Source organism: Paenibacillus sp. NPDC057886 (genome assembly GCF_042796655.1).
Classification (GTDB): Bacteria; Bacillota; Bacilli; order Paenibacillales; family Paenibacillaceae; genus Paenibacillus.
Window position 1 is genome coordinate 115,344 of the sequence record NZ_JBHVMZ010000010.1, and the last position, 57,671, is coordinate 173,014.

Here is a 57,671-nt window from a genome sequence, read left to right on the forward strand (position 1 = left end):
TTTTAATGGCTCAACGATCATGAGTTCTTCGGAAACGACGAAGGATGGGCCAATTCCGTCTAATATTCCTAATCCGACTACTATTAACCGTGATGTTCTGTATAAGCCTAGTAATATGATCAGCAATACGCTCATAAATAAGGCAAATACCACGAGTTCCGGTGAAATCTATTACGAATTGTTGCCGGGCAATGTAAATGGGGGAATCAACAAAGTTTTTCCAATCAACGGCATAAATACGGTCACGGTACATACGCCTGTCGTAAACTACGCCTGGGTATCGGATGACCAGCCGCATAACCAGAAGACGGTGCCGAATGCAAACCGGGCAGCGCTCATTCTGGAGCGTCCGTTTATTGTACGAATCCCAACTTCAGGCCAGCATCTGGATGCTGCGAGTTACCCCGGTTATGGCAACCGGGACTACGCCAAGTATTTTCGCATCAAGCAGGTGCGGTTCCCGTTTGATGTATATAACGAAGGCCGCAGCCAGTTCATCCCCGCCAAAACGTGGGTGGATATTCCGGTGAATCAGCTGGATACCCCCTTTTATCTTCCAGTTTGGGTGGACGAGGGGGACTATGAAGTCGAGTTCCGCAATATCGCCGAAAATGCACCTGTGAACTTCACTGAACAGCAGGATGCCAATACGAATCTGGCGCATCATGTAGCGGCAGATACGGTACCTGTGGAAGTCATCGGACGGTTGTATGATTTTCGTGTGACCGATATTTCCGATTATAACTGGGAGAACGTATTCCGTAAGCAGATGGGCCGTCCAGAGCCTACGGGAGTCGGCTATTGGACGGGCCTTAACAGTATTGATGGGGACCCCAGAGGGAATATAGCTCCGTTCATTCTTCCGATTCGTCCAGGCAGTCATCCGGTGCAGGGGTTCAAAAATGTGGCAGTCAAAACGGGATACCATATCAAGTTTGACCTCAAAACAAAGGGTAATATGTTTGGCAAGCAGGATGGTGTACGAATTACACCGAGTTTCCATTTTGTGAGTCGGGATGGTTCTTCCCGCCAGAAAGTGGATCTGTACTATCACCGGGGCCAGGAACGTCTCATTCGCATCGGATCGGCGCAGGATTTGGAGAAACGCTTTGTTGTTCTGAACGCGCGGCTGCGGAATGTACCCAGTACGGAGCTGGGGGATGCAGCTAGGTATCAGTATACGTATGAGCTGACAACGCAGGAACAAAGTCAGATCACCCTTGCGGAATACATGGTCCGTTTCGTGGATCAGACTTCTCACCAGAAAACGTGGGTAGGCCGCTATGATTGGATGATTCTGCCCGCTTCCATTCGTACACTGATTGGACCAAAGACGGACATCCCACCTGGGGTCAACGCGGACCGTGCCAATGCAGCCATCCAGCGCTGGTATGGAGAGTACAGTCTGCCGGCCGATGTGTACGCCGTACAGAAGGGAACCGATCTCGAAGCACTCGCCAGACAACATCCTCTGGATGAGAAGTCGGCGATCTTCCAGAAGGATGGGTATATCGTGGTCAACTTCAATATTGAGAGTTTGCGAGGTGGCAATACGGATGCCCCTCACCTGCAATATATTCATGCCCCATTGATGAATCAATGGCAGATGGAGGGCTTCAACCCCAGTCCGGCAAACACCCAAGGCAGAAACTGGCCGCTGAAGGATGGTGATGTTGTGTTTTACCATGCGGATCAGTCCAGCCGGAACGATTTTCAATCCCAGGCGCCGCATTAGAGAAAAGGGCTAATCCCTCAAAAAGAGCTGTGTTTTACGTGAAATGACGTGAAGCATGGCTTGTTTTTTAATGTTCTTTTTCATCCCGGAGATTATGGTTAGGTGACAGAAGGGGTATAAAAGGTAAGGAGCATTTGTTCACATCCATTTATTGCTCATCGAGAGGAGATATACAGCATGATTGATGATCATCACAAGTTAGACGCATTAAATGTAGTGGATACATATCGAGGAAAAGATCTGGGTGTAACGATGGAACGACAAGCCTGTAGTTTCAAAGTATGGACGCCTGTCGCAAAGCAGGTAGATGTGCTGTTATACCCGCCTTCAACAGGGGGAATTCCCAATGAAAATAAGAATCAGGACGTACAGAAAGAAATACCTATGAACAGGCAGGATCAGGGCATCTGGTTCCTGAAGATCGGCGGCGAGTGGAACGGTTATCGTTATATGTACAGGGTCACCTTTGAGGATGGACGCCAGGAGATTGCGGTTGATCCATATGCGCGGGCGGTGACCATGAATGGGGAAATGGGAGTCATCGTCAGGCTGGGACAGACCCACCCGAATGGCTGGAATGAGGATATTCGTCCAGAACTGACGAGCCCAGTAGATGCGGTCTTATATGAGCTGCATGTGCGCGATTTCTCGATCCATCAGTCATCCGGCATGAAGCATAAAGGAAAGTATCTAGCTTTTACCGAGACAGGTCTGCGAGATTCAAACGGGAATACGCTGGGGGTCGATCATTTGGCTGAGCTGGGAATCACTCATGTACATCTGCTACCGGTATTTGATTTTGCGACAGTGGATGAATCGAAGGCAGATGACGGGACTTCCGATTGCTCACGTTATAACTGGGGATATGATCCGCTCCACTACAATGTTCCAGAAGGTTCCTATGCTTCACGTGCAGATGAGCCGGAGACCAGAATTCGGGAGTTCAAATCGATGGTGCTCGCCCTTCATGAGAAAGGGATCGGAGTCATTATGGATGTGGTGTACAATCATACGTTTGATACGGCAGCCAGTTCATTTGAGAAGCTTGTTCCAGGGTATTACTACCGTCAGAATCCGGATGGCACGTACAGCAATGGATCAGGTACAGGCAATGAAGTGGCTACGGAGCGCCCCATGGTGCGCAAGTTCATCATCGATTCCGTACGGTACTGGGCAGAGGAATACCATGTGGACGGGTTTCGTTTTGACCTGATGGGTCTGATTGACACGGCAACGATGAAAGAGCTCGCAGCAGAATTGCATACCGAGGTTTCTCCGTCCATTCTCTTGTACGGTGAACCCTGGGGAGCACTGGAATCACCACTTGGGGATCAAATGACCCTTAAGGGAGCACAGCGTGATGCCGGATTTGCTGTATTTAACGATAACCTCCGTGGAACGATCAAAGGCGATAGCGATGGAACAGGAACCGGATTTGCTACAGGAGCGGAGGGAAAGGAAGATGATATATGGACAGGCGTACGGGGAGCCATTACCGATTTTACGGCTGGCCCATCTGAAACGATTAATTATGTAACCGTACATGATAATCTCAACCTGTGGGACAAAGTCGCCCAGACACAAGGATTGCACGATACACTGGGATTTATCACATATAGCGAGGATGGTCGTGTGAAAGGCAGTGCCAACGTGGAAGAGGCAGTACAGCAGGCGAAGCCGTATTTGCACGTTGACCCGGATCGCATACTGGAGAACGAAACGGTCCGGCGCTGTCTGCTTGCTAATGGCATCGTGTTGACTTCCCAGGGGGTTCCATTGCTTGCGGCTGGAGATGAATTTTTGCGAAGTAAATATGGCGATGCCAATAGTCATGAGAGTGGAGATTCAGTCAATGCCATTCGGTGGGAGCAAAAGCAGACGTTTAAGCCTGTTTATGATTATTATCGTGGCCTGATCCGTCTTCGACGCGAGCATCCTGCTTTTCGTCTTCGCACCCGGGAAGAGATTGAGAAGCATGTTCGATTGCTAGAAAAGGGAAAAGGGTTATTGGCCTATGAACTGGCAGGAACAGCTGTCGGAGATGCATGGGGACGGATAATCATTATCTACAATGGTTCCAAAGAACCCCGTGCAGCCTGCGTTCCTTCAGGCACATGGAATGTGGTCGTAGAGCAGGGACAGGCTGGCACCGAAACGCTGCGTACAGCCAAGGACGGTCAGGTCAGCGTTCCCGCTATATCTATGACGGTTATGTATTCAGGTGAATGAACGTTCATACCAATCGCTTAAACCTCAACAGGCATCAGGGTACCTTGCCGACCTAACAAGAGTTAGTTGTTTAAAAACATTAATGTTGCACCCTTTCTCCATTTTGGGGCGAGGGTGTTTTGCTTTTCTCCGTCTTTTTTTCATCAGGACAGGTACAAATGCTGTCAATCTATGGCGCTTGTTTACATATGCTGTATCTTGAAAGCGATTGCTGTGAGGAATTGCTTCACATTCAATCTGCTAATTGAAAGCCTCTGTTCAGCCGATATGTTGAGTACAGACAACCCCGGGTTGACAAATGACGTCCTGCTCCGTAACATCGGGACAACACGAAATCAATGGATATAAAGGCGGTGGGAACGATGCCGGAATGGACATCTTTTCGTTATGAAGGCAACGATCTTGGCTTAACATATACGCGTACAGCAAGTACATTCAAGCTGTGGGCACCTACAGCACAGCAGGTTTCCATACTCATTTTTGATGATGAGGGACATTACGATGCAAGTGGTAAAGTAACCGAGCATGATGACGGACAGAAACGGTCGATGACCCGTGACCCGGATGGAATATGGAGTGTGCAGCTTGAAGGGGATTGGGCCGGACATTATTATATGTATTACATTACGCATGATGATCAGCAGCATATTGCAGTGGCACCCGATCCTTACGCTCATGCTGTATCGGCGAACGGACAGCGAACAGCCATAATTGACCTGGATACAACCAATCCAGTGGATTGGGAAGAGGATGTAAAGCCCGTATTTCTGCGTCCGGCAGATGCAGTTCTATATGAGTTACATGTACGTGACTTCTCCTCCGACCCCCATGCCGATATTCCTTATAAGGGCAAATATTTGGCATTTACGGCTTCCGGGTTGACGGACAGAGGTGGCAACTCCATCGGTGTAGATCATCTTGTCGAACTCGGCATCACGCATGTGCATCTTCTGCCTGTAGCGGATTATCAGACGGTTGATGAATTGGCAGTGACAACGGACGTCGGCTCGAATGCCAAATTGCCATACAACTGGGGGTATGATCCACAGCACTATAACGTGCCGGAAGGTTCCTATGCGACCAACCCGCGTGACCCTGCGGTTCGAATCAGGGAGTTCAAGGCTCTCATTCATTCCTTGCACCGACAAGGCATACGTGTCGTGCTTGATGTGGTTTATAACCATACGTATAGCGTGGATGATGGACCTTTTGAACGGATTGTACCGGGTTACTATTATCGTTACCGTGAGGACGGCACATTGAGCAATGGCTCGGGTGTAGGCAATGAACTGGCTACAGAGCGCCCCATGGTGCGAAAATATATTTTGGACTCTCTCCTGTACTGGGCAGAGGAATATCATGTGGACGGGTTTCGCTTCGACCTGATGGGTCTGATTGATACAGACACGATGAACGAATTGACCCGCGAGCTGAGAGAACAGATTGATCCGGCTTTTCTGATCTACGGGGAGCCGTGGACAGGTGGAGATTCGCCTCTGGATCGGAAAACGTTAAAAGGAACACAACGCGGTCAGGGATTTGCCGTATTTAACGATCATTTCCGCAGTGCCATCAAAGGGGATAGTGATGATATCGGCAAAGGCTTTGTTACCGGAGCAGACGGTAAGGAGTACGAAATTGCCATGGGGGTAGCCGGAGCGCTGGATGATTTCACATCTTCACCTGTGGAATCCGTCAATTATGTGACGGCACATGATAATCTCAACCTGTGGGACAAAATTGCAACAACGATGTACCTCAGGCATGATCTCGGTTACCCGGTATGGAGGGACGGACAGCCTATGGAAGGAGGCAGTGCGGAATCGGCAGTTAAGGCGGCGGACCCTTATCGTTATGTCGATGCGGATGATGTACTTGATCATGAGATGGTCCGTCGTTCCTTGCTCTCAACTGGAATTTTGCTTACTTCACAGGGGATTCCATTTCTCCATTCAGGGGATGAGATGCTGAGGTCCAAAGCAGGAGATCACAACAGTTATCGCAGCGGGGATGCCGTGAATACGATCACTTGGGCTAATAAAGCTCGTTTCAGACCTGTTTTTGACTATTATCGGGGCCTGATTCATCTGCGGCGTACACATCCGGCCTTTCGCATGATTAGCGCCGAGCAGGTACGGAATCATCTTCGCGTGATGCGTGCAGAAGGAAATGTGGTTGCATTTACACTGGATGACGGAGCGAATCAGGATACCTGGAATCAGATCGTGGTGATTTACAACGGATCGGGTCAGCAGCAGCAAATGAGTCTGCCGGAGGGAGACTGGCATGTCGTGGTGAATGATCATCAGGCAGGCACAGACCTCATTGAGACGGTGAGCGGAACCGCAACGGTAGAACGGTGGTCATTGATGGTACTGTATGACACGGAGTATGCTGGCGGTGCTGAACCGGCTGTGATTGAGATTCATTCGCCGCGTCTTGTGTATAGTGTCGGAGAGATTGCTGGTTTGCGAGCATCGGTCAGAGACCGTTTTGGTAATGTGGTGGAGAACGCATCTGTTACCTGGAGCTCTTCGAACCCACAGATTATTGCGATTCAATCCGATGGGACAATTCATACGGGGCAGACCGGAGAAGCGACGATCAGCGTCCAATGTGGCACGATTACCACAGAGTGTACGTTGCAGGTTGATCACCTCCATCCGGAACGAATTGAAATTATAGGGGAATCCGTGATGTACACGACACGTGTCAGTCGATTCCGCGCCTTGGTTCTGGATCAATTCGGCCAGCCTTTGCAAGGTATGAATATACGGTGGAGCTCATCTCATCTGGATCATGCAGCAGTTAGTACAGCAGGAATTGTGCGTGCTTTAACACCAGGGTCTACCCAGATTATCGCGGAGGCTGGGGGAATTCAGGCATCGATGAATATCAAAATCCACAAACCAATTTCGCGAATTGTCACTCTCCGATATGAACGGGAAGATCAGCATTATGAGGGATGGGATGTCTGGGTATGGGGCACAGGCATGGAGGATGGAGCTGTCCAGCTTGAACGGGTGGGCAATGCAGCAGAAGCCCGTTTTCGGGTGGCTGCTGGACTGCATCATCTGGGCTTAATCATTCGGCTGAATGAATGGGAAGCCAAAGATACCTGCGGAGATCGTTATGTTGATATCGGTCCTGAAGACGGAGATGTGCAGATTATCGTTCACAGTGGGTCGGATCAGATGCAGGTTATCCGTGAAAGTGAAGTAGAGGATGATCGTAACAGCGCATAGCGGGCCAGGTTATAACTTTATACAAATGGTTGAAAAGTATAGGCTTAACAAGCGGTCGGAAGGTATTCCGGCTGCTTTTTTGTTCATCAGAAAGATACATTTTCACCCGGAAAATAAAAAAACTGTACATGTCAGTGTTTGAGATGGTCTTTCATTGGGGTAAATATAGATATGGCCCCAGATTCGGCCACGCATGAAAAGGCCATTCTGGTCTAAGAGAGAAGCTTATGGCTTCCTAACAAATATGAAGTAAGGATCCCTTGAAGGAGGATGTTCAATCATGAAATCCAACGGAAAAATGGCTCAACTTACGGCAACACCAAGAACTGAAAAGAAAGGTGCAGCATTGCGCCTGTTAAGACAAGGCGGACGTGTTCCGGCTGTCGTTTATGGCCCGGGATTGGAAGGTGCCGCGATACATGTAGATGAAAAAGAAATGCTGAAAGTAGCACGTACAGGTCGCTCCGAGATGTTCAACCTCAATCTTGAGGGTGGCAAAACGGTTCCAGTGCTGATCAAGGATCAGCAGGAACGCAACGGACGTCTGCTGCATGTGGACTTCCTGCAGATTTCGAAGAACAAGCCGATCAGCGTTAGTGTATCGATCGACTTCCAAGGCACTGCAGCCGGCTCCAAAGCAGGCGGTGTGTTCCAGACACAGGAAACTCAACTGGAGGTCGAAGGACTTCCAGCTGATCTGCCAACCTCTATTGAGGTGGATGTTAGCGGACTGGAAATTGGTGATCGTTTGACGGCCGCAGATATCAAGCTGGATAAAGGTCTGACTCTGGTGACGTCAGCTGATTCCATCATCGCTTCCGTGATGCCGCCACAAGCGGCTGAGGCAGAGCCTACGGCTTCTGCTGATGAAGCGGAACCGGCAGCACCAGAAGAGCCAGCCAAAGAAGAATAGGGAGTCAGAATATTAAATATTCTGAACCTCAACCAAGCCCGGTCGTGATGACCGGGCTTTTTTATGTTGGAAAGGTACCAAGTGGAGTCGCGGGGAGATGCGCGATAACGAATGCCGCTTTGACTCATGACATATTGCCACATAGTTAGTATTAATTGGTATAATGACGGTGGTTTGTTTGCGTGAAACAGCGTTACAGTATACTATGATTTCGAAGTAACAATTCAATTCGGCAGAAATGGCAAGCCGTTTTGCCATGGAGAAGCCGAGCAATCGGGTATAATTTGCACAAGAAGGCAGGTTTCACATGATGTTTGATCCGACGATTTATGACAATTTGAAAGTAGGCTTCGAAAATCACCTGTATGATCTTGATAATTTGGACGAACTTATTTCCATTACGGATCGGAAGGATCAGCTTGAGATGGCGCGTATGTCCAGAGAGTTCGTGCTGCAATTCTGCCTGAGAGATTGCCCTGACGTTACAGGAGAAGTGGTACTTAGCACGTCGCTTGAGGATCTCGCGGCTGAGATTCTGGAGACACCAGGTGGTCCGTCAGGCTGCCGTTTGCGACTGCGGTTCGGGATGGTTATTAAGGAGCCTGAGACTCAATGTCCCGCGATTAGCTCCATATTACAAAAGAGCTGGCCGGAACAACGAAAGTTGCAGCATGTTCATTATATATTTGAAGATCAGCCAGCAACTTACGCCGTCACAGCTGAAGTACATTTTGACCGCAGTGTGAATGAAGATCAGATGGGAGATATCCCTGATCTGTGTGACCATATGGTCAATGTGCTGACTCAATTATTGCAATTGCACAAATAAACAAGCGAAAAAGTCTTGTCTCTGGTCAAAGAGACAAGACTTTTTTTATTTTTTTTGAATTCCAATTAGGCAATCAGGCGTAGGTATAAGGACTTGAGGTAAATATTTTACGCAAGCAAGTAAGAGAATGTATATTTAATAAGCCGAATAAGTGCAATTGAACTATATACATAAGGTGAAATTGCGAAAATAAGTTTAGGACTAAAGATTTAGTACCGGACTAAAGGAACTAGTTTTCCTTGCCGATAAAATATCGAAGGGGAGAAACTACATGACAGAGAAATTAATTCGTCTTCTGCGTATACTTCAGGCTATACAAGCGAATCCCGGAATTTCCGCCAAAGAATTGGCGTTGAAATGCGGTACAACTGTGCGCACGATTTATCGCGATCTCCGAATTTTGGACAGGGTTGCCCCTATCATGAATGAAGGTTATGGCAAGGGGTATCGGTTCATTGGTGAATTTGCCATGTATCCTCTGGATTTTACCGAACAGGAAGCGATGGTGTTCTCCATGCTTCCATCCGTGGTGGATACTTCGCAACTCCCGGCTGAATTCGATTCAGCTTTTGATAAGGTGATGACAGCCCATACCAAAATGAAATCGAGAAACAGTGACATCGTAGAAAATATCGCAGGTATTATTCGTATGGGCACACCTGCATACCGGGAAGAAGGGAAGTATCCCAATTTGCTTATTCCAGTCATTGAAGCCATTCTGGATCAACAAACGATTCGAACCCAATATCACACGCTTACGAAAAATGAAATAACGGTCCGCGACATTGATCCCTATTACCTCATTCCGCGCGATCAGCGTTTCTACTTGATTGGTTATTGCCACTTGCAGTTGAAAGTCCGTTTGTTTCGGATCAGTCGCTTTCTGGACGTTATACAGACCAATACCCATTTTGTTATGGGTGATTTCAACATAACGCAGTTCATGAAAAACACGTGGTCCATTGATCGTGGGGATAAACTGATTCATTTTAAAGTAAGGTTCAATAAAGAGGTGGCCCCCTACATAAAAGAAGAAGAAATGTTTGTTCGTCCACGAATGACGGATATGCCTGATGGCGGATTGTTATTTGAAGTAACACTGAACAGTAGTCGTGAATTCCTGAAATGGTTATATCAATTTGGCCCCGAAGCGGAGGTCCTTGAACCCCGCGAATATCGTAAAGAAATTCGTAAACAACTCATAGAGTGGATGAAGCATTATGAGGAAGATCAATAATTTCAACCCTTCTAAATTTAAAAAAATGTGTAAAAGGAGCTTTTGAGATGAGTACCAAATTATTTGTAGCCATGTATGGAATGGAACATTATCATGGTGTGGAAGCTTTAAACGTAGGCGATACCCTGTTTCTGGTCAAAGATCCCGACAATCGGGTGGACCCTAAAGCCATTAAGGTAGTGGTCCCCCCAATTGGGACGGTTGGATATATTGTTAATAATCCGCTGCTCGCTCCTCACGGCTGCTGGACAGGCTCGGGAATCTACGATGCTTTCCGCCAACAGACCTGTGCTAAGGTGAGATTTGCCATGAAAGATATGATTATTGTGGAGTTAATTGAAATGGTGTATGTCCCTGTTCCGCATATGGATAGCTTTATTGCAGACTGGCAGTCACGTGAAAAAGCCTGATGAAGAAAAGCAAGGTCGCAACAAGATTTATCCACGGATGAGTCTTGTATAGGCTGCTTCAAGATGCATGGCTGTCCTAGCCCAACTGAACTGTTCAACTGCGCTGGCACGACCAGCTTCTCCAAGAGAACGAGCGAGGGAAGGATTGTCTGCCAGCTTATACAGGTGAGCAGCGAAACTTCGGGGGGTGTGGTACTGTCTCACAAGGTATCCATTACTCCCCGATACGATGATTTCACGAATGCCTCCATTGTCTGAAGCGATGACGGGTAGTCCCGAAGCCATAGCTTCCACATTAACCAGCCCGAAGGCCTCATGTTCTTGGGAAGGGCACACCAGGCAGTCCACAGCCCGGTACAAACGGTCAATGCGTTCATGGGCAATCTGACCTCGAAAGGCGGCATCAACTTTTAATTTACGGGCAAGATGTCGCAATTTGCGGACGTAGACAGTAGGTCCTTTCCCTGCAATGATCAGTTGCACAGATACCTGTTGCTGAAGAAGAGCTACGGCACGAATCAGAACATCCACACCTTTGCCGGGAATCAAACGACCTACATACAGAATGGAGAATGGCCCTGTAATACCGAACTGCTTCCGCAAAAGCTGCTGCTCTCCTTTTATTGCAGGGAAAAAGCGACCTAGGTCCACGCCAAGTGGCACAACACCCATCCGTCGTTTCAAAGATGGGAATCGGCGACCGAGTCTTTGTCTGAGGGATTCACTGTTGACGGCAATCCAATTCGCTTTTTTTAACAGCGCTAGTCTTGCAGGCCCTGGCTGTGCAAAGGTTAACGAGTGAAGATAGAGCACTACAGGTAACGTAGGGAAAGCTCGTTTAATTGCAGCCATGCTATGAGGTCTGTTGTCTACCTGGATAAGATCGAAGGGTTTTATTTTCAGAAAACGGATAACTGCCCTTGTGTACTCGGTGGGGCTGGTTGCTGGCACACGCCGGATGGTAATGCCGTCTATTTGCTCTATAATGGTAAGGCCGGGCATCTGACGGCTTATGATCGTCACCTGGTGACGGAGTGCAAGTTCGCGAGCAATGCCGAGGATGCAGATTTCGACTGATCCGTTACCTGGGACTGGCAATTTTTCCGGTGCAATCAGGGCTATTTTCATCAACAGGTTCCTCCTTGTCCATATTCGCAACAATCTATCTTGGTCATATATCCTATGTGCATCGGATGGATTTGGCTCCTGTAGAACTGCGCGTGAGGGTAAATTTCATTTTTGTGATATACTGTATAGGATGCAGTGAATTCGTTGCGCGTATTTAGAAGCAGGAGGAAAAAAATGTTACATTCAACACTCAGCCGCTTTCGACTGTTGTTGTGGTTGCAGGGGCTTTCATATGTGCTGTTGTTATTTGTTGCTTTTCCATTGCGGGAATCAGGGATCATGCCTAAGGCTGTCACGTGGTTTGGCAACATCTATGGCTTTTTATTTCTGATGTATTTATTATTTATGGTGAGTCTTTATACCACGCAAAAATGGCGTTTACGTCGTCCAATTGCTTTATTTTTTGTCTCGTTTATCCCGCTGGGCAATTTCATCTATGATTTGCTGGTCTTTCGCAAGCTGGACCGCAGTCAGTCAAATAAAGCTTGACTTTGCTTATCGTTATGAATATGATGAGAGCAGATTATTGAACCTGTTTCATTCAACTTAAAACTAAATATTCCTGATGTTAAAGGGGAGTAGCTTTCACAGTAAAGTCGTCAGTTCGGGATTACATCCCCGGCTTTATTGGCAGCAATTTTGTTGTTAGCGAGACCTTTACCAAGTTTTCATGCTGGGTAAAGGTCTCTTTTTGTGAATATAAAGGACCTTACCAGCGATGGTAAAGGTCCTTTTTTTGTACATCATAAGGATAAGGATACTAAGGAGGAGTAAAATTTGGAGTTATCGTTATTATTGGAGTATGGGTGGGTTCTTGTCGTCTTAGTAGTCCTGGAGGGGTTACTTGCTGCGGATAATGCATTGGTTCTTGCCATTATGGTTAAGCATTTACCTGATGATAAACGCAAAAAAGCGTTGTTTTATGGTTTAATGGGTGCATTCATTTTCCGATTGGGTTCGTTGTTCCTGATCTCGTTCCTGGTGGACGTGTGGCAGGTTCAAGCGATTGGGGCCCTGTACCTCTTGTACATCTCCATTAACCACATTATTAAAAAAGTTATGGGTAGCCGAAACAAAACAGATGAAGCGGCTGATTCCGCTCCCAAAAAACCAAAAAAACAATCTGGTTTCTGGATGACTGTATTCAAGGTGGAAGTGGCAGATATCGCGTTCGCAGTCGATTCCATTCTCGCAGCTGTGGCCCTGGCTGTTGCCTTGCCGCCAAGTGGTCTGCCTCCGATTGGTGGACTTGACGGTGGACAGTTTATCGTCATCTTCCTCGGCGGATTTATCGGTCTCGTCATCATGAGATTTGCGGCTTCCTTCTTCGTTAAACTGCTTCATTCCCGTCCGGGGCTTGAAGTTGCAGCCTTCGTTATCGTCGGCTGGGTAGGGGTGAAGTTGGCTGTTATTACACTTGCACACCCTTCACTGGGCGTCCTGGATGAGCATTTCCCAGAAAATAAAATTTGGAAATTTGGATTCTACATTGTGCTGATTACGATTGCAGTATGCGGTTGGTTCCTGTCTTCCAAGGTGCCTGAAAAAGAAGATGAAAATCCTGTGGAAGAATTGGAAAAACAAGCAGGGAAATGATAAATTGTAAATTCCAATCTGTCAAAACATGTACCATCAATAATCGATATCTAATCTCATGATATGCTTGAGTTAGCAGGGTCTGTTCCTTACAGACTCTGCTTTTTTTATATAAGTTATTGGCACGAAGTTAAATCTAATGCATATGCAAAATAGGGGATTTTCCAAGAAAAGGGTTGACACATCGAAACAAGTCCGCTTAATATAAACATAATATTAATGAAGGGAGGCCGAGAGATATGATGGTTGGTTATGATTTGCAATCCACAAAGACACTACGAAGCACAGACACAATTGTATATCCAGTTCATCGTCTCTTTGGCCTCATGCGGGCGACATAGGGGAAGATGCATATCGTTTATCCTTGGAACGTTATTAATCGATATGCTACTCTCGGCGTATATTGCAATGGAGAACAGACGCGGCATGTTCATGCTGCTTTTGTTTTCTGTTATTGTCATGAAGAAGTCACGGGCGAACTGTCCGTGGCTTCTTTTTTTGTTGTACTGAAGATGGATATGAATTCGGAATAACGTTGGGTTCAATTTTTAAAATGAACCGAATTAGCTGAAAGTACAGGAAGGAATAATAAACATTTATGAATACACAACCTAATTTATTTACGAGTCAAAACGAACCCACAGGTGGCTACCGACATGAAGTCAAATTGCCTGCTGGGGACTTAACGGTATATGCGGCACAGCAACTATTCTCGTCATTGGACTATAAGGTGTTCGAGATGGCGAACAACAATCTTCAAATTCCGGGTATTTCCTACATGAGCTATACGCCTGACGTACATGTCGGTGTAGGTACCTGCATCGGCACAACGGCGGTATGGGATGCCAAGAGTGGCTATGTATCTCCATCCATCGTAGGCAGTGATATCGGCTGTGGCATGCGGGTGCATATGACCAATTTGCATAAAGACGATCTGAAAGACGTGAAGCTGCGCCGTAAACTCGTGAAGTCCATTGAGAAAGTGCTGCCGATGGAGGCAAATCAGCGCGGTCATTACTCGGATATTCGTTTGGAGCATATTGTGCGCAAGGGCCTGCATGGCTTACCCAAAAAATATATCCCCGACAGCTATACACCGAAAAAATCAACTTCCATTACTCATGTAGAGAGCAGCAAGTTTGCCTTTGATGAGGAAGTGTTAAATCTGGTACCGGATATGACCTGGCATCGGGCTCATCGTCAGTTAGGAACTTTGGGTGGAGGCAATCATTTTGCCGAGATTCAAGCGATTGAGATTGCCGAGGAAAATCGGGAGATTGCGGAAGCCTGGGGTCTGTATGATGGACAAATTGTTGTCATGATTCATTCCGGTTCCCGGGCCTGGGGCGGGTATGTAAGCCAAACCAGTTCATCGGCGATTGCGAAAGTAATGCAACGAAACGGCCTGGGGACGTCCGATCCAAGACTGGTTTTTGCTCCGCTTGAACATGCGGAAGGTCGCCATTACATCAATATGATGTATTCTGCGCTGAATTATGCTGTGGCGAACCGCCATCTGATTGCTTATGCAATTCGCGAAGCTTTTCGGGATGTGTTTGGTCCAAAATGCGAATTCCGTACCCTCTATGATCTGATGCACAACTATGCATGGGAGGAATGCCACGCGGATCAGGGCTCTGTCTTTGTGCACCGCAAAGGAGCTACACGTGCATTACCTGCCGGTCATCCGGATAATCCGAAGCCATATCTGGCAACAGGTCATCCGGCGCTTATTCCCGGTTCAATGGGGACTGCTTCATATATCATGGTAGGTCAACCCGAGGGGAAGGATAACTATTATTCGATCTGTCATGGGGCAGGACGCATTCGGTCGCGCACAGCAACGAAGCGCCTGGTTATCGTGGAGGATTTTGCCTCGGCGCTGGGTGTGGGAACTGAAGATGAGATTGTGGTGAACCAGCGTTCGCTTGAATCGATTATTGATGAATCGCCGCAAGCGTATAAAAATGTCGATGAAATTATTGATAGTGTTACCGGCGCAGGTCTGGCTCAAGTTGTAGCCAAATGTAAACCACTTGCCGCTGTGAAGGGAGCTAAGTAATGACCATAGATAAAGAACAATTGAATAATAGAGTCATCTATTCCTATGAAGAGCAACAAGACAGTCAAATCCGAAACGAAGGCTATGCCATATATGCCCGCTTGATTCGCGGCATCATTGAAGCGCTTGGCAATCGATACGGCGTTCGTTATGAACTCTATGCCAGCGATGATCCAAACAGTGAATACTGGGATCTGCTAAAAGAAGATCTGCAAAGCAACAGTACGGAAGTGGAATTGGTTGCCCGGATTTTCGAAGATCTGGAGTTACGTACACTGCATTATGAGGATGATGGAGATGCACCAACCTATGGTGTGCATTATTCGATTCGCAACAATGTATTTGCCTATCCCCAGTGGGGCGTAGCTCTCGTCCGCATTCCATTCTTCCGGGAGAATGGGATCTATAATGAGGATTTTGTTTTTGCTACAGGAGAAGAGGAATTGAAGCAATTTCTGGGCAGTGTAAGGGAACGGGAACGGCAGCAAAATATGAAAAAAGTCACGGTGTACACGGATGCCCGCAATGGCAGTGACCGTCATGTTGAATCCATTACCCGCGCTGTGGGGAGAGATGAGGTAGTGCTTTCTCCGCAAATTAAACAGGATATTTTCCGTTCGCTGGACCAGTTTTTCGAGGCGGATCGCTCCTTTTATCGAGACTATGATATTCCGTACAAACGCGGCATCCTGCTGTATGGTCATCCTGGAAACGGGAAAACCACTCTCGTCAAATCCATTGCGGGGAGCATTCCGGGGCCTGCGGCATACTGGCAGATTACCGAATACACAAACAGTGAATCGGTGCGTGAAGTGTTCGAAGCAGCCAAACGTTTGGCACCCATGGTGTTGATTATTGAGGATATCGATTCCATGCCGGATGAAGTCCGGTCCTTTTTCCTGAATACACTGGATGGGGCAACATCCAAAGAGGGAATTTTCCTAATTGGCACCACGAATTATCCGGAGAAAATAGACCCAGGGCTCATGAACCGTGCCGGACGATTCGATCGTGCTTATGAAATACCGCTACCAGATGAGGGGCTACGCCTGCAATATTTGAATCAACGTGGCTTTGCTGTCTTCGCAGGGGAAGAAGGTACGCTGGAAGCTGCACGATTGACGGATACCTTTTCTCTTGCCCAGCTTGGAGAGCTGTATGTCAGCGCAGCGCTGGAATGGCACCAGAATGGCCAGACGGACATTGTGCAGATCATTCAGTCGATGCGAGGAGAGCTGGACAAGAGTCATAAGCATAACTGGCTGACCCAGCCAGGCAAGGGGCGTGCAGGTTTTTATTAATACCTAAATATTGTGGAGGCCTTAAAAATTTTTGGACAGATGAGGACAGTGTAGTGGAGGGTGCGAAATCGATTCTGAAGAAGCGAAGCTAAAAGATTTCTGGAAGAAAGCTACTTCGTAAGCATCATCTTTCCTTTATCAACGGATTTTCCCTTCTATAAAGGGAATGCAAAAAAATCCGGGGATAACAGCGATCGGAAGAACGATTCGTAACCGGAACGGTTGCTTTTCTGTACGCTAACTTTTTAAAATAGACCAAAAATATTCTCACCTCAATTGGTTATACTAAGGCTGTCTGAACTAACATACAATGACTTTCGGGAGGTACACAACACAGTCTTGAACTGTGCAAGACGCCGGGAAGTGACCGCGATCTGTTCAAAATGCCTTGTTATAGGTGTTTAACAGAAAAAAGAGCATATGAACAAAAGGTAATATACAACAATTTTCATGCCAATTGTTTAAATGCTTCTGTAGCGGTTAATAGTAGACAGACAACAACAAAAACTTTAATTAGAGGTGAATGATATGGGTTGGTTATGGTCATTAATTATCGGTGGTATCATTGGATGGTTGGCAGGTCTGATTGTTGGTCGTGACATTCCCGGCGGCGTTATCGGTAACATCATTGCCGGTTTTATCGGCGGATGGTTAGGTGGAGTGATCCTGGGAAAAATGGGTCCAGAAATGGGCGGATTCTACATAGTACCGGCATTAATCGGTGCCATTGTACTTGTAGCGATCGTGAGCTTGATTTTCCGTTCTATGGGTCGCAGCCGTGGGTAACGAGTTCAAGATCTCTTGAATTCACAATGAGTCGGTAACAAGTTTGAATTACGCTTAATAGAACAGGTGCTTCTGAAGAGGTTGATGGAAGTCCACTGCGGTGGCTTTCCATCAACCTCTTTTTGTTTTAAGATATAGGTACAAAAGAAAGGGATGAGTGTGCATGGAAAAAGCTACATTTGCCGGTGGATGCTTCTGGTGTATGGTTACACCATTTGAAGAGCAACCAGGCATTCATGGTATTGTATCTGGCTATACCGGCGGTCACGTCGATAATCCAACATATGAGCAGGTCAAAACCGGGGAGACCGGTCATGTAGAGGTCGTTGAAATTACATTTGATCCAGAGGTATTTCCGTATGAACGTCTGTTGGAGCTATATTGGCCCCAGACGGACCCAACCGATGATGGAGGGCAATTTCAGGATCGTGGGAGCCAGTACCGGACAGCGATCTTTGTCCATAATGAGCGGCAACGTGAGCTCGCAGAACATTCCAAGCAGGAGCTGGCAGCAAGCGGGCGATTCAATCAACCGATTGTGACGGAGATTCGGGATGCAGTTGTGTTCTATCCGGCAGAAGACTACCACCAGGATTACCACAAGAAAAATGAGAAACATTACAAGGAAGACCGTGCGATATCCGGACGGGATGAATTTATTGAAGAAAACTGGAATAATTAATTCCATTACATTAGACCAATTCACATCAAATCACATTGAAAAAGCCGGGAAAAGTTCCAACAGGAACTTCCCCGGTTTTTTGATTGTTTAATGATCAAGAGAATGCTACCTCGGAGGTTACAGAACTTATCTGCGTTTTCCCACCAGTATTTCTAAATCAATCGTAATCTGCGACAAGGTCTCTTGAACGCTGGCTATAGCTGATTCTGTCCCATGCCAGGAGAGTGGTGTCATATGAATGAGTGAATTCAGCATGACTTCCGTTACGGGCAGAATGTATGTTAGCGGAATGCTGTCTATGAGATGATGATGCTTGCTAAATCGGTTTAATACATCCTCTCTGCTGTCTAGTTGGTGAGATCGGTCCCGAAACAAAAGCTCTCTCATTTCCATTAGATATCGGTCACGGGGAATCACCTTGATGATCCAGCCATCCTTCTTCAGCACTCGCCCGAACTCTTCATAATTCGAAGGGGAGAGAATATTCAGAATCACGTCCAGTTGCCCCTCTGCAAAGGGACTATAAGCAAGATCACCAACAAACCAGACTTGCTGTTCGTAGGCAGAAGAAGCCATGGTAATACCCTCTTTGGCGATGTCGATCCCCCAGCCCACAGCTGAAGTATTCTGAGTAATCTGCTTCAAAAGAGATCCTTCTCCTGCACCTGCGTCCAGAATATGCAAGGGCTGACAGCTGCCATTGGAGTAACCTTCAATCCAATCGCGAATGATATCGATCAGAGGCGTATAGATAGCAGTTTGAGATAAAATATTCCTTTTGGCCGTAAATAAGCGTTTGTCATAGCTGCCTTTGAAAAAACGTGTCATGAAATTGATATAGCCTTGTCTTGCCAAATCAAAGGTATGCCTGGAACTACATTGAATATTGTCCCGACTAATCGTTGTCATAGTGCGATGACAGATGGGACATTTAAGCATATGGATGTATGGATAAATAAGCGCAGCACTACGTTCTCTGCGATGGATTGACATGGAATAGCACCTCATTCATTCAGATCTGGATAACTGAAGAAAAGGGCATAACAAATAAACCTCTATCGTACATTTTGAAAAAAGAGGTTAGGTTATGCCCCAAGTTATCTGTATCGAATGAATTGAATTATCATGGGAGGGCTCGCTCCTTTGTCAATCAAGAGTAGGGTGAAAAAGTGAACGATACTATTATAACAGTTTGCCTAGAGAGGATAAACGGAAGGGGACTCTACATCGTTGTGTGAAATAACAGAGCGCCCTGTTAACCGTTAGTCGGTCAACCAGAGCGCTCCATTTACTATTTAGCTGAGGCTGTCTTCAACACATACTTGGATAATGCATCGTCATTGATCTGATAGATCATATGATCGTTGTACGTTGAATATCCATCGAGCAATCCAGGAGAGGATGCAAACTCATATTCATGTATCGTATCCAATGTTTGCGGATCGAGAATATAACCTTTTTTGGCGAAATCAAGTTTGTACTGCCCGTCCTGTGTACGATCAACCTGCATAAGTATAGGCTGCTCTTCCTTGAAAGTACGTTCGGTCACTTGGCCTTTCATGGTGTACAGTTCCAGCTTTTGGCCTGTAAACAGCGTATAACCATTGCCTGCGGTCTGAACATAGGCATCACCGGCAATAGCACGGCCCCAGGCGAGTTTGCCATCGGTGCCAAAGCCCATCAGCTTGTTACCCGTGTTCGCAAAATTGGCACGCATGATCACGGAGCCATCTTCCAGAATGGCCAGCGATTCACCGCCGCCGTCTCCCAGAGTGTTGGCATTGCTCGGGAACTGATAGAAGGAAAGACGATTCAGCGTACGATCGTAAATCTCCACTTTGGGATTAGCGGCAGGCTGCCAGAAGCTGCCCACTTTGGTTTGTTTGCTGGCATCGACTACGATTCGATCACTGCCTGCTTTGAGTACAGCACCGTTGATTGTTTTTTCTGTAATCAGTTTTCCCTTCTTGTCGTACAACGAGATGGCCGAACGAACGGAACCGTTCGATTGAACACCAGGGCTCGAAGTAATCAACAACGTATCGTCGTCCAGAAGATACATGGATGATGAATTACTCACGTTTTTGACCCAGTTGGTTTTGCCGGAAGTATTGAACGAGTATACTTTCTTGGTTCCGTCTGAATATTCCATATATACATAGGCTGTGCCGTTGCTGGTATATAGTGAATTGGAGTAGGTTGTATAAGGCCCACTTTTCTCATGAAAAATAACGTTCCATTTCAATTGTCCGGTCGTGGCATCCAGCGCCTGAAGCGAATCCAGCTGCCAATCCAGCTTGGTATTGCTGCTTGTTTTGGTCACGGGCTGGGAAGAATGCACGTACACCAGGTTTTTTGCAGGTACTGCGTTCAATTCGTTGACGATAACGTCTTTCTCCGTATTCACTTGTGTGAGTGCCAGAGAAGGTGATGTCCACGCAGGCTTGGGCAATGGCGCATTTTGTTCTGCGGCCGCGTAGCTTGGTGTATGCAGGCTGAAGAGAAGCGTGCCACTGAGAATGAGTGCAGCCCATGTTTTGGATTTTCGTTTGTTGGATGTATGCAAGTTATAAACCACCTTTCTTCGATTCAAAATAGAACCGATTGTTGAATTCTACCATTTCATACATGTGAAATTCAACCTGAGTGTCTGTAACCTTTTATGATTAATATGTAATATTATTGTTGTTTGGGGAAGTTCGAGGGTTACAGGGAATTCATCTTCTTTCTGTTACGAGAGAAGTCTGCTATATTTAGTCGGGTGACGAGGGCTAAGAGGGGTACAAGCCTGCCAGATTAGAGGAACGACAAGGAGAACAGACATGAATTGGAATGAAAATATGACCACTGTGGGTATAGGTGTTATTGTCCTTCTACTGCTCATTGCCTGGATCATACGCCGTGTAATTCGCCGAGGGCAGCGCATACGAAGTGAGGCCAATCCGCGTAAGATTACGATTAAGGATATCGATAAAATGCAGGATGGATCGGAATTTGAATTGTACCTATATCATTTATTCCAACAACTCGGTTATGCCGAAGTACATAAGACCACAAGCAGCCGTGATTTTGGTGCTGACCTTGTATTTGTGGATAGAGCAGGCAGACGTAATGTAATTCAGGCCAAACGCTACGGAGCGAATCATCCGGTTGGACTCAGCGCGGTGCAGGAGATCTACACGTCCATGCGTTATTATGAGGCAGATCGATCCATCGTGCTCACCTCAGCCAGATATACGGAAGCATGCCGGACGCTGGCCGCGGTCAACGGGGTGAAGCTGCTGGACCGGGAAGATCTGCTGGACCTGATCACGCTGTTTAAATCCAGAAGAATGGAAGAAGCACTGGAATTGATTGAGGAGGACGATCAGGAACCTGTGGAAACATGGCAATCACGGCGGAAAAGAGTTCCACGTTAATCACCTTCACTTGTCTGCCTGCACATGATATATTGAGTGCATACCAACCAAGGGAGTGTGTTCAATTATAATGGCACGTACACAAACGCAAAAAGCATTGCGCAAAGCAGAGCGGTCGGGACAATGGTGTCCGGAGCAAAGTCGAAGAGTAAACGGAGATTATGGAGCATTATCCCAGCATGTTCGACTCATGCCCACAAAACAGGAAAAATTGCAAAAGGTCAAACACAAGAAGCGGACCCAGGATGGTGGTGCTTCTTTTTATTTTGTCTATGATGTGCGGAGTGCTGATTAAGCATCAAAATTTAAAAAAAGCTCTTCCTTCGATTGGTATGACATCCCTTGAACTGTTAAAATCAATGTATCTCTTTTGAATTGGATTACTAATACAACACCTCCTCCTATCTTCGATGAAGGGAAGAATCTCACATATGACAACAGCGCTTCGCTTGAATAAGAAAATCGTTCGGCGTTTTTTGCTGCAAACTCAATCTTTATTAGGACGTTGGCCCGCCGCTTCCTTGCCTTCGGGTCCTGAACAGGTGATGCAGTTGATCCGCTCCCTTGGCTGCGTGCAGATTGATCCTGTCGCTGCCGTAACCGGAAACCAGCATCTGGTGCTGGGCGCTCGTGATCCGGGCTATACCTCCGAGTATTTACATACCTTGCTGAGTGATCATAAAGTGTTCGAATATTTTGCCAATGCTGTATGTGTCATTCCGATCGAAGACTATGCTTTGTTTGAACCTGTACGTGTCCGATTACGCGAGCGTCTGGCTCCTTCATTGCAAGGGCTGGAGAATACGGTGCAGCATGTACTGAAGCGTTTGGAAGATGAGGGACCTTTACCCTCAAGAGCTTTCCGTGCTGTCGAACGGGTGAGTGGATATTGGGACAGTGCAGATGTGCCTAAAACGAAGGACACCACGTTAGCGTTGAACTTGCTGCTGGATTCGGCTGCTATTCGTGTTGTGGCAAGGCAGGGGAATGAGCGTTATTTTCATATTACGGAATCCGGACTGCTGGAGCAGGGCCAATCCATGACAGCGGAAATCGATCTTTTGACTCAAAGGCAGGCTCTAATGGACAAGTACATTTACGCATATCGGGTCGTGGACGTGCGAGATCCACGATTGGGCTGGATCAAATCCACGGCTGCTGAACGTCGGAATGATATGGCTGCACGTGTCGCAGATGGTCGCATGATCCCACTGGAGGTAGAGGACGTTACGACGCCTTATTACATCCGTGCAGAAGATGAGGGTTTGTTGCGTGAGATGGAAAGGGAAGAAACGCATTATGATCCATCAGGTCCGGTACGATTCCTGCCCCCGCTGGACAACCTGCTGTGGAGACGGGAACGGATTGTGGATTTATTTGATTTCCATTATAAGTGGGAGATTTACACACCAGAGGTGAAACGAACCTACGGATATTACGCCATGCCTATTCTTCACGGAGATCGGCTGATTGGACGCATGGACCCGCGACTCGATCGCAAAACGGGCGTGCTAACGGTTCGGTTGTTATCGATGGAAGAGACTGCTCCGCCAGTAGAAGAATGGATCGCGGATTTTCGAGAGGGACTCCAGTTCTTTGCAACGATGCATGGAGCGAGATCCATAAAGGTAGAGAAGACGGTACCCAAGGGGTTGAAAAAGCAGCTCAAGTCAATTTTATAATACTGGTAGACGGCAAAAAAGGGAGCGAAAGCTCGCTCCCCTAAGGCTGGGTCTGGACATGTAATAAGCTTGTTACGCCAGTCCCATAGCAAAATTGGTTTTCAATTAACGCAGATGTGGTACTTCAACATTTGGATCAACATCTGCTTCATAATCCACGCCGTCGGTTTCGAAACCAAACAGTTGGAAGAATTCCTGACGGTATCCTACCAAATCGGACAGATCGTAGATATTTTCGGTGGTCAGCTCGTTCCAGAGCTTCGCCACTTCTTCCTGAACGTCCTCTCTCATCTCCCAATCATCGATACGAATACGCCCTGCTTCATCAGTCGGAACTTCTCCTCCCGCATACAGGCGATCAGCGAACAAGCGTTGCAATTGCTCGATGCAGCCTTCGTGCAAGCCTTTTTCTTTCATGACTTTGTACAATGCAGAGATATACAGCGGCACCACTGGAATTGCGGAGCTGGATTGGGTTACCAACGCTTTGGCTACAGTGAGGTAAGCACGCCCACCTGTTGAACTCAGACGATCATTCAGCTTATGTGCTGTCGCTTCCAGATGATTCTTGGCCTGACCAATGGAACCATCGCGATAAATGGCATGAGTAAGTTCAGGACCGATGTAGGAGAAAGCAATGGTAGTCGCATCATCAGCGAGTACTCCGCCTTCTTGCAGGGCGTCCATCCACAGTTCCCAATCATCTCCGCCCATGACCGTCACGGTCTGGCCAATTTCTTCTTCGGTTGCCGGTTCAAGCGTAATGGAAGTGACTTCTCCCGTATGGAAATTGACTGTTTTGTTCGTATACGATTGTCCAATCGGTTTGAGCACGGAGTTGAATACTTCACCAGTATTCGGATCGGTACGGCGTGCCGACGCTACACTGTAGACAACCAAATCAACCTGACCGAGTTCACTGCGAATCAGTTCAACGGCCTTTTCTCTTGTTTCGTTGGCAAAGGCATCACCTGTGATGCTGTATGATTTCAGTCCTGCTTCTTCCGCAGCTTTCTCAAATGCAGCGGAGTTGTACCAGCCTGCTGAAGCTGTACGTTTTTCAGTGGCGCTGCTTGGGCGGTAAATGCCGATGGTGTTGGCTCCGGCACCGAATGCGGATACTACGCGCGAAGCAAGTCCATATCCAGTGGAAGCTCCGATAACGAGTACGTTACGGGGTCCGTTCAATTGCGGTTGGGATTTTACATAATCAATTTGTTCCTGCACTTGTGCAGCACAGCCTAGAGGATGGGAAGTTGTACAAATAAAACCACGTGTTCTTGGTTTAATAATCATTCATTTGCATCCTTTCATATTCAACTCTTGTTCATTATTATTGGATAATGCTCTTGTACATACCTTCTTATTGTAAAACAATTGCCTCCGAAACGGAAACCGTTTCGATGGATTTGGCTAAAAGACGGTATCCGGCTTCGCATCCGGGATGATATTATATAATTTGAACTAAACATTTACACGATAACGGAGAGGACAGAACAAATCTGGAGAAGCGACGCGTTCGCCTTTATCCCCGGATTTTCCCCTTCTATAAGGGATTCCAAAAAATCCGGGGATAACAGCGATCGGAAGATGGTTCTGGCCACGCAGTGCTCTAGTGTAAAATCATTCGTTCAACTTATAGTAGATTCTAAGGACTGAAACGAAAGGAATACGAGCCATGCTGAAGGAACGGATTGAATTTCTGAGCAAAAGAAAGCAAATCTCCCGCAAAGACCTCGTGGAAGGTCTGGTCACGCAGGCTCACTTTGCCAATATTCTAGCCGATCGTTATCCACTCCCTGAAGATCTGGCAGAGGCTATTGCGTCACGTCTTGGCGTTACGTCTTCCTATCTGTTAAATGCTTCTGCACAGGATGAGGAAACACTGGCGAGGGCAGAGGCTATTTTTGAACAAATGTCAGTACCAGCTTCGGTGATAGCAGAAGATATCGTGCACACGCTGGAGGATCGGGATGATGCGCTGACAGTAGAGCTGACCACGGCGTTAATGAAGGCGGTCTATTACCAACAATTAAATGATGCATCGGCTCATGAATATATACATACATCCTATCTGAATTTTTATCTGGAGAAATACGGCCGTCCTGACGATGTAGATCTGCCGCGTCCGTTAGTCAAGGCGTTATTATATTACAAAGTGCAGTACTATCGTTCCAAGCTTGCCTCTGTGGATGTGTTAACGCATGCAACCAGGCTAAGTGAATTGGCCCTTCCTGGAAGTGAATTCTGGCTGTCTGTGCAAAATATCAAGATGGAAGCCTACATTCAGGTCAAACAGTACGAAGAGGCCAAGCAGGTGTTCGATCTCACCATGAGACATGTCTATGATCAGCGGCTGTTTCATCGTTTGTCCGGTTTATATTTGGCGTACAGCGGATATTGCTTTGCAATGGGACTGGTACAGGAGGCGCTCTCGGCATTGACCATGGCAGAGGCGAATCTGGTGTATGCCGGCAATCAGGGCGATCTGGTCACCGCCATTGCGAATAATCGGATTGTCATGTTAACCATGACGGGGGAACTGGATCAGGCGCAGTCGGAGATCGAACAATTCGAATCCCTGTTGAAGCAGGAACCCGAAGAAACCCAGCAGGCCATGAAGCCGTTAGTGAGTGTGTATCGGTGTGAAGTGGCACTGGCACGAAAAAACTGGGGTGTACTTGCGCAGAGTGTGGATCAACTGTTGAATAGTGCAACGACTCAGGATCAACAGATGAGCGCAACCTTCTACCAGAGCCATCTGGCTCTTGCGCATGGGGATCGTGAAGTGTTCATGGAGCGTTCGCTCGCGTGCCTGCCTTATTTTGAGTCTGTTCAGCATGTCATGCGGCTTGAACCGTTATATGAGGGAATGGCGGTGGTGTCCGAGGATCAGCGAAAATATAAGGAAGCCGCCATGTATTATCGGAAGCTGGTCTACCTGTTACGCAAAAAATAGATCGAAAATCGGCTTGGAACAGCCGTTTTTGGCATGATTTTGTTCAATATTTTGTTCAATACCACTGCAATAGGCACAAAATATGCCTCTCAACCTTTCATTTAAGAGTCGTTTTACGGCTCTTTTTTTGTGGAATCACCTGATAAGTATGCTAAAGAAACGAAAATCTAGTGGTTTAATCGCTGGATTTTTCGTTTCTTTTGTATGCAGTCAAAAGGGTATTCAAGGACAAGCCGTGCTGTTTATAATTTAACTATAACCAAAAACAAAAAAACGAGGTGTCCATTATGGGATGGTTTGGTAAAAAGAACAAGCAGGAAGATGCGATTGCAAAGGCGGATAAAATGATGAATAAAGGACTTACCGGCATGATGATGAAAGGTTTTGTATCGAAGGAGCATCGGGAAGCCATCAACCAGAGTCTGGATTCGGCTAAGCAGGCACAACTGGCGGCAAGTGGTTCCCTTCCCTTAACCGCAACAGCCACGGTAATCACGATTACCGATACGGGCAAGCTGATCAATTTTGACCCGATTGTTGTGCTTGTTCTGGATGTAACAGAGACGAATGGCAATCAGTATCAGCGAACATTGGAAACACTGGTGTCCAAGATGCAGATTCCGCGCGTGGGAGATCGGGTGGGATTGGGTCAAAATCCGGCGAATCCGTCCGAGCTGATCTACATGGGGCTGTTGTCCGTCTAGAAGGTGATCGTGTTTCAAGGGGGAAGCTCATAATTCAGTAAATACAACTAACAACGAATAATAGAGATATAGAGAGGGTGGGGCAGATGGTAGGTTTCCTAAGATTAATAGGTGTGTTGACTGTATTTGGGTTAGGGTTCTCCCCATTTCTGGTAGAGCAGTTGTGGAATGATCCTTTTATTATTATGCAGGCATGGTGGTATACACCAGCCATTTTTGCCGGATTTGGGCTGATCTTTATTCCCTCCATTTTGGCTAATATCTTCGGCGTAGGGCGGGTGAAATCAGGTTTATCAGCGGTTGGCGTCATTAAGAGCGTCCAGCAGACGGGCACGTATATTAATGAGCAGCCGGAAGTTCGATTGGTTCTGACCGTTTCGCGTAAAGGACGTGAGAAATACGATACCGAGTTGAGAACGATTATACCGTTGACGTCCATGGCTCAGTTTCAGCCGGGCAGCTTCATTCCGTTAGTGGTCTCCGTGAAGAATGAACGCAAGGTAGGGCTTGATCTGAAAGGACGATTGTCTCAGGAAGATATGCAGCAATTGCTGGATGAGAAGATGGTGCAGCATGGCGTGGCACCTGAGATGATGGATATTGCACGAACGGGCGAGAAAGCGATGGCCAAGATTTTGGATGTTACTCCGCTTGGAAGCGGGGGGAATGGCAAAATTAAACTTCAGCTTACGCTTAGCGTAACGAAGTCAAATGGAGAGACGTTTAAGGTGACCACACCAAAGGAAATTTATCCATCTACCCTACCTCAGGTTCAGCAAGGTCATATTATTAACGTGATCTACTCGAAGCAGGACCCATCAAAAGTAGTACTGGCACTGAATGTACAGGAGGGACAATTAAGTGACCTCTTCTCATCCTGATGCTGTTGATGCACATGTCTTCGTGAGAGATGACATCTTCCTCCCCAGCTAAAAGCAATTCATGCGAGAAGCCGCCCATGCAGGGCGGCTTCTTCTTTTGTTCTTTTATCGTAGCAATCATGTTCCATTGAAAATGAATGTGCAGCATGATCATTGCTGTCCGGGCAGCTCAAAATCATGTTGTTTCATATAATAGGCCATGGCTTGTTGAAGCCATTCCTCTTCTTCCGGCGTGAATGGAGAGGGAGCCAATCTTGCCAGTGCTTCCAAGCTTTCTTCCTCCATCTCTGCCAGTGGTGCATAGTCTGCAAGCGAAGCTTGGCCGCCGATCATATCCAGATTTATCTGTAGCTGCCTGCGAATTAGCTCCTGAACTTCAGGAAGCTCCACGGGGCACCCGACCAGGTTCTTTACTTCCTGGGTCAGTCGAACAAAATGTTGATCCAGTTCAGTTTGTGCATCCGTTGTCCGTTCAAACATGAAGTCGATGACATTAGCGTCCAACTGCTGATCTAGCTTCTGATGAAGCCAGTCTTTTTGCTCCTGTTCCGTCTGCATGCTGTGAATAAGACTTAGAAGCACGGAACGATCCACTTCCTGTTCCGAAGCAATCAGTTTCAGTATGCGATCCATAGTATGCAGGGTGACTTCAATGTCTTTCTGTTTCTGCTCCAGCATGTTTTTCTGCAACTGTAGTGTGTCTGCCCAGTCTGAATCGAACTTTGGCTTACTAATTAGTTCAGAGATATGTTCAAGACTGTAGCCCAATGTTTTCAAGCAGAGTATATGCTGAAGACGTATGATCTCATTATAGTCATATAATCGGTGTCCGGACTGTGGATCTTTATGTGGGGTTAGCAATCCAATCTCATCGTAATAATGGAGAGTTCGCACAGATACGCCCGTTTTTTTGGAAAAAAGTCCGATGGTAAGCGGCGCATAATCCTTTGACATTGCGTTTTGTCCTCCTTCTACGTGATAGACGTAATACCCTGCAGGGGTGAATTCATCATATCTCCTAACGTAACTGGAGGTGCAAGTGTTTTTTTGCTTAAGATCAGACGATGCCCAGGCGCATCCGATAAGAGAATAGGACTTGTCTCGATTCTCCATCAAATATGCGTGTAGCCAACTGTCTAAATTCGTCTGCTACCTCGAGCAGATCAGTGGCTCCGAGTTTCACTGCCGTTTGCAGGCCGCCTTGGCTTAGTGCCAGATTGACGTATCGGTCCGCATCGAATGTTTCCCGGTGATGAAACACAATTTCACGCGAATAACGGAATAAGCCGGACTGCTGAATCTGCTGCAAATGTCCGTCTTTACTCCATTTATGTGCTTGATTTTCCTGGGGAGCCAGACTGGCAGCTCGATGATCTGCCTCCGTATTCAACTGCAGATAGGCTTGTTCCAGCTGCCAATCGACCACTGGTGGCCAGTCACAGTCGTAGGCAGCAAATATGCCTCCTGGACGCAGTACACGAGCAAATTCGCATAATGTGGACTGGGGCTCCATCCAGTGGAACGACTGTGAGCAGGTCACGATATCCACACTGCCATCAGGTAGTCCCAGTTCGTGGGATAAGCCGAAGACAAAGCGAAGATGATCCGGTTGGCCTGCCAATTCCCATTTGGACTCTGCGACAGCTCTCATATCATCGCTTGGCTCGACGCCAATAATACGTTCTGCCTCATTTAGCCAAATCCATGACGATAAGCCGGTACCACAGCCAACATCCGCGACCATGCGAGGTTTGTTGCCCAAATAATTCGTCAAAATATCCACAACTTCGGTGGGCGCAGCAGGCCGGTTTTGGTCATATAACGTACCAAAACCTTTGAATCGTTCCACATTGTTACGTCTAATGTCTTGCATGGACAAACCTCCTTCAGGAAATGGATGGATACGAAAGCAAAAGAATCAACAGATGATCAGAGCTCAATTATATCATTCATTTTCCAACCTGTTGTTAACGACCTGATGCAAATGCTCTACCGCTTTGATATGTCGTCTGAGCAGTTCCTGTCCAATGTGTGGAGGTTTGATTACAGTCAGGTCAGATCCAAATGACATCAGGAAGGAGTACAGCCATTCTCCCTCATTGAGTTCAAAGGCAACGCGCAGCCTGCCATCGGGCTCTTTTTCAACGCGTGACGGTTCAAAAAAATCATACACCCTATATGCAATAGAGTTGGAGAACGACAGTTCCAAAGCGATTTGGTTGATAGAGACTGGTGTCTCATGTTCCGTTGATCCGATGTTCATGTTGTTTCGGGGGACCCTCGGCAGGAATTTCAGCTGGGTAATGCGTTTCATTTTGAATGTCTGAAATTCGTTCCGGTCATGCTCGTCGTGAATGTACCCCTTGAAATACCAAGTACTGTTCTTAAACAAAAGTTTGAGAGGCTCAACGGTCGGAACACTCTTCTCTCCATCCGAATTGACATAGTGAAACGTAATCCATTGATTGGTGAAAATCGCCTGCTTGACCTGATTGAACAGTTCCCTCTCCTGCAGTGGAATACTGCCCCATGGCGAGAAATCGAACTCGATCCAATCCAGTTTGTGATCAAACAGGGCCGTTAAACGTTTAAGCATATGGGCAGTGTTAAGGTGAGGGATGGCGCTGACGCTATATAATCCAAGCAAAATTTCATTCTGATCATCTTCGGACAACAGGGATTTGTCCATCACAAAGTTATCCATTAGATGAATGCCGCCATGCTTTCCGGTTGTCGTGTATACGGGAATCCCCGCCGCACTCAGTCTGTCGATATCACGGTACACCGTGCGCACGGATATCTCGAACAAACGCGCGAGCTCGGGGGCGGTAGCTTTCTTTTTCTCCAATAACAGCAATAGCATTCTGAATAATCGGTTATTTTCCATGCCTATATTATACCATGACAATAGGTGTCAGGGTATGGGTGGTACACTGGATGTACAGTGTTACGAAGATCATGAAGGAGGAATGGATGATGTCGATGAAAGACGGATTTTTCTGGGGTGGCGCAACGGCTGCCAATCAGTTTGAAGGTGGATGGGACAAGGGTGGCAAAGGCCCAAGTACTTCCGATATGATGACAGGTGGAACGCACACGACACCGCGGCGGATTACGCCTGTACTGGAAGAGGGCACGTATTATCCGAGCCATGAAGCGGTTGATTTTTACGGTCATTACAAAGAGGATATTGCCCTGATGGCCGAAATGGGCTTCAAAATGTTCCGCATGTCCATTAACTGGTCCAGAATCTACCCGAACGGTTATGATCTGGAGCCAAACGAAGAGGGATTGCAGTTCTATGACAACGTCTTTGCCGAGTTGAAAAAGTACAACATTGAGCCGCTCGTGACCATTTCTCACTACGAGACGCCATTTGGTCTGACCGAGAAATATAACGGCTGGGCTTCCCGCGAAGTAATTGATTATTATATCAGATATTGTACAACCCTCTTCAACCGATACAAAGACCAGGTGAAATACTGGCTGACCTTCAATGAGATCAACTGTCTGACGATGCCAATGGGGGCTTATATGGCTGCAGGTATCCTGTTTGAAGGTAAAGAGACATTGATTGATGGCGTTGATGATCCACAGACCCGCTTCCAGGCGCTTCATCACCAATTTGTTGCAAGTGCGAAAGCGGTGAAGCTGGGACATGAAATCAATCCTGACTTCCAAATCGGCTGTATGGTCGCTTTCATGACAACCTATCCGAATACATGCAACCCGGACGATATTTTACTTGCACAGAAGAAGGACCAACTGTCCAACATGATCTGTGGTGACGTACAGGTTCGTGGAGCATACCCTGGATTCGCCAAGCGTTTCTTCGCCGAAGAAGGCATCCAGATCGAGATGCAACCGGAAGATGCACAGACTCTGCGTGAAGGATGCGTGGACTTCTATTCCTTCAGCTATTACATGTCTTTGGTCGAGAGTGCGGATGAGTCGTTGGATAGAGCAGAGGGGAATCTGCTGGGCGGCATCAAAAATCCGTATCTGGAAGCTTCCGACTGGGGCTGGCAGATCGATCCGAAAGGATTGCGTTACACCCTGAACCACCTGTATGACCGTTACCAAATTCCATTGATGGTTGTGGAGAACGGGCTGGGTGCAGTGGATGTAGTGGAGGCAGATGGCTCCATTCAGGATGACTATCGTATTGATTATTTGAGAGGTCACATTGAACAAATGAAAGAAGCTGTTGCCGATGGTGTGGAGCTTATTGCTTACACCATGTGGGGATGTATCGACCTGGTCAGCGCATCCACGGGAGAGATGAAGAAGCGTTATGGCTTCATTCATGTGAACAAAGACAATGATGGCAATGGTGATCTGAGCAGAACACCGAAGAAGAGCTTCCACTGGTACAAAAAAGTCATTGAATCCAATGGCGAGGAGCTCTAGATTTTGCACTATAAAACGGCTTCATAATGACGTTAAAGAACCTCACCGGAGCAGGATGCACCCGTGAGGTTCTTTAACGTATTCAGCGATGGCTCCGGCAGGACCACGCAGGCTTGTTCGTACGGCTGGTCATCGTGATGCGTAGCACTCATTAAACCGCTCACCAGGAGATGCACGCGATGTGAAGTTGTGAAGCCGCATTCTAGTACAGCTTCCAGTGTGTTCAAGTCAGAGGTTTAGACTGTAGCAGGGAGATTCGTTCCAGATAGCGCTGGTAGAACCATATGCATGTAGCAAGCCAGCATCCGCTTAAAAAGTAACCTCCGACTACATCACTGGGATAATGTACACCCAGATAGATGCGGCTCATGCCAATGGTAAGAATGAAGGCTGCGCTCACAATGATCATCGCTATTCGCCCGGCTGTTGTGGGTACATGCTTCCAGATCAGGAAGGCCAGTCCGCCGTATAGGCTGAACGCTGCCATGGAGTGTCCGCTGGGGAAGCTGTACCCGGTCTCTTCAATGATTCGGTGAATGGTGGGTCTCGCACGCTGAAACACGAGCTTCAGCAGGGTGTTTAGTATTGCAGAGCCTGCGATGACACAGCCCAAAAATAGAAGCTCCCGTCGGTGCCCTAAAAAGACATACAAAACGATCATCGAAATGAGGGTAATTGCGACGACGGGTAAGCCGCTGCCAATCCAGGTGAACAGCTCCATCCACTGGGTCATGCCCGGGGATTCCATGCCCTGAAGCCACGTCATCAGGGTATCGTCAAACCGGTGGATCTGGTTATCGCTGATGGACAGGGCAATGATTGCAAATACAGCAAGGCTTAGTGCTGCGGCGAGCAACGGTATGGAAATATTCTTTCTCAAATTTTGTTTCAATGGTTATGTTCCTCCAGGGTGTCTGTTTTCTTATCGTTTTCTAATTTACCCTTAAAGCTGTTCCCAGAAAAGTGGGCTATGATTAAATGCAGGCTCATTAAACTGGGAAAAGGGGATTACTTATGTCTTTTATACGATTTGATTACCAGCTTTTTCATTGGATTAACCAGCAGGCGGTACAGCTCTCGTATCTGGATGGCATCATGATATTTTTTGCGAAATATGCTCTTTTTATGTTTCCTGCGGGAATGTTTGTGTACTGGACATCGAAGAGTCAAAAAAGACGCATGATTGTGCTGCAAGCCATTTTGGCAGCATGTGCGGGGACCGCCGTCAGCTTTGTTACAGGTCACTTGCTGCACAGAGACCGGCCATTTGTGACCCATTCGGTGATTCAATTAATCAGCCACAGTGCTGATGCTTCCTTTCCAAGTGATCATGCGACGGTTGCCTTTGCATGTGCCACTGCATTTTGGCTGGGTCACGTCAGGTATCGGTGGGGGTGGGTTCTCATCGCCACTTTCATTGCTATTGCTCGCGTATGGTCTGGTGTACACTATCCCTCGGATGTAGCTGCCGGCGCACTCATTGGTGTGGCAAGCGCCTGGGGAATCGGGCGGATTTTCATCCGTATGAAACTTCCAGCCCTGTTCATCCCTCATCAAGCGAGAACATTCCAATCAGAAAACCGCAAATGAGCAGCTGTTCACCTGCGAATCAGCTGTTCCGCTGGAAGTAAAGAGGCCACACTGTAGTGGTGAAAAAGAGGGCTGTTGCGCAGCCCTCCTTATTCATGTCCGGTGTTGGTTTCCGACATTCAGGATGCAGATGTGGGAAGCAGGACACTTACGGTCGTTCCTTCATTTACATGGGTATCGATGAATATCTGCCCGTTGTATCGTTTGACGAGGCGTTCCGCAATGGCGAGTCCCAGCCCGGTACCGCCTTGTTCGCGACTGCGGGCTTTATCAACTCGGTAGAAACGGTCAAAAACATATGGCAAATCCTCTCCCGGAATGCCCATACCTTTATCGGCAACCTGAATACATACATCGTTGTCACGTCGCATTCCGTGGACTTGAATCTCTTTGGTCAGTGGTGAATATTTAACGGCATTATCAATCAAAATCCGCAGGATCTGCTCCAGATGTTGAGGGAGTATCTCCACTTTAATATCAGACAGGTGCTCCAGATCAATGTCAAAGGCAGCATCCGGGTGCAAGTGCACAACGTTGGTGAGCGCATGCTGTACCGTCTGGCGAAGATCGACCGCAGTCTCAACTGCAATGTGCCCAGACTCGGCTTGGCTAAGTAATAACAGTTCATTAACTATAGTTTTTAACCGTTTAAGCTCCTGAGCGGAAACATCCAGGGATTCATTCAAAATGTCCGGATCATGCTTGCCCCAACGGTTCAACAGGGAAATATGTCCTTCAATAATGGCTATGGGTGTACGTAACTCGTGCGAGGCATCTTCCACAAACTGCTTTTGTTGCTGAAACGAAAGCTCCAGCTCATCCATCAGTCGGTTGAACATTCGTGCGAGGTTGGTCAACTCATCATGCTGATCCGGCACATCCACCCGTTCATGAAGTCCCTTCTGCTGAATCTGGATCATCGTTGCATTCATGGTCGTAATAGGCTTGACGAACTGGCGTGAAAGGACAATCGCGCCCAGAATGCTTAAACCCACAGCAGCAATCCCTCCGCCAAACATGACCAGCAGCAGCATATCGCTTAGTTTATCCGTATTTTCCAGGTTGGTCACCATTTCAATAGTCCCGCTGAAATTTGTGGTTATGAGTGGTGATCTCATAATGAGCAGGTGATCTTCGTAGTGCCATGCATTGATCAGAATGCGTTCTTGCACCGTTTGCGGGTCGATCCACTGTTCAGGAAGGCGGTTGGTTACTTCAAGAAGTACAGTTCCTTCCTGATCCAGAATGCGGATCATCTGATTCTCCTGATTGAACTTGGTCATAAAAGAACGGTTGTCTGCAATTTGTGCTGATGACACTTCTTTCTCTTGAAGGTAACTTTCTATCTCATTCATGCTTTTCTCCATATTTTGCTGTTCCTGATCAATGAGCCATTCGTTAATTACAAAGTATTGAACGATGTTATATACAATAAACAGCGTGCCCAACAATAGTGAAATCCAGATCGTCAATTTCCAGCGGATAGACCAATGGGAGCGGGGGAGATATTTTCGAATCCAGCGCATCATTTCTGAATCCCGTAACCCAAGCCTCGTATCGTCTGCACAAAGCTGGGAGAGCCCGAAGCATCAATTTTACTGCGCAAATAACTGATGTAGACATCAACCACGTTAGTCTCCACGTCAGCATCGTATCCCCACACCAGATCCAGCAGCATCTCCCGGGTCATGACACGACCCATATTTTGCATGAGGATCACCAGCAGGTCAAATTCGCGCCGGGTTAATTCAATAACCTCTCCGTCTTTCTTGAAAATGCGCGCCTCCAGATCCAGATGCAATCCATAATGAATCAGTACGGAATGTTCGCTGCCGATGTTGGAACGGCGAAATAAGGACCTCATCCGTGCAAGCAGCTCTTCAATAGCAAAAGGCTTCGGAATATAATCATCGGCTCCGCTGTCGAGTCCCATGACGCGATCCATCACACCATCACGAGCCGTAATCATAATAATGGGTGTTTGTTTGATGTTGCGTATTCTCCTGCACACCTCTACGCCGTTAAGGCCGGGCAACATTAGATCGAGCAGGATCAGATCCCACTCCTTTTCGAGTGCCAGTTTAAGTCCGTGTCTTCCATCGTAGGCTACACTGACTGTGTAGGCTTCATGCTGCAATTCCAGTTCTATAAAGCGAGCCAGATTTTTCTCATCTTCAATCAGTAATATGTTTCTCATCAGAATCGGTCCATTCCTTAAATTTGGGAGCAGTCAAAACGAGCTTACAGGTTAAGCTTACCAAGTCCAGTGTACAACATTCAAATTGGAAAAGATTAAAAAAAGTAATGCGGTTTTCTTATCAAATTTTAATGCAGAAGGTCTAGAATGGGCTTAACCCCAGTACGAGAGAGAAGTGATCATAATAAGCCAGCCCAAGATCAAACCTGAACCAGCCAAGAGCACATCCAAAACATCAACGAAGAAAAAATCATCCGGGAGGGGGTGGCTTGTTACCCTGATCTGCATTGGCGCTACCGGAGCAGTGGCATTTTTCCTGGTTCCGTCTGTAAAGGACACCGTATTGCATGCTGTAGAAAGTGTAGCCGGAGTTCGTACCACACCGCCTGTTGTATCTGCCAATCCAGTCAGTCAAGCTCAGACAGCACCATCAGGAGCTTCGTCGCAAGCACAGCAATCCAGTCAGTCACAGGCCACAGCTTCCACAACGTCGACGGTGCCAGCTGTACCTTCAACGGATCATATTGCCGCAGCCAAGGATATTGCCAGGACTTACGCCGATATGCCTCCAAGCAAGGCTGCTGCTGCACTTGTACAATTGCCCGATCTGGAGATTGTGTACGCAATGACCGAGATGTCCACAGAACAGAGAGCGAAAATCTGGAGTAAAATGGACCCGGAACGGGTTGGCAGCCTTTCGGTGCAAATGAAGCCTCGCTCCGTGGTTACGGATCGTGAGCTTGCGCTCATTCAGCGTAAAATCAATAAGCAAAACAGCGACATAACCAGCCAATCAGTAAAGGAACTGGTACATACCTTATCGAAAATGTCTTCCCCAAGTGCAGCCAAACTGATTCAAAAATTGTTCCAGACCGATTCCGCCAAAACGATAGATATTCTGAAGAAGATGGATGTGAATACCCGAGCGAGTATTTTAACAGTGATGTCCGGTGATTCGGTTATGCTGGATACAGCAAAACAGATTTCTCAGTCTTTTCTTAAATAATGATAAGGACATTGAATCAAAAACCAAGCGATAGCTCGAAAAGAACCCCCATAAAGGGGGTTTTTTAGTGTGTTATAATATTCCATAATTGTGAAATGTAAAGAAATTACCCGGTGGATTACGAGTGATGTTCAATACGGGAAGGGGAAAAAGAAATGAAGTGTGCAATAATCGTAACGTTAGCTCTGTTGTTCATTACAGCCGGATTTCTGCTGGTACCGGAAGGTCGAGCGTATGCTTGCAGTTGTGTCGATTCGAACGCTCAAGAGAAGCTGGAGACGTACGCGTCGGTTTTTACAGGGAAAGTGGTGAAAAGGGGTGGGACGCAAATATTCAGCACTGATCGATTGAGAGCCTATACCTTTGAAGTGGATACCGCATGGAAGGGTGTTTCTTCTAAACGAATGACTGTCATGGGAAATGATGCCGGTTCAGATTCTTGCGGGATTCAATTGGAGAAGAACCAATCCTATCTGATTTTTGCCTATCAGGATAAAGTGGACGATAGGCTGCATACGAATCTTTGCAGTGGCAATGTTTCCGTTGATCAGGCTGGAGACGCGTTAAAGCTGTTAGGTGCAGGAAAAGTAGTGAATCCGGATGATTTTAAAGAAATCGATTATGGACGAAGCTGGTCATTTTATCTCATTATGTATGGTGGACTTATTTTATTGCTTGTATTGGTAAGTGGCTGGATCTGGAGAAGGAAAAAGCGTACTTAATGTAGGTCTAATTGAAGGAAAAGTGGTATTTCGGCAACGGAGGAAAAAAATCAAATCCCCGTGTGGAACGTTGAGGTAAACTCGCGTTCCATGCGGGGATTTTCTACATTTGGTCGGATAATCGTACGGATTTAATTAGTTTAACTGTAGCATGTATTCATAAGCCGTGATACCGAATACCCGTTTAAAGTGTCTGTTCAGATGAGTCAGGTCGACAAAACCACATTCGGCTACAGCAAAGTAAATATCTTTATGCGTTTCAATGGACTGTCTGGCACGCTCCACCTTGCAATTCAGAAAAAACTGGTAAGGGGATATGCCGGCCTGGGACTTAAACTCGCGGATAAATTGAAACTTGGACATGTTAAATTCCGCACACAAATCGTCCAGTTTCAGCACATCTTCAATACTGCAAAACATCATTTCTTTGGCTTTTCGGACCAGACTATCCTGAGGTCGCCAAAGCTTGGTGTCCATTTCAGATTTGGAGAGCAGTTGCAACAGGTCAAAGAGCAGTTCACTGCACTTTGCTTCATCTTGTCCGTTTTGAACGGCATCATTCAGCATTAGAATACTTCGTGCAAGCACAGGGTCATAGACGATGGGAGTGGTAAAACGCAATTCCTTCTTCCCGAGGATCTCTTGGACCAAATCCGGCTTCAGATAAAGCATGACATAGTCTATGCCAGCCTTGTCATAAGAGCTTCCATCGTGGGACTGTTCCCGGTTGAACAGCATCACGCCGTTTTTGTGGGAGGCCTGATAGTGTCCGTCCAGATGGTATTGCTGAATACCGCGCAGCGTTACTCCAACCGCATATTCCTCGTGACAATGTTTTTTATAGGTGAAATCCGTAAAGCTGGCGGATAGAGCCAGTACGTCCTGTGATTTCTTATAGTTAAACAATTCCATGCTGCACACACCTCCCGCGCGTTAGATGATTCCCGATACCATAATGGCTGAGTATAACAAAAAAAGGGCCATAAGGATACTCAGTGCTTTTTGATGACGATTAAGTAACGTTCTGAAGACGGAGCCAAAAACGACCCAACTGGAATAGGCCAGAAAGCCAATGATAGTAATGATAATCACGAACAGAAGCGTTGACATGGTGCTATCGTAGTACGGCAGCACATAGCTGGGAATGACAGTGAACGTGAACAGAACTACCTTTGGATTCACAAACTGCATGATTAAACCGTTCAGAAAACCCGTAACTTGCTTCGATGCTGTCTCGGTGGAACCCATTTTATAGACTTGATAAGCCAGATATAACATATAGACACTACCCACAATCTGCATCACATGGAGAATGCCAGGCAATACCTCAGCGAGAGCATGATTGAGAAGAGCAGAAGCGGTAAGTAACAAGCCAAATGCAACTGTGGCTCCCCACACATATTCCATCGTTTTCCGGGGACCAACCTGCCCGACGGAAGTGAGAATCACAATATTGCTGGGGCCAGGTGTAAAGGTAACGACAATACAATAGATGAAAAAGGATGTAAGATTCATAGTGCCTCCCCGAGTTGTAGTTACATGATCATACTCCGAGTAGGCATTGGCTTATAGTACATTATTGCAGCAAAATGACCAAGGAAAGGGTAACAAAGAATAATCGGGATATGAAGACGGTTTCCTTTTTATATGATTGCGTTTACAATTTAAGCAGATTGAGCTGACAGATCATTTGAGGAAGTGAACGGAATGAAAAAAATGCTGCTGGTTTATATTTTGCTAATCTCGGCATTTGCGTTGTATGTGCTCCGGTTCGAATACTCCAGCCAGGTGAATGGCTCCTGGGAAGACAGGGGATTGCGCGGGGATATTGGTGAAACGTACATGATGATCACATTCCAGTCCGGGCTGGAATATTGGAAGAGTCCTCTGAAAGGCTTCGAGGATGCAGGGGATGCGCTTGGCGTAACCGTGGAGTACCGCGGAGCTACCCGGTACGATGCGAAGGAACAGACAACGGTGATCGAACAGGCCATTGCACGCAAACCGGCGGGAATTGCCATCTCTGCGATCGATCCGCAATCGCTGATTCCCGCAATTAACAAGGCCATCGACGCGGACATTCCTGTCGTATTGTTTGATGCGGATGCACCCGCAAGCCGGGCGTATTCTTTTCTCGGGACCGACAATTACAAGGCGGGTGTAACGGCTGCTGACAAGATGGCCGAGCTGATGGCCCGCGAAGGGGAAGTCGCCGTGCTGACGCTGCCTGGGCAGCAGAATCATGAGGAGCGAGCCAAGGGCTTCCGCGATACGATTGAGCAGCGTTATCCATCCATGAAGGTGGTGGAAGTTGCGGATGGACACGGAGATGCGATGGTATCCAGAGACGAGACGCTTAGACTGATGAAGGCACACCCGAAGCTGGCGGGTATTTTTGTGACCGAGGCGACCGGAGGAGCAGGCGCGGGTGAAGCAGTCCAGAATTCCAAGGATGGACGTTCGCTCAAAATTATATCTTTTGATACAAACAAGGCCACGCTGGATATGATCAAGGGCGGCACGATTTCGGCTACAATTGCGCAGGGAACCTGGAATATGGGGTACTGGTCGCTTCAATATTTATTCCATCTGCATCATCAGCTAACCGTACCTGCCCCATCCACTTCCGGTGAGAATGCACCGCTGCCGGTAACGGTGGATACCGGAATCTCTGTGGTGACAAGCGCGAATGTGGATGATTATTATGCCAAATAAACACAATCGGCAGGGGAGCAGCCGGAGCAGGGAAGCGATCCGCAGCAGGATGAAGAAGAGCCTGCACCGTTTGCGCTTGCGTAATATGCCGCTCCGTTATCAGCTGATGCTGCTCTTTTTATTATTTGCAATCGTGCCTTCTGTAGGACTGGGGTTGCTTGTGAATTGGACCGTAGAACGGATTGTGGAACGACAGGTTGAGGGACATACGATGCAGCTTATTGGCAAAGTAAATGAAGCGCTTGACAGCAAGATGGAGAACCTGCAAAACATGACGTACCTGATTGCATTTGATCCCGACATTGTCGCTTTTATGAAAGGAAAAACGGCGTCGGATAACGATACTGGCACGGGCACTACTACATCGGATAAGGAACCAAATGTCACGGAGCAAGATCAGCTGTATGGAATCAAGCAAACCTTGCAGGGCTTCACGACGTTGTATCCTGAGATTGCCGGAATCGTTCTTGCTAATGGGAGCGGTGACTATATCAGCAATGAGATGTACCCCCGCGCGAGGCAAAGCCTGACCCGGGAGGACTGGTACAAGAGGGCTTCGGCGAATCCTGGTATTTTTACGGTGCTGGGTCAGCCAAGGGAGCGCAATATTACGACACATGTACGGTATAAGGATAATGAAATTGTATCGGTTGCGCGCTCCATAACGGATGAAGCGTCAGGTCGTGTACTGGGTGTCATTATGATTGACCTCAAGCTGCGATCTGTCTCTCAGGCAGCCAGAAATGTAACCCTGGGAAAATCGGGCTATGTGATGGTGACGGATGCAGAAGGACGGAGCGTCTATATGCCGGAGCATCCGCTGGTGGAACAGATTCCTGCAGACTGGTTCAAGTCTGGTGACAGCGGGACATTTAACGCCGAAGCGGATGGGAAGGAGCTGTTATTCCTGTATCAATCCTCCACGTTCACGGGGTGGAGAACGGTAGGGGTGTTTCCCGCGCGGGAATCCATAACAGAGGTACGCCAAATTCAGTTTTATGTAGTGAGCTTTGTATTCGTGGTCTGTTTGTTCGGTCTGAGCACCTCCCTGTGGTTTTCGCGCTCCATTGCGCAGCCAATCTTCCGGCTGATGTCTTACATGCGCAGGGCGGAGACGGGAAATCTCATGTCGGGCCGCTGGAGCGACCGTGCGGATGAGATCGGTATGCTGGGCAGAAGTTTTAACCGCATGCTGGCACAGATCCGGCAACTCATATCCCTTAATGAACTAAAGGAGCGGCAGAAGCGGGAGGCGGAGATGCGCAGTTTGCAGGAGCATATTAAACCTCATTTTTTATACAATACGCTGGATACGATCCATTGGATGGCTCGCAAAGAAGGCGCGAATGATGTATCCGAGATGGTGGGTGCCTTATCCCGACTTTTTCGCATTGGTCTCAGCAAAGGGAATGATTTCCTTACGCTGCACGCCGAGCTTGAACATATTACCAGTTATTTACAGATTCAGCAGACACGGTACCGTGATCGTTTGCAGTATGAATTAATTGTTCCCGATGATATACGGGAGTTGTTTGTGCTCAAACTGCTGCTCCAGCCCCTGGTAGAAAACGCGATCTATCATGGGATCAAGGGCAGACGAGGGCCTGGCAAGATTCGGGTGGAGGCCAAAACAGAACAGGGCAAACTGTTGCTATTGATTCAGGACGATGGAGCAGGCATGTCCGGGGAGCGGCTGGCAGAGATGGAGCAGCTCCTAGCATCCCCTATGGAAAGTTTAGAAACGGCATCACTGCCCGGAAAAGCAGGGAAAAGCTACGGAATGTTGAATGTACAGGCCCGTCTTCGCCTGACGTTTGGCGAAGAATACGGTATTGTACTGGACAGCAAGGAAGGAAATGGTACATGCGTGACGATCGTTCACCCGTTACTGCGAGAACTTCCGGCGGTGCAGTTATTGGACAGTAAAGAGAGGGAGGGGAGCGAATGAAACATTTTACAGCATCAACCACATGGACTTCCGCGGAAGGGATGACAGCATCGGCTGCAACAGAAACAGAGCCTTTGGAGAGATATTACCGGGTTCTGATTGCTGATGATGAGCCCATTATTCGGGAGGGCATCCGGGATTCGATCAACTGGACTGCACTGGGCATGGAGGTTGCCGGAGAAGCTGAAGACGGGGAGGAAGCGCTGGAACTGGCTGTAGATCTGTGCGTGGATATCGTATTGGTTGATATGAACATGCCCTTTCTGAACGGGATTGACTTGATACGCGGCCTTCAGGATAATTGCCCCAATTGCCGCTGTCTGATCGTGTCTGGACATGATGAATTTGCTTATGCACAGGAGGCTGTTCGGCTAGGGGTGGAGGATTACATCTTGAAGCCTGTACAATCGGAGCAGCTGTATGCTGCACTTGCACGTCTGCGTCAGCGTATGGATGAAGAGCATAAGCGAACAGCATATGTAAGACAGGCTGCAGATCAGATTGAACGCAATATTCCGCTGCTTCGTCAGCGTTTTTGCCTGGATTGGCTGGAGGGACAAACAGAGGGAAAAGGGCTGATCGAGCAGCTCGCATTTTTGCGTCTGCCATCTGATCCGCCTGTGCAGATTGGAATCGTACGCTGGCCCGCGGCAGAAACACGCCAGACCATTATGCGGGAGAATGATCGTCAATTATTCCTTTTTGCCACGGAAAATATCGTTGCCGAATTACTGGGGGATCTGCCGTATGTACTGTTCCGGGACCCGAATGGACTGATTGGCATCTGTTTATGGCAGGCGGCATCGGAAGATCTGGAGTCTTCAATTGAGCAGACCGTCATTTCATGCCTGAACATCGCTGTCCACGCTCATATGGAGATGCATACCGGTACCGTGGAGGAAGCGCCGAATACGTATCGCGAGTGTCGTGAATTGGTATATGGCGAAGTTCGGCTGTCACCGCTGGTGCGCCGGGCAAGACAGCTTATTCAAGCGGAATATGCGGATCGGAATCTGACACTGGACACGCTTGCATCCCGTCTGCAAGTATCTCCGGTATATTTGAGTCGGGTGCTCAAAAAAGAGTTGGATTCCTTCGTGACACTTGTTACGCATGCTCGTATCCGGAAGGCAGTACAGCTGCTGGATTCTACGGTACTGCCTGTGCACCAAATTGCTGAGCATGTGGGTTACGATACACAGCATTATTTCAGTACCGCATTCAAAAAAACGATGGGCATTTCACCTGCACAGTACCGCAAAAGCGGCGGTTCGAGGATTGTGACGTCATCCAAGGGAGAATAGGCTGGTTGAACAAGAGATATTCATTAAGGGATTTGTTCTGCTGTATCAAGCAGAGCAAGTCCCTTTTTTTGTTGTTAGCTGCTGTCCACATCATTTCTTCTGCACAGCAAGTCTGCCCATCCTCAGTCCCATGTTCCGCTCGTTACAAAAGTTGAAATTTTATAAAAAAGGTTCAAATGCAGCAAAGACCTCCCTTGTTTCGGCATGCTACGATGGATTCAGATAGAAATAACCGCTTACATAAACGCGATACATTGTAGGCGTTATCCTAATGAGTCGTTGAAGTCCACATGATTTGAGGAAAGGGGAAGTTCTTATGAAAAAAGGAGCACTGCTCATCTGGCTTCTGGTGATGACCTTAATGCTATCTGCCTGCAATCTGGCCGAGAGTGGAACAGGCAGTAAGGAAAAAGGGTATGTCGGCATTTCGATGCCTACCAAATCCTCCGAACGCTGGGTTGGGGATGGGGAGAATATGGTCCGCCTCTTTCAGGAGCAGGGGTACAAAACCGATCTGCAGTATGCGGAGGACGTGGTGGAGAATCAGATTTCTCAGATTGAGAACATGATCACCAAGGGTGTAGACGTGATGGTGATTGCTTCTGTGGATGGCAATACGCTGACAGATGTAATCAAGAAAGCGCATGACGAGGGCATACAGGTCATTTCATACGATCGGCTTATCCGAAATACGCCGTATTTAACCTATTATGCGACGTTTGATAATTTCAAGGTGGGAGTGCTGCAGGCATCCTACATCGAGCAAAAGCTGGGGCTTAAGGAAGGGAAAGGACCGTATAACATAGAGTTGTTTGGCGGCTCCCCCGATGACAACAACGCCTATTTCTTCTTTGACGGTGCAATGTCAATCCTCAAGCCATATATCGATTCCGGCAAGCTGGTTGTGCGAAGCAAGCAGACGACGATGGCCCAGATTGCAACGCTGCGCTGGGACGGCGCTCTGGCACAATCGCGTATGGATAATCTGCTCAGTGCCTATTACTCGGGAGACAACCTGGATGCGGTGTTATCCCCTTATGATGGGATCAGTATCGGGATCATTTCATCGTTGAAAGGTATCGGTTACGGCACAGCGAACAAGCCGCTGCCGGTGATTACAGGTCAGGATGCCGAACTGGCTTCGATCAAATCCATTGTGGCCGGAGAACAGACGCAGACCGTATTCAAGGATACCCGCAAGCTGGCGGAGAAGACGGTAGAGATGGCCAATAGCATATTACAAGGGAAATCGGCGGAAGTGAACGACGATAAGTCTTATAACAACGGTATAAAGATCGTTCCGGCCTATTTGCTTGACCCGATTTCCGTGGATCGGACGAACGTAGAGAAGGATATTGTAGGCAGTCAATATTATACCAAGGAAGAAATCGGATTGAACTAGCGATGGAAAGGAGTAGATCTCATGGCTGGAATTATTCTGGAAATGAAGGGCATCACCAAAACCTTCCCCGGTGTAAAAGCGCTGGAAAATGTCAATCTCAAGGTCAGAGAAGGCGAGATTCATGCACTCTGCGGTGAGAATGGAGCAGGGAAATCCACGTTGATGAAAGTACTTAGCGGTGTATATCCACATGGAACATATGAAGGAGAGATTTTATTTCAGGGCAAACCGTGTGAGTTCAAGGATATTAAACAAAGTGAGGATCTGGGTATTGTCATCATCCACCAGGAGCTGGCACTGATTCCCTACCTTTCAATTGCGGAAAATATATATCTGGGTAACGAGCGCGCGAGCAAAGGGATTATCGACTGGAAAGAAACGTTTGTCGGGACACGGGAATTGCTCGCCAAAGTGGGACTGAGCGAAAATCCGAACAGTCTTGTATCCAGCATCGGTGTGGGCAAGCAGCAGCTGGTTGAGATTGCAAAGGCGCTCTCCAAAAAGGTACGACTGCTCATTCTGGATGAGCCCACTGCTGCACTGAACGAGCATGACAGTGAGAATTTGCTTCAGTTGATGCTGGAATTCAAGAAGCAGGGCATCGCCTGTATTCTGATTTCCCACAAGTTGAACGAGGTGTCCAAGGTGTCCGATTCGGTGACGATCTTGCGGGACGGCAAGACCATTGAGACGCTGGATATGAAAAAGGATATGGTGACGGAAGATCGGATTATCAGCGGAATGGTAGGCCGCGATCTGACCAGCCGCTATCCGGAGCGCCATGCGCAAATCGGTGAAGTTATCCTCGAAGTGAAAGACTGGACCGTGTATCACGAACATCATGCTGATCGGAAGGTGCTGGATCAGGTCAACATGAACATCAGACGAGGCGAAATTGTAGGTATTGCCGGTCTGATGGGAGCCGGGCGTACGGAGCTTGCAATGAGCATATTTGGCAAATCTTATGGACGCGGCATTACGGGCCAACTCATCAAGGATGGCAAACCCATTCAGAACAACAGCGTGACAGAGGCGATTCAGAACGGCTTCGCTTATGTAACGGAGGACCGCAAGGAATACGGTCTGATTCTCATGGACGATATCAAGCGGAACATTTCGCTGACGGGTCTGGGCAAGCTGACCAGAAATGCCGTTGTGAACGAACGAGAGGAAGTGCTGGTAGCCGAGGATATGAAAAAAAACATGAATATCAAAGCACCGAGCATTTTGCAGAAAACGGGAAATTTGAGCGGCGGGAACCAGCAGAAGGTAGTGCTGAGCAAGTGGATTTTTGCCGGTCCGGATATTCTCATTCTGGATGAACCAACACGAGGGATCGATGTCGGGGCCAAATTTGAAATCTATACCATTATCCATCGGCTCGCCGCCGAGGGCAAAGGCGTGCTGGTGATTTCTTCCGAACTTCCGGAGGTACTGGGCCTGTGTGACCGGATTTACGTGATGAATGCCGGGCGCATTACAGGGCAAGTCAGCCGGGAAGAAGCATCGCAGGAGACGTTGATGAGATATATGACGAAGTCAGGAGGCGGGAAGCATGGAAATGTTAACTAGACTGTTCAAAAACAATATACGGCAATATGGCATGATTATCGCACTGGTTGTAATTATGCTGTTGTTCGAGGTGCTGACTGGCGGACTGCTGCTCAAGCCGATTAACATTACAAATCTGATTCTGCAAAACAGCTACATTCTGGTGTTGGCCATCGGAATGGTGCTGGTCATCATTACCGGACATATCGATTTGTCAGTAGGTTCGATTGCTGCTTTTGTAGGCGCGGTTGCAGCGATCATGATGGTCGATTGGCAGCTTCCGGCCTGGCTGGCGGTCATTGCGGCTTTGGTGGTCGGCGCGCTGATTGGGGCGTGGCAGGGCTTTTGGATTGCGTATGTGCGGATTCCGGCATTTATCGTAACCCTGGCCGGCATGCTGCTCTTCCGAGGCTTGACAATGATTGTGCTGGAGGGGCAGTCGATCTCTCCTTTTCCAGGCGGGTTTCAGAAAATAAGCTCAGGCTTCCTGCCCGATATTCAATTATCAGGCCTCGGTCTGGTGTCGATCATCGTTGGTCTTGTTCTCACTGTCTGGTATATCGTAAATGAACTTCGGGAGCGCCGTTCCCAGCGTAAATACGGATTCGAGGTTGTATCTCAGGGGCTCTTCCTGCTCAAGCTGCTGGTCGTGACTGCAGTGACGAATCTGTTCACCTTTATGCTTGCGAGCTATGCAGGCATTCCGAATATTCTGATTCTGCTGTTTGTATTGATTGTCGTTTACTCCTTCATCATGAACCGCACCGTAATGGGACGCCATGTATATGCACTTGGAGGCAATGAGAAGGCTGCAGGTCTGTCCGGAGTGAAAACGAAAAAAGTGACGTTCTGGGTATTTGTAAACATGGGCGTGATGGCTGCCATTTCCGGCCTGATTTTCGCAGCAAGACTGAACGCGGCTACCCCAAGAGCCGGTACCAACTTTGAGCTGGATGCTATTGCAGCCTGCTTTATCGGCGGAGCTTCCGCTTCGGGAGGAATCGGGACCGTATTCGGTGCGATCATCGGTGGTTTGGTCATGGGTGTTCTGAACAACGGGATGTCCCTGATCGGTTTGGGGATAGACTGGCAGCAGGGCATCAAGGGTCTGGTACTGTTGCTGGCAGTAGCCTTCGATATCTATAATAAAAACAAAAGAATGACTTAGCATTTGGCAGAATCCTGCTGCAAGCGAACGTCTTGTACAAACTATAGAACAGACCGATCCGCTGGATCTGGTCTGTTTTATGGTTTTCTCGGTATAGGAAAACAGATAATTACATCAATACCCCTAGGAAGCGGGTTGCGATGCCGAAATAGATAAACAGGGACAAGATATCATTCAGCGTGGTGATTAACGGGCCGGAGGCAACAGCTGGATCAACGTTGAAACGGCTGAGCAAGAGTGGAATACAGGTACCCGTAAGTGTACCAATAACGAGGGTGAAAAACAGGGATACACCAATAATGGCGCCGAGCAGCCAGTCACCTTGCCAGAAGTAGGCGATGACGGTAATCATCAAGCCGCATACAAGTCCAATCATTGTGCCTACCTTAATCTCCCGGCCAATTAGCGCGAGCACTGTAGCCTTGTCCAGCTTGCGTCCAATCAGTCCGCGCACAACGACAGCAAGGGATTGTGTACCCGTATTCCCCGTCATACCGGCTATCATGGGCATGAAGAACGCCAGTGCCACAACCTGATTCAGCGTGTCCTCGAAAAAATCCACGATGCTGCCGGAGATCAGTCCGATGAATAACAATAAGATCAGCCAAGGAAGGCGACGTCTGACGGCAACCAGCGGTTTGGTATCAAAATCGATGTCTTTACTGCCGCCACCCATCTTGGCGATGTCTTCACTGGCCTCGTCCATAATAATATCAATGACATCATCCATTTGGATAACACCGCATAATCTGCGGTTTTCATCCACGACAGGCAGAGCCATAAACTCATAACGCTGCAACAGCTGTGCAGCTTCTTCCTGGTCCATATCGACTGTTGCATGGATGACACGCCGGGTCATCAGCTCTTCCACTTTGGTGTTGTCATCTGCCTGAGCAAGGGATTGATAACTCACGACTCCGACCAGTTTGCCTTCACCATCGGTGACATACAGATAACTGGTCGCAGGAATGTGCAGCGTAGCCTGTGATTCTCTCAACGCCTCCTTCGCGGTTTCATGCGATAACAGGGTACGGTATCGATCGGTCATGATTCGTCCCGCCGTCTCCGGTGGATAGTTCAGCACGGAGCGGATGATCGAAGAGTGATCCAGGTTCATCGTAGATAGCAGTTCTTCCCGGCGTTTGAGGGGCAGATCATGCATGAAGCGAATCAGATCACTTTTGTCCATTTGCTGCATGACTTCAAGGGTGCGTTCCGGGCCTAACTGTTCGAACAGATGCACCTGTTCGTGAAGCGTGAGCGCTTCTGCCATGTCGGCGAGAATATCAGGTTTGAATAAGAGCAAGAATCGTTTTGTCTCTTGTTCAGGGAACTTTTTATATACGAGGGAAAGGTCGTAGGGATGCAGTTCTTTGGCCCATTTATAAAATTCGGTCAGGTTTTGGGTTTGCACGAATTGCACAAGGAGCTCCGTAATCTCTTCAACCGAAAAATCTTTTTTGGGATGGGAGCGGTTCATATGTAGTCTCCTTTCTAGATGGGTTCAACTAAAGAATATTTACACTGGCACTCCGATGACAGAACAACCTTCCGATCGCTGTTATCCCCAGATTTCTTTGATTCCTTTATGAAAAGTTATTTCTGTCCTCTCCGTTATTGTGTAAATGTTTGGTTGAACATATTTCAAATGGATTCAACTCCGTATTCTTAAACGGAATGGGATGAAAGTTAAACAGCGACTACGGGAAATGGATATTGTAATCTTGCTAAAACATTCGATATGGGCTTACAAATGGATGCTGCCGGGATATACTTGATGTAGAAAACCCGATGAGGAGGAGACATGTGGAAACGGTTGTAAGAACACAATTGTTATCTCTGGTCGAACCGGAATATCAGAAATTCTCGGCTGCGCTCATTCCGAATATCACCAATCTGTTAGGTGTGAGACTGCCTGAAATACGCAAGATGGCGAAACAAATCGTCAAAGAGGACTGGCGTGCTTATCTGAAAACCGCTGATGATGATTATTTTGAAGAAGTGATGCTGCAAGCGATGGTCATCGGTCATGCCCAAGCAGATATTGAGGAACTTCTGCAGCATATTGCCTGGTTTGTTCCCAAAATAGATAACTGGTCGGTATGCGACAGCTTTTGCGGCGGTTTGAAATATACCAAGGCTCATCAGGATGAGGTGTGGCAATTCTTGCAGCCTTATCTGGTATCCAACCAGGAGTATGATATTCGCTTCGGGGTTGTGATGCTGTTGAACTTTTATATGGAAGAACAATATATCAGCAAAGTGCTGGCTGCATTAGATACCATTCATCACGAAGGTTACTATGTGAAAATGGCAGTAGCCTGGGCGATTTCCATCGCTTATGTGAAACAGCCTGAAGCCACGCTGCGTTATTTGCAGGACAATACCTTGGACGACTTTACGTATAATAAGGCTCTTCAGAAAATAACGGAGTCCTATCGTGTTGATCCGGAGACGAAGCAGATCATCCGCAGCATGAAACGGAAAGCGATAAAACCGGTTCGTGTGTAGTATGTGTGCATAACGAGAAAAGAAACCAGATATAAACTTACGAGGGGAAGGACGATAGACGTATGAGAAAGAGCATCATGTGGACCAAAATGGAACTGGACGGTCGTCCGTGGGTATTGCTTGCCACCGAAAAAGGGTTATGCCGGGTCATTATGCCCAATGAAACGCTGGAAGATTGGAGCAGTTGGATTGGCAGAATTGCTCCTGGAGTGGCGCTCGAAGAGAACGAAGCAGCGTTGAAGCAGACAGGCATGACGGATTGGCTGCAAGCCTACTTTGCCGGAGACAAAGTGGCTTTCACAGACGAAATTCCTCTTGATTTGATCGGAACGCAGTTCCAACAGCAGGTGTGGACCGAACTTGGAAATGTTCCTTATGGTGAGACAAGAACCTATGGCGACATTGCTACGGCGGTGGGAAGACCTTCAGCGGTGCGAGCTGTTGGGGCCGCCAATGGCTCCAATCCCATTCCGGTACTGCTTCCGTGTCACCGCATCATCGGTGCCAACCGCAAGCTGACCGGTTTTCGCGGAGGACTGGAGATGAAGCGCAGACTGCTAAATATTGAACAAATCGAAGGCGTGACCGATGGCGGGCATGCGCGGTTTAATTTCTGATCAATTATATTTTCATATAAAAAAGAAGCAGGGAACTATAGCTAAGTGCTTCAATTGGTTCTAAATATGTACAGGCACTCCTAGTGCCTGTTTTTTCCATTCTCTACTGTTAGGAGAATGGAAGATGAACGCAAATATCGCGGTAGTTTTTCTTTTCTTTCTGAGTAATGATGCTAACGAATCTCCTACACCTTATTGTGAGTAATAGTGTGATATGCAAAAGCTAACGAATCTCAGCCGTCTTATTCCAGTAAAAAACCTGCAGCTTGATGCGCAAAGACTCACAAAGCAAGGCAATAAGGCGTCTATGGTTCATTACGATGCTTGATCCGTGGAATTTCGCTAAATAGGGTGTGGTCGATTCGTTAATCTAATAACGATTGTCTGAGAGATGTCACTGTCACTTGTTCAAACGATCATAAGATGTTCGCATATACCACATTTTGGGTTATGATGAACGTGGATTACTAGGATGGTTTAGTCACAGTTCGTTTTATGAAATCGATGATCAGTGGACCAGGGACTGCTCAGGCATACCACCAAGGAGAGGGAAATTGAAGCGAAGAAATGAACCATAATAAAAATACAATTTATTTAAAAATGAGTAGTTTATTAATCGTTGCTACCATAGGTTGTCTACTTGTTGCTATCTACTTGCGTACCAAAACAAACACGAACATGTATCAATTTTTAACATGGGACATTTTCTTAGCATGGGTTCCATTCATCATTTCATCAATGATTAGTTATGTATGCAATATGAAACTTACAAAAATGAGTATCGCATTGGTCGGGGTGATGTGTGCAGGATGGTTGTTCTTTCTACCGAATTCGGCATATCTTTTCACAGAAATCCTGCATGCATTCAGATACTTTGATTCTCAAGGGGAACCTAAATTCTGGTTTAATATTGATTTTTGGTATAGTCTCACCCTAACGTTTGTCGTAGCTATACTGGGTTTAGTTCTCTCCATTTGCTCGATTCATCAAATCCACGGATTGTTAAAAAAACGATTAAGGCAATTTAGCAGCATGGTGGTTGTAGGCGTTATTTTACTCCTGAGCAGTCTAGGGGTATACATCGGGCGATTTAATCGATGGAATAGTTGGGATGTCCTGAAGCAGCCTGGCCTAATTTTGAAGGATATCATGACTGATTTAAGTGCAGGCAACAGCATTCTGGTTGAATTCGTGGCTATGGTATTTGTGATTCAAGTTTTTGGATATATTACACTTCGTATACTAATGGGGAAGTCCAATAATATCTAGACGATAATCGTATGGAACACCAACGTTTTAACTATTTTTGCTGAATGAAGTCCTATGGTACCATTGACCACAGATGAATCGGTACTCGTTGCAAGATAGACCGAGTGGAAAGAGGGAATGACCATGTTGAAGCAGGAATATTGGTTAACCAACGTATCATTGGAGCAAAGTTATTTAATGGAAGACGGGCAGGTAACGGGCACCCGGACGAGCCTTGGTCATCTGCGGATTGAAGATGGAGTCATTGCAGCTATTGTGGATGGGGATACGGCATTGACAAGCGAGTTGCCACAGGTTGATGGTAAAAGACTGCTGCTGCTGCCTTCGTTCGAGGAAGCCCACATTCATTTGGATAAAACGTATTATGATGCACCATGGAAAGCGGTGCGACGCATCTCCAGCATTTTCGAACGTATCGAAGAAGAGAAAGTATTGCTGCCCAAGCTATTACCCGATGCGAAGCGTCAGGCGGAGAGCATTCTGAGCCTGATTCAGGGGTATGGGTCTACCCATGTGCGCAGTCATTGCAATATTGAACCGGTCAGCGGGTTGAAACGGCTGGAAGCGACAAAGCAGGCATTGGAGACCTTTTCGGGCAAAATATCCTCTGAAATCGTCGCTTTCCCGCAGCATGGACTTCTCCGCTCTAATTCGGTTGAACTCATGCGTCAAGCCATGGCGGAAGGGGCCACTCATGTAGGTGGACTTGATCCTCACACCGTGGACGAACATATCGAGAAATCGCTTAACGCAATGGTTGAACTGGCTGTTCAGTATCAGGCAGGTATCGATATTCATTTGCATGATTCTGGAGAACCGGGTAAACAAACGCTGCTGCAATTGGCTGATCTGACCGAAGAAGCAGGACTTCAGGGTAAAGTTACTGTAAGTCACGCGTTCTGGTTCGCCCGTGCGGAGCAGCAAGAAGCGGAAGATATGGCCAAGCGAATGGCCTCCCTTGGTATGAGCATTGCTTCGACCGTGCCTATCGGTAAAATGATGATGCCACTTCCGATGCTTCATAAACATGGGGTGAATGTGAAAATGGCGACAGACAGTTTGACAGATCACTGGTCTCCGTTTGGCAATGGAGATCAACTGGAGAAAGCGGGCCGATTCGCCGAACTGTACGGGTATAACGATGAACTGTCCTTGTCTCAATCGCTTGCATTTGTCACAAGTGGTATCACCCCACTGGATTCAGAGGGACAACAGGTATGGCCGAAGATAGGGGACACAGCTAGTTTTGTACTGGTAGAAGCCAGCTGCTCGGCAGAGGCGGTTGCCAGAAGGTCTGCGCGACAAGGGGTATGGTTTGAAGGAAGACTGGTAAGTGGGTCGGTAGAATAGAGTATACTGGAATGGATGGACCACGGGAAACCGTGGTTTTTTGTTCTAGATCTTTAAGGTAAGAGTCTTTAATGCAGGTGAGAAAAGAGGAAGGAACTGTTCGCATATACCACTTTTTGGGTTATGATGGACGTAGTCATCATTTGAGCGCAAGGAGAGATTGATGTGTCAGCAGAGCAAGTGAATCTACAACTTATAACCCCAGAAAACGAATTAGAGTGTATCCAGCTGAAACCGCGTGAAGACCAACTAAATTTGGTAGCGAGCAATGCAGATTCCTTAATTCATTCGACGAAGGAGATCACGTCAAAGCCATATGGAATTTTTGCAGAGGACCGCATGGTAGGTTTTATTTTATTTGATAATGAGATATATAATGACGGTTATTATTGGATACTTCGATTCATGATTGATGAGAAATACCAGGGGAAAGGATACGCCAAACTGGCAATCAAAGAAGTGATTCATAAGTTAAAAGAGAGAACCGATTGCAAGCAAATCAGGGTATCTCATGTACCGCACAACATGGTGGCAAACGCTTTATATAAGAAATCCGGATTTGAGGAGACAGGTGAATTCGAGGATAATGGTGACATCATATTAAGTTACTATTTAAGTTGAGGAGTGGAACCTGATGATCAGAGAGGCCGAAGCAAGGGATGTCGAATGTATTGAAAGGTTGTACAAAGAATTATTGCCGAACAACCTGAATACGAAGGTACTGGCAGAGCGGATTGAAGAAGTAAGGAACAATCCCAACAGTTTCTTATTTGTTTACGAAGTTGGTGATCAGGTTATCGGGACGGCGCATTTACATATTTGTCTGGATGCCTTGGTGGAAAATAGACCGTTTGGCGTGGTTGAGCGGGTTATCATTACGAAGCATGTACAGAGTAAGGGATATGGATCTGAACTTATGAAGTATATAGAGAATGTATGCATACAGAAAAATTGTGTAAAGGTGTTTCTCACCAGCGGTTCATCCAGGAAAGAGGCACATGGCTTCTACACGAAATTAAAATACGACGGGGAATCCAGCAAGGCTTTTAAGAAATATTTATAAAACGAGTTCAAGGTTGATTGTATATTCGTATCCATATTTTACTGAATTGATGGAGGATATATAGATGAAAGACATGAACTATTATGAAACCTTTATTGCAGTAGCAGAAGATTGTCCTGTTAAAGTGGCAGAGATCCCCAAAACCAAAAATGGCGCCAAAACCGTTCCCGTTATACAGTATGAAATGATAACAAACCACCCTTATCAATATACGCAAGAGGATGTTATGTTTGAAGTATTTGCGCAGCGCAATGATATTCCCGATGAACAAAGATCCATAGAGAGAACCAAGTTTTTCTCCAAGGGACAACCCTGTCTTCGTACTTCTTCGTTGGGTAAACGTTACGGTTGGGGCATTCATCATAATTCACAAGGAAAAGTGGCGATCTACGCTGTTGAATCCAAAGAATATAAAGACTTCCTAAATGATAGCAGTTTAAAACATGTAAAGGCGATGCGTTCAAGCCGTCAATAGCGTTATAATTTAACAACCAATGCTTAGCAGTCATAGGGCTATATTGAAGGGATTTCAAGACAACCGTTACAGGCAGGAGGCAAGAGATGCACGCGTTAACCAAAGAAACAACAGATACATTTTTGGAAGCGATGGATACGTACAAAAGAATTGCACTAGAACTGATCGATAAATTGATCTCGGAAACCAGCCAGGCTGAAAAGGAAGAGATTATCGATGGAGCGTACTACCTGCTTTCCAATGAGGAAGTCTTGAACGGTGAAGAGCATCTGAGTGGAAATTGGCATTTCGATGTTCATGGAGAGCATTGCATGTTCGAGAATGCGGAAACAGGGCAAACGTTGGAGGTTTCTCTCGGCAGTAAAGATGATGTGGGAAATATGGACCCTTATTTTTTTTATAACTTTTTGAAATCTACTGCACATTTTGAACACCTGATTGCGTATTTTGAAAATCCCTTTGGGGATATGTTGGATTTTTTCGAAAGGTTGGCAGCCCAGAACATGCTTATTCATGTTCATGGGGTTGAATATAGAAAGCTACTTTAACTGTGTTAAGAAGTATCCCGTTCATTCAAATGGGGTATATATTTCGAAGAGATGAACGGGATTATTCTGTACTACATAAAGAAAGATTAACGTTGTACGCGTATGACAATATCCTGATCATGATTACCGAACCCAGAACCATAGAGTGTCAATCCCCCGACATTAGATCCCTCCTCGTCAACTGTGAAACGAAGTGTCCAGAATGGTTCCTCCAGTTTGAGATCCTCGATCGTCACGTCCGACATCCGCTCTCCATCCATATACGTACCCGAGTCATCAACACGAATTGTCTTCAATAATCCATATTGATTTACATTGCGATGCCACCATGTCGGCGTATATTTGCCACGAGCAGCTCGTCCGAAGTCAGCGGGGCTTGTCCAGGTTCCAAGCGAAATACCGTTAAACGTAAATCGGATATCTGATGGCCAATGATCTCGTAAACCCGGGGCCTCAGAAGCCATCTCCACTGAGATTTCAATGGCGTTAGCAGTTTGATCGGGAAGCATATAGTTAGGCGTTTTATATTCGACATACCCCCTTCCAAACCAGAGGATGGCAGCGTGCACCCGCTCAGGATCAAGAAAGTAGCGTGGGTCGTCCCAAACTCCGATTTCCTTCTCATGCGTTCCAAGACCGCAGGTAGGATGGACTTCAAATGCAGTATAGTGACCCACTGAAATCGTCTGTTCTCTAATCCTTGCTGTCTGATTGGCGGATGGCAGCTCAATCTCGATGTTATTTTGTTTGAGGAAACACAATTTGTGCGTGCCTCCATTCAGGCGTATCCTGCGGCTATCGATCAGTCCGGCTTGCTCAAGCTTACGTATGTGCATCGTGACGATGGAGGGGCTAAGTTCTAACGCAGCCGCAATATCCTTAACATTCATTTCACTATCTGCAATCAAATCCATGATTCTCCATCTAACCTCGCTTGCCAGTGCTTCGTATAACGGTATAAATTTTGGATCTCCGTTCGCTTTGATCATCCTTAACAATCTCCTAACCAGGTCTATTGAAATCATATATATATTAATTTAATGAATTTAACTGGACTCTTCAACTCTAATGCATTGAAAGTATGATTGCGATAGTGTTTAATTTTTTTATCTGCTCTTATGAAGTTGGATTCTTAAATATGTGAATTATAGAAAAAGAGGTGGCTCAAATGAAATTCAATAATCCGGTCATAAAAGGGTTCTATCCAGATCCAAGCATTTGCAAGGTGGATGACATTTATTATCTGGTGTGCAGTTCATTTCAGTATTTTCCGGGTGTCCCGATTTTTGAGAGCAAAGATTTGGTGAATTGGACGCAAATCGGTCATTGTTTAACCCGAAAAAGCCAGGTTCAACTGGAGACGGTGAGCAGCTCAGGTGGCGTCTTTGCCCCTACAATACGATACAATAACGGGCGATTCTATATGACCACGACCAACGATACTACGCGTCAGAATTTCTATATATGGACTGACGATATACACGGAGAGTGGTCAGAACCGATTATTGTGAATCAAGGAGGAATCGACCCGGATTTGTATTTTGAGGACGGTAAGGCCTTCTTTATGAGCAATGGGACCGACGATGAAGGCATTGGTGGAATCATCCAGTGTGAAATTGACATTGAAACGGGGGACAAAAAGACCCCGAGCCGTTCAATATGGCAAGGTTCAGGCGGCCGTTATCTGGAAAGCCCGCATTTGTATAAAATGAATGGATACTATTACCTCATGGCATCGGAAGGTGGAACCGAATACGGTCATATGGTCACGTATGCCCGGGGAGATTCACCTTCAGGTCCTTTCGAACCCTATGCCAAGAATCCTGTTCTGACCAATCGTAACTTGGGCGGTTATGAACTGCAGGGGGTTGGTCATGGCGACCTGGTTCAAGACCAGGAAGGCAATTGGTGGATTTTCCATTTGGGATTCCGTCAGATTGGACAGTGGCTCACCTATCATCATCTTGGCCGAGAAGTATTTCTTACGCCAGTTACCTTCGATGAGGATGGCTGGTTTACGGCAGGGC

52 protein-coding genes (2 of these 52 cut by a window edge) are annotated in these 57,671 nt (G+C 47.0%); 38 read left to right on the forward strand and 14 right to left on the reverse strand.

Annotated elements, in window-relative coordinates; translation table 11 throughout:
- From ACFVQB_RS28405 to ACFVQB_RS28435, 7 genes are all read left to right on the forward strand, one after another.
- Positions 1-1,735 carry the final stretch of a DUF5704 domain-containing protein gene (locus ACFVQB_RS28405; protein ID WP_379447214.1) on the forward strand. Its footprint begins 2,006 nt before the window's first position, so 1,735 of the gene's 3,741 nt are visible here — the last part of the coding sequence; its start codon lies beyond the left edge, outside the window; the stop codon is at positions 1,733-1,735.
- Positions 1,736-1,912: 177 nt separating this feature from the next.
- Positions 1,913-3,964, forward strand: a complete 2,052-nt coding sequence (pulA, locus tag ACFVQB_RS28410; protein WP_379447215.1) for a type I pullulanase — start codon at positions 1,913-1,915, stop codon at positions 3,962-3,964.
- A gap of 362 nt (positions 3,965-4,326) precedes the next feature.
- Positions 4,327-7,209, forward strand: coding sequence for a type I pullulanase (pulA, locus tag ACFVQB_RS28415; protein WP_379447216.1), 2,883 nt, complete (start codon positions 4,327-4,329; stop codon positions 7,207-7,209).
- A gap of 280 nt (positions 7,210-7,489) precedes the next feature.
- Positions 7,490-8,122 (forward strand): 50S ribosomal protein L25, encoded by a 633-nt coding sequence (locus ACFVQB_RS28420; protein ID WP_379447217.1) that lies wholly within the window; start codon positions 7,490-7,492, stop codon positions 8,120-8,122.
- A 307-nt stretch (positions 8,123-8,429) separates the two neighbouring features.
- The gene (locus ACFVQB_RS28425) at positions 8,430-8,951 is read left to right on the forward strand and encodes a hypothetical protein (protein ID WP_379447218.1); all 522 of its coding nucleotides are present in this window, start codon (positions 8,430-8,432) and stop codon (positions 8,949-8,951) included.
- A gap of 271 nt (positions 8,952-9,222) precedes the next feature.
- The gene (locus ACFVQB_RS28430; RefSeq protein ID WP_379447219.1) at positions 9,223-10,188 is read left to right on the forward strand and encodes a helix-turn-helix transcriptional regulator; all 966 of its coding nucleotides are present in this window, start codon (positions 9,223-9,225) and stop codon (positions 10,186-10,188) included.
- 47 nt (positions 10,189-10,235) lie between these two features.
- Entirely contained in the window at positions 10,236-10,598 is a 363-nt protein-coding gene (locus ACFVQB_RS28435) for an HIRAN domain-containing protein (RefSeq protein ID WP_379447220.1), read from the forward strand.
- A gap of 27 nt (positions 10,599-10,625) precedes the next feature.
- On the opposite strand, the gene ACFVQB_RS28440 is transcribed toward ACFVQB_RS28435, so the two are convergent.
- Positions 10,626-11,726: a glycosyltransferase family 4 protein gene (locus tag ACFVQB_RS28440; RefSeq protein ID WP_379447221.1), complete on the reverse strand. Its 1,101-nt coding sequence runs from the start codon at positions 11,724-11,726 to the stop codon at positions 10,626-10,628.
- Between the two features lie 174 nt (positions 11,727-11,900).
- Between ACFVQB_RS28440 and ACFVQB_RS28445 the strand changes: the two genes are divergently transcribed.
- The 6 genes from ACFVQB_RS28445 (at position 11,901) to msrA (ending at position 18,153) form a co-directional block, all read left to right on the forward strand.
- Positions 11,901-12,215 (forward strand): DUF3817 domain-containing protein, encoded by a 315-nt coding sequence (locus ACFVQB_RS28445; RefSeq protein WP_379447222.1) that lies wholly within the window; start codon positions 11,901-11,903, stop codon positions 12,213-12,215.
- A 288-nt stretch (positions 12,216-12,503) separates the two neighbouring features.
- Positions 12,504-13,322 carry a TerC family protein gene (locus ACFVQB_RS28450; RefSeq protein ID WP_379447223.1) on the forward strand — a complete coding sequence of 273 codons (819 nt, stop codon included), beginning with the start codon at positions 12,504-12,506 and terminating at the stop codon, positions 13,320-13,322.
- 598 nt (positions 13,323-13,920) lie between these two features.
- Positions 13,921-15,384 (forward strand): RtcB family protein, encoded by a 1,464-nt coding sequence (locus ACFVQB_RS28455; RefSeq protein WP_379447224.1) that lies wholly within the window; start codon positions 13,921-13,923, stop codon positions 15,382-15,384.
- Positions 15,384-16,685, forward strand: coding sequence for an AAA family ATPase (locus tag ACFVQB_RS28460; protein ID WP_379447225.1), 1,302 nt, complete (start codon positions 15,384-15,386; stop codon positions 16,683-16,685). Before ACFVQB_RS28455 ends, ACFVQB_RS28460 begins: the two co-directional genes overlap by 1 nt.
- A gap of 528 nt (positions 16,686-17,213) precedes the next feature.
- Positions 17,214-17,471, forward strand: a complete 258-nt coding sequence (locus tag ACFVQB_RS28465; RefSeq protein WP_379447226.1) for a GlsB/YeaQ/YmgE family stress response membrane protein — start codon at positions 17,214-17,216, stop codon at positions 17,469-17,471.
- 163 nt (positions 17,472-17,634) lie between these two features.
- Positions 17,635-18,153, forward strand: coding sequence for a peptide-methionine (S)-S-oxide reductase MsrA (gene msrA, locus ACFVQB_RS28470; protein ID WP_379447227.1), 519 nt, complete (start codon positions 17,635-17,637; stop codon positions 18,151-18,153).
- Between the two features lie 126 nt (positions 18,154-18,279).
- Here the strand turns inward: msrA and ACFVQB_RS28475 are convergent, their stop codons facing one another.
- Together ACFVQB_RS28475 and ACFVQB_RS28480 are read right to left on the reverse strand one after the other, a co-directional pair.
- A complete protein-coding gene (locus ACFVQB_RS28475) occupies positions 18,280-19,146 on the reverse strand; it encodes a putative RNA methyltransferase (protein WP_379447228.1) in 867 nt (288 codons plus the stop codon).
- 298 nt (positions 19,147-19,444) lie between these two features.
- The gene (locus tag ACFVQB_RS28480) at positions 19,445-20,719 is read right to left on the reverse strand and encodes a PQQ-binding-like beta-propeller repeat protein (RefSeq protein WP_379447229.1); all 1,275 of its coding nucleotides are present in this window, start codon (positions 20,717-20,719) and stop codon (positions 19,445-19,447) included.
- Positions 20,720-20,975: 256 nt separating this feature from the next.
- Between ACFVQB_RS28480 and ACFVQB_RS28485 the strand changes: the two genes are divergently transcribed.
- The 3 genes from ACFVQB_RS28485 to ACFVQB_RS28495 all read left to right on the forward strand — a co-directional run bounded on the left by ACFVQB_RS28485 (position 20,976) and on the right by ACFVQB_RS28495 (position 23,254).
- A complete protein-coding gene (locus tag ACFVQB_RS28485; RefSeq protein WP_379447230.1) occupies positions 20,976-21,572 on the forward strand; it encodes a restriction endonuclease in 597 nt (198 codons plus the stop codon).
- A gap of 70 nt (positions 21,573-21,642) precedes the next feature.
- Positions 21,643-21,867, forward strand: a complete 225-nt coding sequence (locus tag ACFVQB_RS28490) for a hypothetical protein (RefSeq protein ID WP_379447231.1) — start codon at positions 21,643-21,645, stop codon at positions 21,865-21,867.
- A gap of 136 nt (positions 21,868-22,003) precedes the next feature.
- The gene (locus ACFVQB_RS28495) at positions 22,004-23,254 is read left to right on the forward strand and encodes a DNA glycosylase AlkZ-like family protein (RefSeq protein WP_379447232.1); all 1,251 of its coding nucleotides are present in this window, start codon (positions 22,004-22,006) and stop codon (positions 23,252-23,254) included.
- A gap of 105 nt (positions 23,255-23,359) precedes the next feature.
- On the opposite strand, the gene fabV is transcribed toward ACFVQB_RS28495, so the two are convergent.
- Positions 23,360-24,550, reverse strand: a complete 1,191-nt coding sequence (gene fabV, locus ACFVQB_RS28500) for an enoyl-ACP reductase FabV (RefSeq protein ID WP_379447233.1) — start codon at positions 24,548-24,550, stop codon at positions 23,360-23,362.
- Between the two features lie 382 nt (positions 24,551-24,932).
- Here fabV and ACFVQB_RS28505 point away from each other — a divergent pair, with 382 nt between their 5' ends.
- The 3 genes from ACFVQB_RS28505 to ACFVQB_RS28515 all read left to right on the forward strand — a co-directional run bounded on the left by ACFVQB_RS28505 (position 24,933) and on the right by ACFVQB_RS28515 (position 27,798).
- On the forward strand, positions 24,933-26,213 hold the full coding sequence (locus tag ACFVQB_RS28505; RefSeq protein WP_379447234.1) for an XRE family transcriptional regulator: 1,281 nt from the start codon (positions 24,933-24,935) through the stop codon (positions 26,211-26,213).
- A gap of 287 nt (positions 26,214-26,500) precedes the next feature.
- A complete protein-coding gene (locus tag ACFVQB_RS28510; RefSeq protein WP_163757613.1) occupies positions 26,501-26,917 on the forward strand; it encodes a hypothetical protein in 417 nt (138 codons plus the stop codon).
- A gap of 86 nt (positions 26,918-27,003) precedes the next feature.
- On the forward strand, positions 27,004-27,798 hold the full coding sequence (locus ACFVQB_RS28515; RefSeq protein WP_379447235.1) for a hypothetical protein: 795 nt from the start codon (positions 27,004-27,006) through the stop codon (positions 27,796-27,798).
- A 150-nt stretch (positions 27,799-27,948) separates the two neighbouring features.
- On the opposite strand, the gene ACFVQB_RS28520 is transcribed toward ACFVQB_RS28515, so the two are convergent.
- From ACFVQB_RS28520 to ACFVQB_RS28530, 3 genes are all read right to left on the reverse strand, one after another.
- Positions 27,949-28,752, reverse strand: coding sequence for a MerR family transcriptional regulator (locus ACFVQB_RS28520; RefSeq protein WP_379447236.1), 804 nt, complete (start codon positions 28,750-28,752; stop codon positions 27,949-27,951).
- A 103-nt stretch (positions 28,753-28,855) separates the two neighbouring features.
- Positions 28,856-29,671 (reverse strand): class I SAM-dependent methyltransferase, encoded by an 816-nt coding sequence (locus ACFVQB_RS28525; protein WP_379447237.1) that lies wholly within the window; start codon positions 29,669-29,671, stop codon positions 28,856-28,858.
- A gap of 72 nt (positions 29,672-29,743) precedes the next feature.
- On the reverse strand, positions 29,744-30,685 hold the full coding sequence (locus tag ACFVQB_RS28530; protein ID WP_379447239.1) for a helix-turn-helix transcriptional regulator: 942 nt from the start codon (positions 30,683-30,685) through the stop codon (positions 29,744-29,746).
- 71 nt (positions 30,686-30,756) lie between these two features.
- On the opposite strand from ACFVQB_RS28530, the gene ACFVQB_RS28535 reads away from it, so the two are divergent.
- Positions 30,757-32,208: a glycoside hydrolase family 1 protein gene (locus ACFVQB_RS28535; RefSeq protein ID WP_379447621.1), complete on the forward strand. Its 1,452-nt coding sequence runs from the start codon at positions 30,757-30,759 to the stop codon at positions 32,206-32,208.
- A 223-nt stretch (positions 32,209-32,431) separates the two neighbouring features.
- Here the strand turns inward: ACFVQB_RS28535 and ACFVQB_RS28540 are convergent, their stop codons facing one another.
- Entirely contained in the window at positions 32,432-33,100 is a 669-nt protein-coding gene (locus ACFVQB_RS28540; RefSeq protein ID WP_379447241.1) for a phosphatase PAP2 family protein, read from the reverse strand.
- A 122-nt stretch (positions 33,101-33,222) separates the two neighbouring features.
- On the opposite strand from ACFVQB_RS28540, the gene ACFVQB_RS28545 reads away from it, so the two are divergent.
- Complete coding sequence (locus tag ACFVQB_RS28545; RefSeq protein ID WP_379447243.1) at positions 33,223-33,798, forward strand: undecaprenyl-diphosphatase; 576 nt, start codon at positions 33,223-33,225, stop codon at positions 33,796-33,798.
- A gap of 119 nt (positions 33,799-33,917) precedes the next feature.
- On the opposite strand, the gene ACFVQB_RS28550 is transcribed toward ACFVQB_RS28545, so the two are convergent.
- The gene (locus ACFVQB_RS28550; RefSeq protein WP_379447251.1) at positions 33,918-35,327 is read right to left on the reverse strand and encodes a sensor histidine kinase; all 1,410 of its coding nucleotides are present in this window, start codon (positions 35,325-35,327) and stop codon (positions 33,918-33,920) included.
- On the reverse strand, positions 35,324-35,995 hold the full coding sequence (locus tag ACFVQB_RS28555) for a response regulator transcription factor (protein WP_379447254.1): 672 nt from the start codon (positions 35,993-35,995) through the stop codon (positions 35,324-35,326). Before ACFVQB_RS28555 ends, ACFVQB_RS28550 begins: the two co-directional genes overlap by 4 nt.
- Before the next feature lie 175 nt (positions 35,996-36,170).
- Between ACFVQB_RS28555 and ACFVQB_RS28560 the strand changes: the two genes are divergently transcribed.
- Both ACFVQB_RS28560 and ACFVQB_RS28565 read left to right on the forward strand, forming a co-directional pair.
- The gene (locus tag ACFVQB_RS28560) at positions 36,171-37,001 is read left to right on the forward strand and encodes a hypothetical protein (RefSeq protein ID WP_379447256.1); all 831 of its coding nucleotides are present in this window, start codon (positions 36,171-36,173) and stop codon (positions 36,999-37,001) included.
- A 155-nt stretch (positions 37,002-37,156) separates the two neighbouring features.
- On the forward strand, positions 37,157-37,723 hold the full coding sequence (locus tag ACFVQB_RS28565; protein WP_379447258.1) for a hypothetical protein: 567 nt from the start codon (positions 37,157-37,159) through the stop codon (positions 37,721-37,723).
- 135 nt (positions 37,724-37,858) lie between these two features.
- Here the strand turns inward: ACFVQB_RS28565 and ACFVQB_RS28570 are convergent, their stop codons facing one another.
- Both ACFVQB_RS28570 and ACFVQB_RS28575 read right to left on the reverse strand, forming a co-directional pair.
- Positions 37,859-38,635, reverse strand: a complete 777-nt coding sequence (locus ACFVQB_RS28570; protein WP_379447270.1) for an AraC family transcriptional regulator — start codon at positions 38,633-38,635, stop codon at positions 37,859-37,861.
- 21 nt (positions 38,636-38,656) lie between these two features.
- Positions 38,657-39,238: a LysE family translocator gene (locus ACFVQB_RS28575; protein WP_379447272.1), complete on the reverse strand. Its 582-nt coding sequence runs from the start codon at positions 39,236-39,238 to the stop codon at positions 38,657-38,659.
- A gap of 192 nt (positions 39,239-39,430) precedes the next feature.
- Between ACFVQB_RS28575 and ACFVQB_RS28580 the strand changes: the two genes are divergently transcribed.
- From ACFVQB_RS28580 to mmsB, 6 genes are all read left to right on the forward strand, one after another.
- Positions 39,431-40,438: a substrate-binding domain-containing protein gene (locus tag ACFVQB_RS28580; RefSeq protein WP_379447275.1), complete on the forward strand. Its 1,008-nt coding sequence runs from the start codon at positions 39,431-39,433 to the stop codon at positions 40,436-40,438.
- On the forward strand, positions 40,419-42,386 hold the full coding sequence (locus tag ACFVQB_RS28585) for a cache domain-containing sensor histidine kinase (RefSeq protein WP_379447623.1): 1,968 nt from the start codon (positions 40,419-40,421) through the stop codon (positions 42,384-42,386). Before ACFVQB_RS28580 ends, ACFVQB_RS28585 begins: the two co-directional genes overlap by 20 nt.
- A gap of 41 nt (positions 42,387-42,427) precedes the next feature.
- The gene (locus tag ACFVQB_RS28590) at positions 42,428-43,690 is read left to right on the forward strand and encodes a response regulator transcription factor (protein ID WP_379447626.1); all 1,263 of its coding nucleotides are present in this window, start codon (positions 42,428-42,430) and stop codon (positions 43,688-43,690) included.
- 316 nt (positions 43,691-44,006) lie between these two features.
- The gene (gene chvE / locus ACFVQB_RS28595; RefSeq protein WP_379447278.1) at positions 44,007-45,092 is read left to right on the forward strand and encodes a multiple monosaccharide ABC transporter substrate-binding protein; all 1,086 of its coding nucleotides are present in this window, start codon (positions 44,007-44,009) and stop codon (positions 45,090-45,092) included.
- Between the two features lie 21 nt (positions 45,093-45,113).
- Positions 45,114-46,664 (forward strand): multiple monosaccharide ABC transporter ATP-binding protein, encoded by a 1,551-nt coding sequence (gene mmsA / locus ACFVQB_RS28600; RefSeq protein ID WP_379447281.1) that lies wholly within the window; start codon positions 45,114-45,116, stop codon positions 46,662-46,664.
- Positions 46,648-47,811: a multiple monosaccharide ABC transporter permease gene (mmsB, locus tag ACFVQB_RS28605; protein ID WP_379447283.1), complete on the forward strand. Its 1,164-nt coding sequence runs from the start codon at positions 46,648-46,650 to the stop codon at positions 47,809-47,811. The genes mmsA and mmsB overlap by 17 nt, the downstream gene beginning before the upstream one ends.
- Positions 47,812-47,920: 109 nt before the next feature.
- On the opposite strand, the gene mgtE is transcribed toward mmsB, so the two are convergent.
- A complete protein-coding gene (mgtE, locus tag ACFVQB_RS28610) occupies positions 47,921-49,291 on the reverse strand; it encodes a magnesium transporter (RefSeq protein ID WP_379447289.1) in 1,371 nt (456 codons plus the stop codon).
- Between the two features lie 326 nt (positions 49,292-49,617).
- Here mgtE and ACFVQB_RS28615 point away from each other — a divergent pair, with 326 nt between their 5' ends.
- The 8 genes from ACFVQB_RS28615 to ACFVQB_RS28650 all read left to right on the forward strand — a co-directional run bounded on the left by ACFVQB_RS28615 (position 49,618) and on the right by ACFVQB_RS28650 (position 55,644).
- The gene (locus ACFVQB_RS28615) at positions 49,618-50,322 is read left to right on the forward strand and encodes a DNA alkylation repair protein (protein WP_379447291.1); all 705 of its coding nucleotides are present in this window, start codon (positions 49,618-49,620) and stop codon (positions 50,320-50,322) included.
- Between the two features lie 62 nt (positions 50,323-50,384).
- On the forward strand, positions 50,385-50,939 hold the full coding sequence (locus ACFVQB_RS28620; RefSeq protein WP_379447294.1) for a methylated-DNA--[protein]-cysteine S-methyltransferase: 555 nt from the start codon (positions 50,385-50,387) through the stop codon (positions 50,937-50,939).
- A 678-nt stretch (positions 50,940-51,617) separates the two neighbouring features.
- Complete coding sequence (locus tag ACFVQB_RS28625; RefSeq protein WP_379447629.1) at positions 51,618-52,208, forward strand: DUF1361 domain-containing protein; 591 nt, start codon at positions 51,618-51,620, stop codon at positions 52,206-52,208.
- A gap of 123 nt (positions 52,209-52,331) precedes the next feature.
- Entirely contained in the window at positions 52,332-53,558 is a 1,227-nt protein-coding gene (locus ACFVQB_RS28630) for an amidohydrolase (protein WP_379447298.1), read from the forward strand.
- A 165-nt stretch (positions 53,559-53,723) separates the two neighbouring features.
- Positions 53,724-54,179: a GNAT family N-acetyltransferase gene (locus ACFVQB_RS28635; protein ID WP_379447301.1), complete on the forward strand. Its 456-nt coding sequence runs from the start codon at positions 53,724-53,726 to the stop codon at positions 54,177-54,179.
- A 13-nt stretch (positions 54,180-54,192) separates the two neighbouring features.
- Positions 54,193-54,621, forward strand: coding sequence for a GNAT family N-acetyltransferase (locus ACFVQB_RS28640; protein ID WP_379447320.1), 429 nt, complete (start codon positions 54,193-54,195; stop codon positions 54,619-54,621).
- 64 nt (positions 54,622-54,685) lie between these two features.
- Positions 54,686-55,096: a DUF6157 family protein gene (locus ACFVQB_RS28645; RefSeq protein ID WP_379447323.1), complete on the forward strand. Its 411-nt coding sequence runs from the start codon at positions 54,686-54,688 to the stop codon at positions 55,094-55,096.
- Between the two features lie 86 nt (positions 55,097-55,182).
- Complete coding sequence (locus ACFVQB_RS28650) at positions 55,183-55,644, forward strand: DUF6896 domain-containing protein (RefSeq protein ID WP_379447326.1); 462 nt, start codon at positions 55,183-55,185, stop codon at positions 55,642-55,644.
- An 86-nt stretch (positions 55,645-55,730) separates the two neighbouring features.
- Here ACFVQB_RS28650 and ACFVQB_RS28655 read toward each other — a convergent pair whose 3' ends face one another.
- Positions 55,731-56,633, reverse strand: a complete 903-nt coding sequence (locus tag ACFVQB_RS28655; RefSeq protein WP_379447329.1) for an ArsR/SmtB family transcription factor — start codon at positions 56,631-56,633, stop codon at positions 55,731-55,733.
- A gap of 179 nt (positions 56,634-56,812) precedes the next feature.
- Between ACFVQB_RS28655 and ACFVQB_RS28660 the strand changes: the two genes are divergently transcribed.
- Positions 56,813-57,671: the 5' portion of a glycoside hydrolase family 43 protein gene (locus ACFVQB_RS28660; protein ID WP_379447331.1), read on the forward strand. Its footprint extends 632 nt past the window's final position; the window shows 859 of its 1,491 coding nt (coding positions 1-859); its start codon is at positions 56,813-56,815; its stop codon lies beyond the right edge, outside the window.

Bases quoted from the DNA above. Each gene is read 5' to 3' on its own strand.
- mmsB (WP_379447283.1), top strand. From the start codon at position 46,648: ATGGAAATGTTAACTAGACTGTTCAAAAACAATATACGGCAATATGGC.
- ACFVQB_RS28590 (WP_379447626.1), top strand. From the start codon at position 42,428: ATGACAGCATCGGCTGCAACAGAAACAGAGCCTTTGGAGAGATATTAC.
- ACFVQB_RS28580 (WP_379447275.1), top strand. From the start codon at position 39,431: ATGAAAAAAATGCTGCTGGTTTATATTTTGCTAATCTCGGCATTTGCG.
- ACFVQB_RS28545 (WP_379447243.1), top strand. From the start codon at position 33,223: ATGTCTTTTATACGATTTGATTACCAGCTTTTTCATTGGATTAACCAG.
- mmsA (WP_379447281.1), top strand. From the start codon at position 45,114: ATGGCTGGAATTATTCTGGAAATGAAGGGCATCACCAAAACCTTCCCC.
- ACFVQB_RS28565 (WP_379447258.1), top strand. From the start codon at position 37,157: ATGAAGTGTGCAATAATCGTAACGTTAGCTCTGTTGTTCATTACAGCC.
- ACFVQB_RS28570 (WP_379447270.1), bottom strand. From the start codon at position 38,635: ATGGAATTGTTTAACTATAAGAAATCACAGGACGTACTGGCTCTATCC.
- ACFVQB_RS28515 (WP_379447235.1), top strand. From the start codon at position 27,004: ATGGTAGGTTTCCTAAGATTAATAGGTGTGTTGACTGTATTTGGGTTA.
- ACFVQB_RS28420 (WP_379447217.1), top strand. From the start codon at position 7,490: ATGAAATCCAACGGAAAAATGGCTCAACTTACGGCAACACCAAGAACT.
- msrA (WP_379447227.1), top strand. From the start codon at position 17,635: ATGGAAAAAGCTACATTTGCCGGTGGATGCTTCTGGTGTATGGTTACA.
- pulA (WP_379447215.1), top strand. From the start codon at position 1,913: ATGATTGATGATCATCACAAGTTAGACGCATTAAATGTAGTGGATACA.
- mgtE (WP_379447289.1), bottom strand. From the start codon at position 49,291: ATGAACCGCTCCCATCCCAAAAAAGATTTTTCGGTTGAAGAGATTACG.
- ACFVQB_RS28445 (WP_379447222.1), top strand. From the start codon at position 11,901: ATGTTACATTCAACACTCAGCCGCTTTCGACTGTTGTTGTGGTTGCAG.
- ACFVQB_RS28460 (WP_379447225.1), top strand. From the start codon at position 15,384: ATGACCATAGATAAAGAACAATTGAATAATAGAGTCATCTATTCCTAT.
- ACFVQB_RS28530 (WP_379447239.1), bottom strand. From the start codon at position 30,685: ATGGAAAATAACCGATTATTCAGAATGCTATTGCTGTTATTGGAGAAA.
- ACFVQB_RS28510 (WP_163757613.1), top strand. From the start codon at position 26,501: ATGGGATGGTTTGGTAAAAAGAACAAGCAGGAAGATGCGATTGCAAAG.
- ACFVQB_RS28620 (WP_379447294.1), top strand. From the start codon at position 50,385: ATGAGAAAGAGCATCATGTGGACCAAAATGGAACTGGACGGTCGTCCG.
- ACFVQB_RS28440 (WP_379447221.1), bottom strand. From the start codon at position 11,726: ATGAAAATAGCCCTGATTGCACCGGAAAAATTGCCAGTCCCAGGTAAC.
- ACFVQB_RS28640 (WP_379447320.1), top strand. From the start codon at position 54,193: ATGATCAGAGAGGCCGAAGCAAGGGATGTCGAATGTATTGAAAGGTTG.
- ACFVQB_RS28520 (WP_379447236.1), bottom strand. From the start codon at position 28,752: ATGTCAAAGGATTATGCGCCGCTTACCATCGGACTTTTTTCCAAAAAA.
- ACFVQB_RS28490 (WP_379447231.1), top strand. From the start codon at position 21,643: ATGGCACGTACACAAACGCAAAAAGCATTGCGCAAAGCAGAGCGGTCG.
- ACFVQB_RS28465 (WP_379447226.1), top strand. From the start codon at position 17,214: ATGGGTTGGTTATGGTCATTAATTATCGGTGGTATCATTGGATGGTTG.
- pulA (WP_379447216.1), top strand. From the start codon at position 4,327: ATGCCGGAATGGACATCTTTTCGTTATGAAGGCAACGATCTTGGCTTA.
- ACFVQB_RS28555 (WP_379447254.1), bottom strand. From the start codon at position 35,995: ATGAGAAACATATTACTGATTGAAGATGAGAAAAATCTGGCTCGCTTT.
- ACFVQB_RS28435 (WP_379447220.1), top strand. From the start codon at position 10,236: ATGAGTACCAAATTATTTGTAGCCATGTATGGAATGGAACATTATCAT.
- ACFVQB_RS28425 (WP_379447218.1), top strand. From the start codon at position 8,430: ATGATGTTTGATCCGACGATTTATGACAATTTGAAAGTAGGCTTCGAA.
- ACFVQB_RS28575 (WP_379447272.1), bottom strand. From the start codon at position 39,238: ATGAATCTTACATCCTTTTTCATCTATTGTATTGTCGTTACCTTTACA.
- ACFVQB_RS28495 (WP_379447232.1), top strand. From the start codon at position 22,004: ATGACAACAGCGCTTCGCTTGAATAAGAAAATCGTTCGGCGTTTTTTG.
- ACFVQB_RS28625 (WP_379447629.1), top strand. From the start codon at position 51,618: ATGTATCAATTTTTAACATGGGACATTTTCTTAGCATGGGTTCCATTC.
- ACFVQB_RS28430 (WP_379447219.1), top strand. From the start codon at position 9,223: ATGACAGAGAAATTAATTCGTCTTCTGCGTATACTTCAGGCTATACAA.
- ACFVQB_RS28630 (WP_379447298.1), top strand. From the start codon at position 52,332: ATGTTGAAGCAGGAATATTGGTTAACCAACGTATCATTGGAGCAAAGT.
- ACFVQB_RS28655 (WP_379447329.1), bottom strand. From the start codon at position 56,633: ATGATCAAAGCGAACGGAGATCCAAAATTTATACCGTTATACGAAGCA.
- ACFVQB_RS28650 (WP_379447326.1), top strand. From the start codon at position 55,183: ATGCACGCGTTAACCAAAGAAACAACAGATACATTTTTGGAAGCGATG.
- ACFVQB_RS28550 (WP_379447251.1), bottom strand. From the start codon at position 35,327: ATGATGCGCTGGATTCGAAAATATCTCCCCCGCTCCCATTGGTCTATC.
- chvE (WP_379447278.1), top strand. From the start codon at position 44,007: ATGAAAAAAGGAGCACTGCTCATCTGGCTTCTGGTGATGACCTTAATG.
- fabV (WP_379447233.1), bottom strand. From the start codon at position 24,550: ATGATTATTAAACCAAGAACACGTGGTTTTATTTGTACAACTTCCCAT.
- ACFVQB_RS28645 (WP_379447323.1), top strand. From the start codon at position 54,686: ATGAAAGACATGAACTATTATGAAACCTTTATTGCAGTAGCAGAAGAT.
- ACFVQB_RS28525 (WP_379447237.1), bottom strand. From the start codon at position 29,671: ATGCAAGACATTAGACGTAACAATGTGGAACGATTCAAAGGTTTTGGT.
- ACFVQB_RS28505 (WP_379447234.1), top strand. From the start codon at position 24,933: ATGCTGAAGGAACGGATTGAATTTCTGAGCAAAAGAAAGCAAATCTCC.
- ACFVQB_RS28475 (WP_379447228.1), bottom strand. From the start codon at position 19,146: ATGTCAATCCATCGCAGAGAACGTAGTGCTGCGCTTATTTATCCATAC.
- ACFVQB_RS28455 (WP_379447224.1), top strand. From the start codon at position 13,921: ATGAATACACAACCTAATTTATTTACGAGTCAAAACGAACCCACAGGT.
- ACFVQB_RS28485 (WP_379447230.1), top strand. From the start codon at position 20,976: ATGAATTGGAATGAAAATATGACCACTGTGGGTATAGGTGTTATTGTC.
- ACFVQB_RS28535 (WP_379447621.1), top strand. From the start codon at position 30,757: ATGAAGGAGGAATGGATGATGTCGATGAAAGACGGATTTTTCTGGGGT.
- ACFVQB_RS28585 (WP_379447623.1), top strand. From the start codon at position 40,419: ATGATTATTATGCCAAATAAACACAATCGGCAGGGGAGCAGCCGGAGC.